Origin of the sequence: Collinsella sp. Sow4_D11 (assembly GCF_052116465.1) — a bacterium.
GTDB lineage: Bacteria > Actinomycetota > Coriobacteriia > Coriobacteriales > Coriobacteriaceae > Collinsella.
In genome coordinates, this window is record NZ_JBQKLA010000011.1 from 1 (window position 1) to 57,671 (window position 57,671).

At 60.2% G+C, this 57,671-nt stretch carries 47 protein-coding genes and 1 pseudogene; 26 read left to right on the forward strand and 22 right to left on the reverse strand.

Annotated features, from left to right (window positions below; genetic code table 11):
* Positions 1-353 precede the first annotated feature (353 nt).
* Positions 354-941, reverse strand: a complete 588-nt coding sequence (gene pdxT / locus ACTQ40_RS05990) for a pyridoxal 5'-phosphate synthase glutaminase subunit PdxT (protein ID WP_441563594.1) — start codon at positions 939-941, stop codon at positions 354-356.
* 20 nt (positions 942-961) lie between these two features.
* A complete protein-coding gene (gene pdxS, locus ACTQ40_RS05995) occupies positions 962-1,852 on the reverse strand; it encodes a pyridoxal 5'-phosphate synthase lyase subunit PdxS (RefSeq protein WP_154517081.1) in 891 nt (296 codons plus the stop codon).
* A 145-nt stretch (positions 1,853-1,997) separates the two neighbouring features.
* Here pdxS and pdxR point away from each other — a divergent pair, with 145 nt between their 5' ends.
* The gene (gene pdxR, locus ACTQ40_RS06000) at positions 1,998-3,428 is read left to right on the forward strand and encodes a MocR-like pyridoxine biosynthesis transcription factor PdxR (protein ID WP_441563595.1); all 1,431 of its coding nucleotides are present in this window, start codon (positions 1,998-2,000) and stop codon (positions 3,426-3,428) included.
* A gap of 603 nt (positions 3,429-4,031) precedes the next feature.
* Positions 4,032-4,847: a hypothetical protein gene (locus tag ACTQ40_RS06005; protein ID WP_441563596.1), complete on the forward strand. Its 816-nt coding sequence runs from the start codon at positions 4,032-4,034 to the stop codon at positions 4,845-4,847.
* A gap of 250 nt (positions 4,848-5,097) precedes the next feature.
* Here the strand turns inward: ACTQ40_RS06005 and ACTQ40_RS06010 are convergent, their stop codons facing one another.
* Positions 5,098-5,658, reverse strand: coding sequence for a ferritin family protein (locus ACTQ40_RS06010; protein ID WP_154517090.1), 561 nt, complete (start codon positions 5,656-5,658; stop codon positions 5,098-5,100).
* A 405-nt stretch (positions 5,659-6,063) separates the two neighbouring features.
* Between ACTQ40_RS06010 and ACTQ40_RS06015 the strand changes: the two genes are divergently transcribed.
* The 6 genes from ACTQ40_RS06015 (at position 6,064) to ACTQ40_RS06040 (ending at position 11,134) form a co-directional block, all read left to right on the forward strand.
* Positions 6,064-6,579 (forward strand): iron-containing alcohol dehydrogenase, encoded by a 516-nt coding sequence (locus tag ACTQ40_RS06015; protein ID WP_441563597.1) that lies wholly within the window; start codon positions 6,064-6,066, stop codon positions 6,577-6,579.
* 8 nt (positions 6,580-6,587) lie between these two features.
* The gene (locus tag ACTQ40_RS06020) at positions 6,588-7,967 is read left to right on the forward strand and encodes an aldehyde dehydrogenase (protein WP_441563598.1); all 1,380 of its coding nucleotides are present in this window, start codon (positions 6,588-6,590) and stop codon (positions 7,965-7,967) included.
* Between the two features lie 123 nt (positions 7,968-8,090).
* Positions 8,091-8,417, forward strand: a complete 327-nt coding sequence (locus ACTQ40_RS06025) for an HIRAN domain-containing protein (protein ID WP_117655201.1) — start codon at positions 8,091-8,093, stop codon at positions 8,415-8,417.
* Between the two features lie 18 nt (positions 8,418-8,435).
* Positions 8,436-8,573, forward strand: coding sequence for a hypothetical protein (locus ACTQ40_RS06030; RefSeq protein WP_441563599.1), 138 nt, complete (start codon positions 8,436-8,438; stop codon positions 8,571-8,573).
* Positions 8,574-8,680: 107 nt separating this feature from the next.
* Positions 8,681-9,226, forward strand: a complete 546-nt coding sequence (locus tag ACTQ40_RS06035) for a metallophosphoesterase (RefSeq protein WP_441563600.1) — start codon at positions 8,681-8,683, stop codon at positions 9,224-9,226.
* A gap of 150 nt (positions 9,227-9,376) precedes the next feature.
* On the forward strand, positions 9,377-11,134 hold the full coding sequence (locus ACTQ40_RS06040; RefSeq protein WP_441563601.1) for a DUF2130 domain-containing protein: 1,758 nt from the start codon (positions 9,377-9,379) through the stop codon (positions 11,132-11,134).
* Positions 11,135-11,213: 79 nt separating this feature from the next.
* Here the strand turns inward: ACTQ40_RS06040 and ACTQ40_RS06045 are convergent, their stop codons facing one another.
* The 3 genes from ACTQ40_RS06045 to ACTQ40_RS06055 all read right to left on the reverse strand — a co-directional run bounded on the left by ACTQ40_RS06045 (position 11,214) and on the right by ACTQ40_RS06055 (position 16,083).
* Positions 11,214-13,895, reverse strand: a complete 2,682-nt coding sequence (locus ACTQ40_RS06045) for a DEAD/DEAH box helicase (protein WP_441563602.1) — start codon at positions 13,893-13,895, stop codon at positions 11,214-11,216.
* Positions 13,896-14,162: 267 nt separating this feature from the next.
* On the reverse strand, positions 14,163-15,044 hold the full coding sequence (gene trmB / locus ACTQ40_RS06050) for a tRNA (guanine(46)-N(7))-methyltransferase TrmB (protein WP_441563603.1): 882 nt from the start codon (positions 15,042-15,044) through the stop codon (positions 14,163-14,165).
* A 118-nt stretch (positions 15,045-15,162) separates the two neighbouring features.
* On the reverse strand, positions 15,163-16,083 hold the full coding sequence (locus ACTQ40_RS06055; protein WP_441563604.1) for a class I SAM-dependent methyltransferase: 921 nt from the start codon (positions 16,081-16,083) through the stop codon (positions 15,163-15,165).
* A gap of 197 nt (positions 16,084-16,280) precedes the next feature.
* Here ACTQ40_RS06055 and ACTQ40_RS06060 point away from each other — a divergent pair, with 197 nt between their 5' ends.
* From ACTQ40_RS06060 to ACTQ40_RS06075, 4 genes are all read left to right on the forward strand, one after another.
* Complete coding sequence (locus ACTQ40_RS06060; protein WP_441563624.1) at positions 16,281-17,018, forward strand: helix-turn-helix domain-containing protein; 738 nt, start codon at positions 16,281-16,283, stop codon at positions 17,016-17,018.
* A complete protein-coding gene (locus ACTQ40_RS06065; protein ID WP_441563605.1) occupies positions 17,018-17,914 on the forward strand; it encodes a DUF4097 family beta strand repeat-containing protein in 897 nt (298 codons plus the stop codon). Before ACTQ40_RS06060 ends, ACTQ40_RS06065 begins: the two co-directional genes overlap by 1 nt.
* Before the next feature lie 102 nt (positions 17,915-18,016).
* Complete coding sequence (locus tag ACTQ40_RS06070; RefSeq protein WP_441563606.1) at positions 18,017-19,924, forward strand: elongator complex protein 3; 1,908 nt, start codon at positions 18,017-18,019, stop codon at positions 19,922-19,924.
* On the forward strand, positions 19,925-20,800 hold the full coding sequence (locus tag ACTQ40_RS06075; protein ID WP_441563607.1) for a spermidine synthase: 876 nt from the start codon (positions 19,925-19,927) through the stop codon (positions 20,798-20,800).
* 204 nt (positions 20,801-21,004) lie between these two features.
* Here ACTQ40_RS06075 and ACTQ40_RS06080 read toward each other — a convergent pair whose 3' ends face one another.
* The 9 genes from ACTQ40_RS06080 to ACTQ40_RS06120 form a co-directional block, all read right to left on the reverse strand.
* Positions 21,005-23,449: a DEAD/DEAH box helicase gene (locus ACTQ40_RS06080; RefSeq protein ID WP_441563608.1), complete on the reverse strand. Its 2,445-nt coding sequence runs from the start codon at positions 23,447-23,449 to the stop codon at positions 21,005-21,007.
* A gap of 116 nt (positions 23,450-23,565) precedes the next feature.
* The gene (locus tag ACTQ40_RS06085) at positions 23,566-24,864 is read right to left on the reverse strand and encodes an ATP-binding protein (RefSeq protein WP_441063725.1); all 1,299 of its coding nucleotides are present in this window, start codon (positions 24,862-24,864) and stop codon (positions 23,566-23,568) included.
* Positions 24,857-26,617, reverse strand: a complete 1,761-nt coding sequence (locus ACTQ40_RS06090) for a TerB N-terminal domain-containing protein (RefSeq protein ID WP_441563609.1) — start codon at positions 26,615-26,617, stop codon at positions 24,857-24,859. Before ACTQ40_RS06090 ends, ACTQ40_RS06085 begins: the two co-directional genes overlap by 8 nt.
* A gap of 88 nt (positions 26,618-26,705) precedes the next feature.
* A complete protein-coding gene (locus ACTQ40_RS06095; RefSeq protein WP_154517132.1) occupies positions 26,706-27,422 on the reverse strand; it encodes a DUF554 domain-containing protein in 717 nt (238 codons plus the stop codon).
* A gap of 87 nt (positions 27,423-27,509) precedes the next feature.
* Positions 27,510-28,901, reverse strand: coding sequence for a hypothetical protein (locus ACTQ40_RS06100; protein ID WP_441563610.1), 1,392 nt, complete (start codon positions 28,899-28,901; stop codon positions 27,510-27,512).
* Positions 28,902-28,940: 39 nt separating this feature from the next.
* Entirely contained in the window at positions 28,941-29,201 is a 261-nt protein-coding gene (locus ACTQ40_RS06105; RefSeq protein WP_441563611.1) for a hypothetical protein, read from the reverse strand.
* Positions 29,182-29,784 (reverse strand): hypothetical protein, encoded by a 603-nt coding sequence (locus tag ACTQ40_RS06110; RefSeq protein ID WP_441563612.1) that lies wholly within the window; start codon positions 29,782-29,784, stop codon positions 29,182-29,184. The genes ACTQ40_RS06105 and ACTQ40_RS06110 overlap by 20 nt, the downstream gene beginning before the upstream one ends.
* A gap of 87 nt (positions 29,785-29,871) precedes the next feature.
* The gene (locus ACTQ40_RS06115) at positions 29,872-30,381 is read right to left on the reverse strand and encodes a hypothetical protein (protein ID WP_441563613.1); all 510 of its coding nucleotides are present in this window, start codon (positions 30,379-30,381) and stop codon (positions 29,872-29,874) included.
* Positions 30,378-30,674 (reverse strand): hypothetical protein, encoded by a 297-nt coding sequence (locus ACTQ40_RS06120; RefSeq protein ID WP_441563614.1) that lies wholly within the window; start codon positions 30,672-30,674, stop codon positions 30,378-30,380. Before ACTQ40_RS06120 ends, ACTQ40_RS06115 begins: the two co-directional genes overlap by 4 nt.
* A 344-nt stretch (positions 30,675-31,018) precedes the next feature.
* On the opposite strand from ACTQ40_RS06120, the gene ACTQ40_RS06125 reads away from it, so the two are divergent.
* From ACTQ40_RS06125 to ACTQ40_RS06135, 3 genes are read left to right on the forward strand one after another with little or no spacing between them, the layout of a single operon-like run.
* The gene (locus tag ACTQ40_RS06125) at positions 31,019-32,620 is read left to right on the forward strand and encodes an FAD-binding oxidoreductase (protein ID WP_441563615.1); all 1,602 of its coding nucleotides are present in this window, start codon (positions 31,019-31,021) and stop codon (positions 32,618-32,620) included.
* Positions 32,621-32,622: 2 nt separating this feature from the next.
* Positions 32,623-33,438 (forward strand): electron transfer flavoprotein subunit beta/FixA family protein, encoded by an 816-nt coding sequence (locus ACTQ40_RS06130; protein WP_154517150.1) that lies wholly within the window; start codon positions 32,623-32,625, stop codon positions 33,436-33,438.
* The gene (locus tag ACTQ40_RS06135) at positions 33,439-34,644 is read left to right on the forward strand and encodes an FAD-binding protein (RefSeq protein WP_441042119.1); all 1,206 of its coding nucleotides are present in this window, start codon (positions 33,439-33,441) and stop codon (positions 34,642-34,644) included.
* Here ACTQ40_RS06135 and ACTQ40_RS06140 read toward each other — a convergent pair.
* Positions 34,641-35,453 (reverse strand): HD domain-containing protein, encoded by an 813-nt coding sequence (locus tag ACTQ40_RS06140; RefSeq protein WP_441563616.1) that lies wholly within the window; start codon positions 35,451-35,453, stop codon positions 34,641-34,643. The genes ACTQ40_RS06135 and ACTQ40_RS06140 overlap by 4 nt on opposite strands.
* 514 nt (positions 35,454-35,967) lie before the next feature.
* Here ACTQ40_RS06140 and ACTQ40_RS06145 point away from each other — a divergent pair.
* On the forward strand, positions 35,968-36,990 hold the full coding sequence (locus tag ACTQ40_RS06145) for a 2-keto-3-deoxygluconate permease (protein WP_427719609.1): 1,023 nt from the start codon (positions 35,968-35,970) through the stop codon (positions 36,988-36,990).
* A gap of 407 nt (positions 36,991-37,397) precedes the next feature.
* On the forward strand, positions 37,398-38,291 hold the full coding sequence (locus tag ACTQ40_RS06150) for a GGDEF domain-containing protein (RefSeq protein WP_441563617.1): 894 nt from the start codon (positions 37,398-37,400) through the stop codon (positions 38,289-38,291).
* Positions 38,292-38,598: 307 nt separating this feature from the next.
* On the opposite strand, the pseudogene ACTQ40_RS06155 reads toward ACTQ40_RS06150, so the two are convergent.
* The 3 genes and pseudogenes from ACTQ40_RS06155 to ACTQ40_RS06165 form a co-directional block, all read right to left on the reverse strand.
* A pseudogene (locus ACTQ40_RS06155) lies at positions 38,599-39,114 on the reverse strand (hypothetical protein); the annotation flags it as partial.
* Between the two features lie 153 nt (positions 39,115-39,267).
* Positions 39,268-40,203 (reverse strand): DMT family transporter, encoded by a 936-nt coding sequence (locus tag ACTQ40_RS06160; protein WP_441554582.1) that lies wholly within the window; start codon positions 40,201-40,203, stop codon positions 39,268-39,270.
* A gap of 100 nt (positions 40,204-40,303) precedes the next feature.
* On the reverse strand, positions 40,304-44,050 hold the full coding sequence (locus tag ACTQ40_RS06165) for a phosphoribosylformylglycinamidine synthase (protein WP_441563618.1): 3,747 nt from the start codon (positions 44,048-44,050) through the stop codon (positions 40,304-40,306).
* A gap of 184 nt (positions 44,051-44,234) precedes the next feature.
* Here ACTQ40_RS06165 and ACTQ40_RS06170 point away from each other — a divergent pair, with 184 nt between their 5' ends.
* On the forward strand, positions 44,235-45,797 hold the full coding sequence (locus ACTQ40_RS06170) for a cation:proton antiporter domain-containing protein (RefSeq protein WP_441563619.1): 1,563 nt from the start codon (positions 44,235-44,237) through the stop codon (positions 45,795-45,797).
* Between the two features lie 289 nt (positions 45,798-46,086).
* Here the strand turns inward: ACTQ40_RS06170 and ACTQ40_RS06175 are convergent, their stop codons facing one another.
* Positions 46,087-46,836 carry an SDR family NAD(P)-dependent oxidoreductase gene (locus ACTQ40_RS06175; RefSeq protein WP_441033393.1) on the reverse strand — a complete coding sequence of 250 codons (750 nt, stop codon included), beginning with the start codon at positions 46,834-46,836 and terminating at the stop codon, positions 46,087-46,089.
* 214 nt (positions 46,837-47,050) lie between these two features.
* The gene (locus ACTQ40_RS06180; RefSeq protein WP_154517179.1) at positions 47,051-48,394 is read right to left on the reverse strand and encodes a homoserine dehydrogenase; all 1,344 of its coding nucleotides are present in this window, start codon (positions 48,392-48,394) and stop codon (positions 47,051-47,053) included.
* Positions 48,395-48,646: 252 nt separating this feature from the next.
* Between ACTQ40_RS06180 and ACTQ40_RS06185 the strand changes: the two genes are divergently transcribed.
* The 8 genes from ACTQ40_RS06185 to ACTQ40_RS06220 all read left to right on the forward strand — a co-directional run bounded on the left by ACTQ40_RS06185 (position 48,647) and on the right by ACTQ40_RS06220 (position 56,546).
* Positions 48,647-49,813, forward strand: coding sequence for an ABC transporter substrate-binding protein (locus ACTQ40_RS06185; RefSeq protein ID WP_441563620.1), 1,167 nt, complete (start codon positions 48,647-48,649; stop codon positions 49,811-49,813).
* A 269-nt stretch (positions 49,814-50,082) separates the two neighbouring features.
* Positions 50,083-51,270 carry an ABC transporter substrate-binding protein gene (locus ACTQ40_RS06190; RefSeq protein WP_427719715.1) on the forward strand — a complete coding sequence of 396 codons (1,188 nt, stop codon included), beginning with the start codon at positions 50,083-50,085 and terminating at the stop codon, positions 51,268-51,270.
* A gap of 139 nt (positions 51,271-51,409) precedes the next feature.
* On the forward strand, positions 51,410-52,291 hold the full coding sequence (locus ACTQ40_RS06195) for a branched-chain amino acid ABC transporter permease (protein WP_154517188.1): 882 nt from the start codon (positions 51,410-51,412) through the stop codon (positions 52,289-52,291).
* 9 nt (positions 52,292-52,300) lie between these two features.
* Complete coding sequence (locus tag ACTQ40_RS06200) at positions 52,301-53,380, forward strand: branched-chain amino acid ABC transporter permease (RefSeq protein ID WP_441064165.1); 1,080 nt, start codon at positions 52,301-52,303, stop codon at positions 53,378-53,380.
* Positions 53,370-54,230 (forward strand): ABC transporter ATP-binding protein, encoded by an 861-nt coding sequence (locus ACTQ40_RS06205; RefSeq protein ID WP_427719717.1) that lies wholly within the window; start codon positions 53,370-53,372, stop codon positions 54,228-54,230. The genes ACTQ40_RS06200 and ACTQ40_RS06205 overlap by 11 nt, the downstream gene beginning before the upstream one ends.
* On the forward strand, positions 54,231-54,944 hold the full coding sequence (locus ACTQ40_RS06210) for an ABC transporter ATP-binding protein (protein ID WP_229770701.1): 714 nt from the start codon (positions 54,231-54,233) through the stop codon (positions 54,942-54,944).
* A gap of 123 nt (positions 54,945-55,067) precedes the next feature.
* Complete coding sequence (locus ACTQ40_RS06215) at positions 55,068-55,745, forward strand: copper homeostasis protein CutC (protein WP_441563621.1); 678 nt, start codon at positions 55,068-55,070, stop codon at positions 55,743-55,745.
* Positions 55,746-55,748: 3 nt separating this feature from the next.
* Complete coding sequence (locus ACTQ40_RS06220) at positions 55,749-56,546, forward strand: DUF4931 domain-containing protein (RefSeq protein ID WP_427796206.1); 798 nt, start codon at positions 55,749-55,751, stop codon at positions 56,544-56,546.
* Between the two features lie 30 nt (positions 56,547-56,576).
* On the opposite strand, the gene ACTQ40_RS06225 is transcribed toward ACTQ40_RS06220, so the two are convergent.
* A complete protein-coding gene (locus tag ACTQ40_RS06225) occupies positions 56,577-57,575 on the reverse strand; it encodes a bile acid:sodium symporter family protein (RefSeq protein ID WP_427794445.1) in 999 nt (332 codons plus the stop codon).
* Positions 57,576-57,671: the final 96 nt, after the last annotated feature.

The window sequence follows — 57,671 nt, forward strand, 5'->3', positions numbered from 1 at the left end:
GCGCGGCTGCGCCTATGGCACTTCAACATCATTGTCGCAGCCCCGACCCGCGGTCACGAGCGGGGGCTCCTATCTTTTTAGTGCCCTCGGATTGGGTCATAGTGTCTGTCGTTGCCAAAACATCGGCGTTGCCTTGATCCAAACCTGCCAAAAAGGGACAGGTTTATTTTGGTCGGTATTATCTGGGCAAACGTGGCCGTCTATCGCAATGTAGTCGTTGAAAACGTCCCCAACGACTACATAGCATGAGAGTGGATAATCTCCCGGTTTGAGCCTGCATCCAAGCTCAAAGTGGGAGATTATCCACTCTCATTTGCTATGCGTCCGAAAATCCACGTTCGTTTGTTTTCTGCCTACATTTGGAGGAAGAGCTCGTGGAGGCGGGTGTCGTCGTCGAGCTCGGGGTGGAAGGTAACGCCGAGCTGATTGTCTTGACGGGCGGCGACGATGCGTCCATCGACTTTCGCTAAGGCCTTGGCATTGCCGTGCACCTCGACGATGCGGGGTGCGCGGATAAACGTTAACGGCACTTCACCGTCGATACCGCCTACCTGCCCCTTGGTGCGAAAACTGCCGAGCTGCCTGCCATAGGCATTGCGCTCAACGAGTATATCCATGGTTGCCAAGTGCGGCGTTCCCTTGTCATCGTGGGCGGCAAGGTCGCGCGCCAACAGAATCAGACCGGCACAAGTTCCCAGTACAGGCATGCCTTCAACAATGCGGGTACGAAGATCCTCGAGCATATCGAGTTCGGCAAGTAGCTTGCCCTGAACGGTGGACTCGCCGCCGGGAAGTACCAGACGGTCAAAGTTCTGCTGCAAATCGGCCGCCTGCCTCAGCTCAATACAGTGTGCGCCCAGCTCGGATAGTCTTGCTTCGTGCTCGGCAAAAGCGCCTTGGACCGCCAGCACGGCGACCGTTTGGTCTGCATAATCGCTCATGGGCGATCCTTTCTGCCGGACTAGCGCCCGCGCTCCTCCATGATAATCTCGATCTCGTCGGCGTTGATGCCCACCATGGCCTCGCCCAGGTCCTCCGAAAGCTCGGCAATGAGTTTGGCATCGGTGAAGTTTGCCACGGCCTTGACGATGGCGGCGGCGCGCTTGGCCGGGTTGCCGCTCTTAAAGATGCCCGATCCCACAAAGACGCCCTCGGCGCCCAGCTGCATCATCAGCGCGGCGTCGGCGGGGGTCGCTACGCCGCCGGCGGCAAAGTTCACGACGGGAAGCTTGCCCGTGGCATGGACCTCGCGGACCAGCTCGACCGGAACCTGCAGTTGCTTGGCTGCCTCAAAGAGCTCGTCGTCGCGCAGGGCAACAACGTCGCGGATCTGCTTCTGGATCTTGCGCATGTGACGCACGGCCTGGACGACATCGCCCGTACCCGGCTCACCCTTGGTGCGAATCATTGTGGCGCCCTCGGCAACACGGCGCAGCGCCTCGCCCAGATCGCGGGCGCCGCAGACAAACGGCACGTCAAACTGGGTCTTGTCGATGTGATAGACGTCGTCGGCAGGGGAGAGAACCTCGGACTCGTCGATGTAATCGATCTCGATGGCCTGCAGGACCTGCGCCTCGACAATATGGCCGATGCGGCACTTGGCCATAACGGGGATGGAGACGGCCTCTTGGATGCCCTTGATCATCTTGGGGTCGCTCATGCGTGAGACGCCGCCTGCGGCACGGATGTCGGCCGGGATGCGCTCGAGTGCCATGACGGCGCAGGCGCCCGCCTCTTCGGCGATGCGTGCCTGCTCGGGCGTGGTGACGTCCATGATGACGCCGCCCTTGAGCATCTGCGCGAGCTCGCGATTGAGTTTGACGCGATCTGCCTTGCTGGTCTGTTCTGCCATGGTTGCTCCCTTGGTTGGCATGTGCATTGCTTGACGGAACATCCTATCGGGGAGCTGGGTATGGCGAAATACTCAGTTTTAGAGATAATAATAAGGCCAGACTAATACCAGATTGAATGACTCAATAAGGTCAGGTGATAAACTCATGCTTGACTACAATTTGGAAAAACGCGGCGACGCATCGCTCTATGAGTATATTTACCAGCAAATTCGAGATGATATCGTTGCTGGACGCATTGCGGCGGGGGAGCATCTTCCGTCTAAGCGCGCCTTTGCCAATCATCTGGGAATCAGTGTCATTACCATCGAGAATGCATATAGCCAGTTACTTGCCGAGGGCTATATTTGCTCAATGCCGCGTCGTGGCTACTACGCTTGCGAGCTTCCGGATGCACCGGTTTTGGCTTCGGCTGCAGAGGGCATCGACCGGGATGCCGTCTCTGCGGGTTCCGGCGCGCATGATGTCAACGGACAGGTCGAGCGATTCGATACACTTTCTCCTTCTGCTTTGGAGGCGGCGCGGCTTTGGCAAAGCGCGCTGCGGGCGACGCTGGCATCCGAAGACGAGCGCGAAATCTTTTCGACCGCGCCGGCACAAGGCACCACTCGGCTACGACGCGCAATTGCCCACCATCTGCGCGGGACAAGGGGCATGAATGTCGACCCCAACAACGTTGTTATCGGAGCAGGCGCCCAGCTGCTCGATACCATGTTGGTTCAGTTGCTTGGCGCCGACAAGGTGTATGCCGTTGAGGACCCGGGCTATTTGCGCCTGACGCGCATCTATCAGGCTATGGGTTGCAAAGTTCGACATATCCCGTTGGATGATGAGGGCGTAGACTTGAGCGCTCTGCAGAAAACTGGGACCGATGTCCTTCACCTGATGCCGTCCCATCAGTATCCGACCGGCCTTGTGACGAGCATTGCGCGTCGCTATGCGCTGCTGAGCTGGGCCGCCGAGCGACCAGGTCGATATCTCATCGAAGATGACTTTGATTGCGAGTTTCGTCTGGCCGGCAAGCCGATTCCCGCGCTTGCTTCGATCGATGCCGCTCAATCGGTTATCTACACCAACACGTTTTCGAAGAGCCTTTCATCGGCGTTGCGTCTAGCGTACATGGTGTTGCCCGATGAGCTGATGGAGCGGTTTAGGTGCAACCTTGGTTTCTACGCCTCGTCGGTGAGCTCTGTCGACCAGGTCGCTTTGGCTCGTTTGCTGGAATCGGGTGATTACGAGCGACATGTGAACCGCGTGCGCGTTCGTGCTCGTGAGGCGCGTGATGGCCTGGTGGCGCTTGTACGGAATGCGTTTCCAGCAGGAGAGGTTTCGATCGAGCATGCAGACGCAGGTCTTTACTGCACCGTGGTTGCGGAGCGGGGAACGGGCGGAAGCTCTTTTGCGCAGGCCCTCACGCGCTCGAGCATCCCTTTTATCGATATCAGTAACTGTTATTGGTGTGCCGATGGCGCATCTGTCCCTGAAAACTCAACTCAAATTCTTGTCCAGTATGACGACCTGAGTCCGGAGGTGCTTAATACCCTGGAATCGCAGCTAATGGGGCACTCTGTAACCTAAGTGAGTAGACTTTTGGCACTTTGGCGACCAGACAGTTTTGTAACAAGCTATCTACCTGTGGTTTTGAGAAGTGGGATCATCGGTCTGCTCGGGATGTCCCAAAAAGTCTACTCACTTGCCGCGCAAAGCTACCGCATGAGAAAAAAATGGGGTTTTCAACAGGGCTTCGTCCAGTTCTCGGTAAGCTTTTGGCCAGTTGGGGAGGGCTGTTGAAAACCTTGCAGTTCGTTCGGAGCCATTTTTGGTGCGTTCGCCCCAATGAGAGACCGACTGGGTTGAAATTCGTGCTTTCCTGTGCCTATGAAGGATTTACTTTGTGACATATCGGCTTTTAGGTACTGGCGTTTGCCCCCTCAAGTCCGCGCTTTGTGTCCTCCGCTTCCGCGGCCGGATGAAGACCGGCAGCGATATGACCTCGTCCGCAACCCGACGGCTGCGGTCGCGCTCGGTTTTCCGTTGTATACATTGGTTCGGACGAGAAACAAACGGACTTGCCCTGCCAACATTAGGCAGCGGCTGTTTCTTGGTGAACTCCCCAGGGAATCCGTGCTGGAAACGGAGCATGGATTTTTGGTCACGTCTCCTCTACTGACGGCATTTATCATGTCTCGACATCTGACGGATCTCCAACTTCTTCTGGTATTGGCGGAGATGTGCGGCCTGTTTGCGGTATGTGCCCTGCCGGCGCCACTTGAGGTGGAGCTTTCGCATGCAATTGATTCGGGTGCGATTTCGACAACGTTGGGTTGGGTGCGCTGCCCGTCCGGGGGCGGCACCGCCTCAAATTTATGGCGTCGCGACGCTTTGGTTTTGGATGGGGACCTTGACCGTTTTTGTTCAGATGTTTGCGGGATGCGTTACGGCAATCGATTTATGGCGGTATCGCATCTCGTTCCATTGGGTGCCGCTTCGCCTTTTGAGGTCGAGGCGTATTTGTTGCTTGGACTGCCGCGAGCCCTGGGAGGTGAAGGGTTTTGCGGCATAGAGCTCAATGTCAAAGTGGTGCTAAGCACAAGTGCTCGAGCGATTGTAGGAAAGACCCGCGTATATATCGATCTACTTCTTTCCTCGCCGGACGGGAGGCGACAGGTGGCCATTGAATGTCAGGGAAAGGCCTCGCACGGGCGCGCGGGGGATGGCTTGCGTGACGCTGACCGCATGACGGCGCTTCAAGCCATGGGCTACGACGTGCTTCTCCTGACACACGGACAGATATCCGATGAGGATAGATTCCGTGCGATCGTTAAGGCCGTATGCAGGATGCTCGATGTTGAATATCGCTATAAAAGCTCGGATGAGCAAAGGGCTGAGGCATTACTCCGGTCTGAACTATTCGTTGACTGGACAAAATTGGGAGTAATCGACGGAAAGATGTCCATTGGACACAAAACAGCTCGATCGTGGACGGCGCGGATCTAAGTGAGTAGACTTTTGGCGTGATGGCGACCAGGCCGTTTTGCAACAAGTCATTTACCTGCGGCTTTATAGAGCAATATGGATGGTCTGCTCGGCAAGTTCCAAAAAGTCTACTCACTTAGTTTTTGACGAGAAGTCGATGCCGAAGGTGGCCCTATTTCAGGGCGTTAACGAGTTTATGAGACACGAAAAAAGGCCCGAACCATGCGGTCCGGGCCCTTTAAAGTTAGAGATTATCTCTCAGGCGGTTGGCTTAGCCAAAGTAGCGCTTGAGCAGGCCGGCGAAAGCCTTGCCGTGGCGGGCCTCGTCGCGAGCCATCTCGTGCACGGTATCGTGGATGGCATCGAGGCCAGCGGCCTTGGCACGCTTGGCAAGATCGGTCTTGCCGGCGGTGGCGCCGTTCTCGGCCTCAACGCGCATCTCGAGGTTCTTCTTGGTGGAGTCGGTCACGACCTCGCCCAGGAGCTCGGCGAACTTGGCGGCGTGCTCGGCCTCCTCGTGGGCAGCCTTCTCCCAGTATAGGCCGATCTCGGGATAGCCCTCGCGATGGGCGACGCGAGCCATGGCCAGGTACATACCGACCTCAGAGCACTCGCCCTCAAAGTTGGCGCGCAGGTCGGCAACAATGTCCTCGGAGACGCCCTCCATCTTGGCGACGCCCACGACGTGCTCGGCAGCCCACTCGAGCTTGCCCTCCTCCTGCTTCAGGAAACGAGAACCGGGAACGCCGCACTGGGGGCACTTAAAATCCTCGGGCAGCTGGTCGCCGTCGAACTCTTCCACATAACCGCAAACGGGGCAAACAAATTTCATGATTCGATCCTTTCGATGGATGGCGATGGGGCGCTTGTCCGATCCCGTAAGGGCCCTCTCCGGACGTGCGTCTTGACGAGTTCTATTATCCATAAATGCAACAAAATGTGAAGCCTATTAGGAATGATTTTTGATAAAACAATTTTGAGATATGAAGATGTTGATTGATTAACGATTGGCAGGCCGCCTGCGAGCTCCGATGAGTAGAATCGGTCGAGCAAATGTTGACCAATCAACAAATGAGGGAGTTTCCTTTATGCATCTAGCCCACTGCGCCTGGTGCCGAACGTATCAAACGGTTTTTCGCATCGCATCGCCGGTGCTGCCCTATACCGAGCCACGCATTCTGGAGCATGCTGAGAGAGCGCCTGCCAGGCCATTATCGGCTTTGGCGGTGGCTCGGCCATGGACTGTGCCAAGGGCGTGGGAGCACGAATCGCGCAGCCAAACAAGCCCATCAACAAGATGCGCGGCCTGCTGCGCGTCCACCGTCTCCTGCCGCTGCTTATTGCGGTTCCCACTACCGCCGGTACGGGAAGCGAAGTTACGCTCGCGGCGGTTATCACCGATGACGAGACGCACTACAAGTACCCCATTAACGACTTTGTGCTTATCCCGCGCTTTGCGGTGCACGACCCCGAGTTCACGCGCGGTCTGCCCGCCTCCATTACGGGGCAGACGGGCATGGGCGCCCTGACGCATGCCGTCGAGGCCTTTACCGATTGGGTCGATCGAATGAACGCCGCCTTGGACATTCCCAAATATGTGACGGGCATTCGCCGCTCCGACATTCCCGAGATGGCGGCGCATGCCGATGCCGAGGCCAATCCGCTGTACCCCGTTCCACTTTTGATGGACCGTTTGGAGCTGATGCGCATGTACGAGGTCGTCGCGGGTGGTATGTTTGAGGGCGAGAACTAGGAGGGTCCATGAACACCGAGGAAATTGCGCGCATTGTCGGAGACCAGCGCGTCTACTTTAAGACGCGCGCCACGTTTGATGTCGATGCTCGACGTCGTGCGCTCGTGAGTTTACGCGATGCGGTGCGGGCCCACGAGGCCGATATTGCCCATGCGCTCAAGACCGATTTGGGAAAGTCGCATGACGAGGCGTATATGTGCGAGATCGGCACGTCGCTTTCCGAGATTCGTCATCAGATCGCACATGTGGCTCGATGGAGTCGTCCGCGCCTGCGTCCGTGCGACCTTGCCAACGCCGTGAGTGTGTGCAAGACGCAAGCCGTGCCCTATGGCGTCACGCTCATCATGGCCCCGTGGAACTACCCGTTTTTGCTAACGCTCGAGCCGCTCGCCGGCGCCCTTGCCGCGGGCAATACTGTGGTCATCAAGCCGAGCGCCTATGCTCCGGCATCGAGTGCGGTGCTCAAGCAGATCTGCGAAGAAGCATTTGATCCGTGCCTGGTGACAGTTGTCGAGGGCGGGCGCGCCGAGAACGAAGCGCTGCTCGATGAGTGCTGGGACAAGATCTTCTTTACCGGTAGCGTTCCGGTCGGCAAGCTCGTCATGGAGCGCGCAAGTAAAAACCTTACGCCCGTGACGCTTGAGCTGGGTGGAAAGAGTCCCTGCATCGTGGATGCGACGGCAAACTTGAAGGTTGCGGCACGGCGTATCGCCTTTGGTAAATGGCTCAACGTGGGGCAGACCTGTGTGGCGCCCGACTACCTGCTGGTCGATACGCGTGTGCACGACGAGTTGCTGGGCCTCATCAAGGAAGAGGCGCGCCGTATGTTTGGCGAGCATCCGCTCGACAACGAGGATTACGGGCATATCGTCAATGCCAAGCATTTTGCGCGCGTGCATGGGCTGATCGATCCCGATAAGGTCGTGCTTGGAGGTGCTGCGCGCGAGGCTTCGCTCAAGATTGAGCCGACAATTTTGGACGGCGTGGCCCCCGATGACGCCGTGATGCAGGAGGAGATTTTCGGTCCCATCTTGCCGGTGCTGACGTTTGAGAGCCTAGACGAGGCCGAGACGTTTATTACGGATCGTCCGACGCCGCTGGCCCTGTATATCTTTAGCCAGGACCGTGAGGTTCAGCAGCGCTTTGTGCGTTACGTGCCCTTTGGTGGCGGTTGCGTCAACGACACGATCATGCACCTGGCTACGAGCCATATGGGCTTTGGCGGCATGGGAGCGAGCGGTATGGGGCAGTACCATGGACGCGAGAGCTTCGATACGTTTAGCCACAAGAAGAGCATCGTGAACAAGGCAACGTGGCTGGACGTGCCATTTCGCTATGCCCCTTACGCAAACTGGAAGCACAAATTCGTGCGCATGTTTGTGCATTAGAATCAGATGACATAGGGACAAACGGTCGAAAAGACGCAGACAGGATGAATTTGTGTCCGCACGGACCCGTAGACTTCTCGGCAAGGTTAAACGCCGGTTTATCCGGCCGTTAGGGGAGTTGCTATGTACGAGCCTTCACGTGTTCTTCTGTCGTTTCACATTGCAGGATTTCAGTATGCCGACGGCGCTTTGGTCCTGGGCGATCTTAAAGCGGGCGATAAGCTGACGCTGTGCGCCGAGCGTGATAATCCCCATGATCCCGAGGCGGTTGCGATCTACTACGGCAACACCAAGCTTGGCTATGTTCCGGGAAACGAGGTCGGTCCGCTGTCCTTGATGATGTATTACGGCCATGAGGACGTATTTGAGGCCCGCGTGCAGCAGGTTGCCCCCGAGCGTAGCCCGTGGCACCAGGTGCGCGTTGGCCTCTATGTGGTGGATGCCCGCTAATCGGTAAGGGAGGCTGCCATGTTTGATGACGATGACCTGTTCGATTTGACGGACGATTCGTTTGAGAGGGATATGCTACTCGACGACGATGAGCTGGAGCAGGATTGCAAAAAGCAAAAGGATAAGAACGCCCAGGGTAAAGGTACGAATAAATAGACAAGCGCCGTCGCGGACTGTTTGGCGGGCTCTTTGGGTAACTGCTGCATCGCTGCGTCTGTATACTTAGCACGAGTTGGACGCGTTGCGAAATGAGGACTGAGACGATGATGTGGTTTACCGCCGACCTGCACCTGGGCGACACGAATATCTTGCACGACATGGACCGACCGTTTGGCTCGGTTGAGGAGATGAACCGCAAGGTCATCGATGCCATCAATGAGTGCGTGGCTGCGGATGACCGCCTCTATATTCTGGGTGACTTTACCTATCGTCTGCCCCTAGCGGATGCCGTGCGCCTGCGCGAGCGCATCGAATGCCAGAACGTGACGCTCATCCGTGGTAACCATGACGGCGACTGGGAAGATCCCGACGTGCCGCAGATTTGGGAAGACGTGCGTGATTACCTGGAGATTGCCCCCGGCTATGCCAAGGGTCATCGTCTGGTTATGAGCCACTACCCCATGCTCAGCTGGAATGGCAAGGCACGTGGCGCCATCATGCTGCACGGGCATATCCACAGCAGGGGAGACCGCACCAATACGCGCAACCGCGATCGCGAACGTCCTATCTTTCGCTACGATGTCGGCCTCGATGCCAACGAGTACAAGCCCGTAAGCCGTGACCAAATCCTAGGCTTCTTTGGATTGTAATTCTCGAACCGTCACACAAAACGCCACAAAGGGGACGGGCACCTTTGTGGCGGTTCTGGCGCCGTTGCCATTATGGCGGCGGCGCCTTTTTTGTCCGCGCAGCGCGGTAGAGTGTAGGCGGTTGAAATTTGCGTCCAGCGAGGAGCTGCTATGAACGAGATCAAGTGCCCGCATTGTGGCGAAGTTTTTAAGGTCGACGCGTCCGGCTATGCGGATATCGTCAAGCAAGTGCGCGATGCCGAGTTTTCGCGCGACCTGGATGAGCGTGTGAAGGCGGTCCAGCGCGAGGGCGAGCAAGCGCTGGAGCTTGAGCGCTCGCGTTCGATGGCTGCCTTGCAAAAGGCAGAGTCCCAGCGCAACGCTCAGCTTACCGAGCAGAAGAACGCTGCAGCTCAACAGCTGGCACAAGAGGTTGCCAAGCGCGATGCTGAGCTCGCCGAGCTGCGTGCCAAGCTCGAGGGCGCTGCCGCAGAGCGCGAGAGTGCAAGCCAGCGCGCGGCGGTAGAGGCACGATCCAACGCTCAAAAGGAGAATGCTGAACTCCAGCGCGAGATCGACAATTTGCGTGCGCAGCTGGAGCGCAAAGATGACGAAGCCAAGCTCGTCGAGTCGGCGGCGCGCAATGCCGCTCAAAACGATTTAGCTGCACGTGATGCTCAGATTGCCGAGCTGCAGGCCAGGCTTGCCGCGGCGGACAAGGCCCAGGAGATGGCGCTTGCCGCTGCCGCGGCAGAGTCGCAGCGTGAGCTCGATGCCGCTCGCAGCGAGGCCGAGCGCGCGCTTGCTGACTATCGCGCGAAGGTACAAGAGAAGTTTTCCGCCGCAAAGGCTCAGTCTGAGCGCGAGGCCGAGGGCCTTCGTGCACAGCTTCGTGAGCAAGAACTTTCTGCAAAAATGGAGCTGTCGAAGGCGGTCGCCGCGGCGGAGCGAGAGCGCGATGAGGCGCGTGCCAAACTGACGAGCGAGCTGGCGGTGCGCGATTCTCGCGAGGAACAGGCCAAGGCGGCACACGAGCTCGAGCTTGCGCAGGCCAAGCGCGCGAGCGATGACCTGATTCGCTACAAGGATGAAGAGATCGAGCGCCTTAAGGACATGAAGGTCCGTCTGTCCACCAAGATGGTGGGCGAGTCGCTCGAGCAGCACTGCGAGACCGAGTTTAACCGTCTGCGCATGACGGCATTTCCCAACGCGTACTTCGAGAAGGATAACGATGCGTCCGAGGGTACCAAGGGCGACTTTATCTTCCGCGAGTGCGACGCGAGCGGCAACGAGGTCATTTCGATAATGTTCGAGATGAAAAACGAGAACGACGAGACCGCGACCAAGCATAAAAACGAGGACTTCTTTAAGAAACTCGATCACGATCGTCGCCAGAAAGGCTGTGAGTACGCGGTGCTCTGCACGCTGCTCGAGCCCGAGAGCGAGCTCTATAACGTAGGGATAGTCGACGTGAGCTATCGCTACGAGAAGATGTACGTGATTCGCCCGCAGTTTTTCATTCCCATGATCACGCTCCTTCGCAACGCCGCCATGGGCTCACTGCGCTATAAGCAGGAGCTAGCGGAGTACAAACAGCAGAATATCGACGTCACGAACTTCGAAGCCAAGATGGAGAAGTTCAAGAATGATTTCGGTCGCAACTACGAGATCGCGAGCCGCAAGTTCCAAACGGCAATCGATGAGATCGACAAGACGATTAGCCATCTGCAGAAAACCAAGGAGGCATTGCTGTCCTCCGAGAACAATCTGCGCCTAGCCAACAAGAAGGCCGACGATCTTACCATTCGCAAGCTCACGTGGGGCAACAAGACCATGAAGGCGGCGTTTGACGAGGCGCGCGGGGCTGCGCCAGAGACAAACGATGAGCCAGCCGAGGCGGATTCGTATGAGGTCGAGGATACCGAGTAAGGCATAGCGTATAGTGCAAAAACGGGGCCGCTGGCGATATTGCCAATGGCCCCGCTTCGTTTCGTTCCAATATGTTCGACTAGTTCTCGAGCAGGTCTTCGATAAAGCCGACGCGGTAGTTTTTGAAGATGACTTCACCGCCGTCTTGCGTGGCGTCCAGATCGACATCGCCCATGATGCCAAAGTCGTGGTCGCCGTCCTCGTCGGCAAAGATCTGGTGCACGTGCCATACGTGCGCGGTCTTCTCGTCGGACTCATCGATGGAAAACATCGCGGCGCTGCGGGCATCTCCGTCGGTGAGGATTTCCTCGTGCAGCTCATGGTAGGCATCGAGGGCCTTTTGCCAGCGGATCTCGCTCATGCCCCAGTCGTTGTCGAGCTCGCCCAGGTCGCGAACGTGCTCACGGGCGGCAAGGGTCACGCGGCGGAAGAGCGCATTGCGCACCAGCAGCGTGCAGCCGCGGCGGTCCGCCACGACCTCGTCGATGCCCTGTGGCGGCGCGGCATTGAGGGCTGCCGGGTTGCCGGCGTTCTCCCACTCGTCCACCAGGCTCGAGTCCACCGAGCGCACCACAAAGCCCAGCCACGAGATAATGTCGCGCAGGCGCTCGTCGCGCTTCTCGATGGGTACGGTGCGGTCGAGCGAACGGTAGGCCTCTGCCAGGTAGCGAAGCAAAATGCCCTCGGAGCGGGCGATGCCGAGCTTTTGAATGTAACCCTTAAAATCGCTCGCGCTTTCCAGCATATCGCGCAGGACACTCTTGGGAGAGAGCTGGTAGTCGTTTGCCCAGGGCACTTCCTGGCAGTACTTGTCAAAAGCGGCGTCGAGCAAATCCTCGAGCGGCTTTTCGTACGTGACGTCTTGAATTCGCTCCAAGCGTTCCTCATACTCGATGCCGTCGGCCTTCATTTCGGCCATAGCGCGATCGCGTGCGGCGCGCTCCTGTGCACGCAATACCTGCTTGGGGTCCTCGAGCGTGGCCTCGACCATCGAGATGAGGTCCATGGTATAGGTCTCACTTTCGGGGTCGAGCAGCTCCAGCGCGGCAAGCAAAAACGGCGAGAGCGGCTGGTCGAGCGCAAAGTCCTCGGGCAGGTCGACCGTCAGCGCGTAGTCGATGTCCGGCGCGGCGTCAGCCGGAGCGTCGGGTGCGGGCGGCACCTCGGTGCGCACGACGACGCCGGAGTCGATGAGCGTGGCGAAGATCTCGTCGGCGCGAACCTCAAGCTTGGCCTTCTCTTCGGGGGTCTGCAGGCTTGTCTCGATGAGGTCATGTACGCGGGCTCGGGCATTGCCGCCCTGCTCGACCACACTAATCACCATAGAGTGCGTGATGCGCAGGCGTGGCTTGAGCGTTTCGGGTTGCGTCTCGATCAGGCGCTCAAAAGTTTGCTTGTTCCAGGAGACAAAGCCCTCGGGGGCCTTTTTCTTTTTAATCTTACGGAGTTTTTTGGGGTCGTCGCCCGCCTTGGCCATAAGCTTGGCATTCTCGATCTCGTGCTCAGGTGCCTCGGCGATTACCATGCCCTCGGTATCGAAGCCCGAGCGACCGGCGCGACCGGCAATTTGATGGAACTCGCGGGCGCGCAGGCGACGCATTTTGTAACCATCGAACTTGGTGAGCGCAGTGAGGACCACGGTGTGGATGGGTACGTTGATGCCGACGCCGAGCGTATCGGTACCGCAAATGACGGGCAGTAGGCCCTGCTGCGCCAGGCGCTCGACCAGCAGGCGATAGCGCGGCAACATGCCAGCATGGTGCACGCCGACGCCGCATCCAAGCAGGCGCTTGAGAATCTTGCCAAAGGCCGTGGAGAAGCTCGTTCCCTTTGCCGCTTCTTTGATGGCTTCGCGCTGCTCCTTGCTGGCGATGCCAAAATTGGCGAGCGACTGTGCCGTCGCAAGGGCGGCATCCTGGCTAAAGTGCACGATATAGAGCGGGGCCTCGCCGCGGCGCATCGCGAGCTCGACCGTGCCCTCGAGGGAGGTCGTCACATAGTCGTAGCTCAGCGGAACAGGACGCGGGGCATCGACAACCAAGTCGCAAGCAGCGCCGGTGTGTTCCTCGAGCGAGGCGGCGATGGCGGAGACATCGCCGAGCGTGGCGCTCATGAGCATAAACTGCGTGTGGGGCAGGGTGAGCAGCGGTACCTGCCAGGCCCAACCGCGGTCGGGGTCGGCAAAGTAGTGGAACTCGTCCATGGCCACGCAGCCCACGTCGGCGCCCTCGCCCTCGCGCAGCGCATCGTTGGCAAGGATTTCGGCCGTGCAGCAGATGACGGGCGCCTTGGTATTGATATGCGTATCGCCGGTGATCATGCCGACGTTATCGCGGCCGAGTACCTGTACCAGGTCGAAGAACTTTTCGCTGACCAGGGCTTTGATGGGGGCCGTGTAATAGCAGCGCTTGCCCTGAGCCATGCCCATAAAGAGCATGCCCAGCGCGACGAGCGATTTACCCGATCCGGTCGGTGTGCCTAAAATGACGTGATCGCCGGCGGCCAGGTCCATGAGGGCCTCTTCTTGGTGATCCCACAGCTCAATGCCACGGTCGCTCGTCCATTCAAAGAAGCGTTCGTAGGCCTGATCGGGCGTGAGCCATGGTTCGGGCTCGCTGCCGTCCTCGGGCTCCCACCAGGTGGGAGAGAGCGCGCCGAGCGAGCCAAACTCGGCTTCGGTTCCCGTGCCGCCCGAGAACGAGCTGGCGGCGCCGGCACCGGAGACGGTGCTGGCGGCGGTATCTGTCGTGGTCTGTGCCATGTGTTTGCTTTCTCTCGCGATTGTCCGCCAACTATTATGGCGTAGCGTCGCATCGATGCGTTCGCAGGCAAGAAAATGCAGGAAATGGGCGTTCTGCCCAGCTGTTTGGTGCAGTTGCCAGCTAAGTGAGTAGACTTTTTGCAATATCGCGAGCACATGGCTTTTGCGCAAAGGTTCTACCTGCGGTTTTAGTATTGGTTATGCGGGTTGTGCTTGGCTATTGCAAAAAAGTCTACTCACTTAGATTTGAGGGTCGTTTGCTGGCGCCTATTTGCGCTTGTTTGCCGAAGCCGCGACCATCAGAGGCCCCTGGGACTCCTGCGGTAAGCGCTTCTTGCCCTTGCGGGCGCGGTTTTTAAAGTTCTCGACGGCCTCTTCCATGCCGAAGGGCACGTAGGTGAGCTCATCGAGATTGTCGGGCAGGTAGCACGCAAGGCTTTGCTCCTGCGCGCGGCCCGCCGTGAGCTGTTCATTGCTGGGCAGCGCGTCGGGAGTGGCGCAAATGCCATAGACGGCGGCACCCATCTCGCGCGTGCGGCGCTCGTATTCGGTCTCGGGATGCTCGGGATGGTCGCGGCGAACGTCGTCACTTACCCATAGTGTGTCGTAGCCGGCCGCGGCAAACTGCCCCAGGGCGTAGTCGCGCAATGGCTTGCTGTCGGTGCGCAGCGTGACGGTGGCGCCGGCTGAAAAAAGCGGGCGGTAGAGCATCAGATGGTCGACATGGACGAGTCGTTTTTTGGCGTACTTGGCCTTAGGCTGCGGCGTGGGAAAGTTGATGGTGATGGCATCGAGCTCGCCTGTGGCAAACAGCTGCGGCAACGATGCGGCGCCTCGGGGCAGGACGAGTGCGTTGGTCAGTTCCTGCTCGCAGATTTTCTGTGCGGCATAGGCGATGCAGATGGGCTCCTGGTCCATGCCGATAAAGAGCGTGTTTGGCTCGTGGGCCGCGCGCTCTACAAGGTACGTTCCCTTGCCGCAGCCAAGATCCAGGTGAAGGTGTTCGAAAGACTTGCTGCCTGCGGGCGCACAGGCCTCGCGCCAATCTCCGGCATAGATTTCAGGGTTCGTCTCAATCGCATCGGCGTAGCGCTCCAGGCGCTCTTCGAGCACAAAGTTCTTAGGCGTGCGAACGTGGACGGCTCCCATGAGGCTCCTTGGTCATAAGTATGGAACGCATAGCTGCGCGTTCCGTCAATGGGTTGAAAAAGGGTAGGCATAGCTTGCCCGAAAGATGCGGTGCGGCTCGTCGGCGGCTCGTCGGTGCCTACAGGCGCTTGAGAATCACGTAGCGGTTGAGCTCGCCACTGCGACCGTCGGCATGGAAGCGCTCAAGCTCGCGTACGGGGACCTCGCCGCTCTTGTAGAACGTGCGCACGCCGCGCACCAAGTCGGTGATCTGCTGATCGTCAAAGTGGTGGCAATAGCGGTAGGCATGGCGGTCGTTTTGCCAGCCAATGAGGTGGTCGCCGGCTTCAAACTGCGCTGAATCGTAACCCTCAAACGGCGGGGTGAGCTCGGCGCGGGCTTCGGCTCGAACGGCCTTGCGCGCCATGCGCTCGTCGTTCATAAACTCCCAAAAGCTAATGGCGATGATGCCGCCCGGGCGCGTCTGCCGCACCAGGGCGTCGAGCACGCGTACGCGGTACTCGCACGACGGCACGTGGTGCATAAAGCCAAAACAGACCGAGATATCGGCGAGCGGGGCGTCGAAAAGCGCGTCGGGCGCCTCGGCGGGGTTGAGCTTCATGAGGGCGTCGAGCACGTCGAGTTCCTGGAAGTGCAGGTTGGGAATGCGCAGGGCGTGACCGCGTGCATCGATGGCCAGGTCTTGGCACGAGTCGACGCCATAGAACTCAAACGGGCAGCTGGCATCTGCCGAGGAGTTTGCGCCGTCGACGCCCTTGGCGGCAAGTGCGCCGCCGGCGGCAAAGTTCTCGAATCGCATATTGCCGCAGGCGAGATCGAAGACGCGGACGGGATGCTCGATTGTGGCGACGTCGAGTTGCTCGAGCGCGATATCCATGGTGCGTACCCAGCCGGGCCACGGGGCCTGACGCGTATCGGAAAAGGAGGCGGAGTGCTCGCGATAGAACGTGTTGTTGAGCTGGATGAGCGATGAGGCGAAATCGCGGTTCACGGCGCGGAACTCCCTCCGTTGGCGGTGCGGAATTAACAGTACGACCATACTACCGTTAACGCCGCAACGGGGACAACCAAGCTAGGTGCCATTGCTTTGTTTGGACACATTTCCGCAGCTCATATGCACCCGCAACCGCCGGTTGTCAAAAATCTCACTAGAATAGGTGGCATGCTTTTGGCGGTGGCGGATAGATTTTTAACTATGCAAGGCGCCTTAAGAACAAAAACGGTCCGGCGGCACGGCTGGCATCACATAGGAGGAACCATGAATGTAGAAACTGCGCAGCGGCTCGCCGACCTTCGCCGCAGCAAAGGCTTAGTCAAGAAGGGCTGGCACGAAAGCTGGGACTGTCGCGCCAAGCGGTCAGTAAATGGGAGCGCGCGGAGAGCTCGCCCGATACCGAGAACCTGATCTCGCTCGCCAAACTCTATGGCGTGAGCCTGGACGAGCTCCTCAATCCGAGCGACGAGATCGAGGACGATATCGAGTTTGAGAACGAGGACCGCGCCCGTCAGCGCGAGGCCGAGGCCGCGGAGCGCGCCCGCACCCATGAGGCGGCGGCACGTGCCACCGAGGCGGCAACACAGGCGAGTGATGCTGCGGCCAAGGCGGCGCAAGCGGCAAGCTGGAGTGCGCAGGCCGCCAATGCCGCTACGGCGCAGGCGACGAGTGGCGGCGCAGTTGGCTCGACTCCGGTGAAGGGCCCGTTCCAGTCGTTCCCGTATTGGGCCGTGTGCTGGCTGCTGTTCTTTTTGCTGATGTTCCCGTTTGGTACCGGCCCCTTTGCTGCGCTCATCTTCTTTACGATCCCTATCTATCACTGGGTGGCGCGTGCGCTCGATGGCGATTGGGCACGCGGGGATATTCAGGTTGGTCCGGCACCGGTGACAGCTAGGGCTCAGAATGTTTCCGCTGCGGTTGATGCTGACGTGGCTACCGCGACCACCGCTGAGCCGATTGCCAAAGAGGGTGATGAATGATGAAGCTTTCGCATGAATCCAAGGTACGCTTGGGCGTTGGCATCGGAGCGTTTGTGCTCATCATTGGGCTTGTCTTTGGCATTTCGCGGCTATTGGCTCATTCCGATATGGTGCGTACGGCCGGTATTCTATCTGGCCATTTGTCTGATTTTGACGATATGTTTGACGAGGACGATTCCTTGAATAGCGGTAACTATTCCGCTCGGCCTCAGCAACTTTCGAGTGTGACTTTTGATGCCGATGAGTTCCGCTACCTCGATTTCGATATCAATGCGGCTTCGGTGGACGTCAAGGTTGTTGATGGCAACAAGGCTCGCGTTATCGAGCGGGGGCGCGTTGCCAAGGGTATGGATGCCTCCAAGGCCGCGACGCAAAACATCGCATCCGTCGAGGACTCGACGCTCAAGGTTTCCCAGTTTGGAAGTGATGACGGTAAGGCAATCGATCGCTCAGTTACGGTTGAGCTGCCACGCCGTGTTGCCGAACATTTGAAGGGAGTCAACGTGCACGTGGGCTCGGGTGATCTGCAGATTGCCGGTGTCATCTGTGATGGTTTCGACCTTTTCCTGGGTTCGGGAGATGTAGAGTTTACGGGCAGCGTGACTGATGCGCTCAGCGCTGAGGTCGGTTTGGGCGATGTGACGTTCGAGCTCTACCAGGCCCCCGCGAAGTCGATGGACGTGAGTGTGGGCACGGGCGATGTGGAGATGACGGTTCCGAACTCTACGGGCTTTAAGGCGAGCCTCACCTTGGGCTGTGGCGACTTCGAGAGCGATTTCCTTCCGGATAGCTATGACGGTGAGATGGTTTCGAATCTTGAGTTCGATAACGGTGACAAGTCCGCCACATATCGCTTTGAGGTCGGTTTGGGCGACATGTCGTTTGATTCGGAGTGATGGCTGCGGGCTGGTCCGCAAGCATAGATGCTTAGACGCGCTGTTTGATGGAGGCGCCGGGGCCGTGACGGGCTCCGGCGCCTTTGCCTTTACAATGGGGGCATGGAACAGATTATCTTGAACATACTTAAAGCCCTGCGTTGCGGCGAGACCGTAGACGACAAGGCGCTCGTCAAACTGATACATGCCGAGGCGCGCCGTGAGGGTGCCGACAAGCGCGATCTGGCCAAGCGCCGTCTGCTGCCGTTCTACCAGCGGGTTAAACGTGAGGATCCGGCTCGTTGGACTGCGTGGAATGTCGATTCCGATCTGGAACGTCAACTGCTGCAGGTGCTACGCATGAAGCCGCGCCGCACGGCTTCGGGCGTAGCGACCATTACCGTCATCACCAAGCCGTGGCCGTGCTCGGGCGATTGCCTGTTTTGCCCCAACGACCTGCGTATGCCCAAAAGCTATTTGCATGCCGAGCCCGCGTGCGCCCGTGCGGAGCAAAATTGCTTCGATCCGTATCTGCAGGTGAGCGCTCGTCTGACCGCGCTTTCGCAGATGGGGCATGCGACCGATAAGATTGAGCTCATTGTGCTCGGTGGCACCTGGAGCGACTATCCGGAAGGGTATCAGACATGGTTTATGTTGGAGCTTTTCCGTGCGCTCAATGACGATGCCGTCGCCGGCGTGGCGGCCAACCCCATGTTGGCGCGTCCGGGCATCAGCCGTGCCGAGGCGGGGCGTCTGCTCGACGATGCACCCGCCGATGCCCTGCCGCCGGTGGTAGCGGAGCGCCGCGAGCGCTATCGGGCTGCCGGCATTGCGACAGACGAGGCCGAGCTCGCTGCCGGCGTTGCCGACGAGCAGGAGCGTGTGGATGCTGCCGTGGGCGGCTATAACCGTGCGGTGCGTCGTCTGTACGGCCCCGGTACGCCGTGGGGCGAGGTCACCGAGTGGCAGACGGCAACGATGGAGGAGCTCGAGCGTCAGCAGCGCATCAACGAGACGGCGAAGCATCGCGTGGTGGGACTCGTTATCGAGACGCGCCCCGATGCCGTAACGCCGCAGGCGCTTACGCTCATCCGCCGCTTGGGCTGCACCAAGATCCAGATGGGCATCCAGAGCCTCGACCAGTACCTGCTCGATATCAACGAGCGTCGCATTTCGGTGGGGCAAATCGAGCGGGCGTTTTCGCTTGCGCGCCTGTTTGGCTTTAAGATCCACGCGCATTTTATGCTCAACTTGCTGGGTGCCACACCCGAGGGGGACAAGCGCGACTACGAGCGCTTTATGACCGAGGGGGCCTTTATGCCCGACGAGGTCAAGGTCTACCCGTGCGCGCTCATCGAGGGCTCGCGTCTGGTGGGCTGTTACGAGCGCGGCGAGTGGCGCCCCTATACCGAGGAGGAGCTACTCGACGTGCTAGCCGATGACATCGTGGTGACGCCGCCGTTCTGCCGTATCAGCCGCATGATCCGCGATTTTAGCTCCGATGACATTATGGTGGGCAACAAGAAGCCCAACCTGCGTCAGCTCGTCGAGAACCGCCTGGCTGCTCGGGGTGACGGTGCGACGGTGCGTGAGATTCGCTATCGCGAGATCAGCACGGCGGGTGCCGACTTGGATGAGCTGACCCTTGACGAGGATGTGGCGTACGAGACGCCGGTGACGCACGAGCGTTTTTTGCAGTGGGTGACGCCGCAGGGCAAGATTGCGGGCTTTTTGCGCCTGTCGCTGCCCGACCATTCGTTTGTTGCCGCGCATGCGGACGAGTTGCCGACGACGCCGGACGAGGCGATGATTCGCGAGGTGCACGTGTACGGCATGGCGGCGCGCGTGGGCGACCAGGGCCAGGCGGCGCAGCATCACGGGTTAGGGCGTTTGCTCGTAGAGCGTGCGTGCGAGATTGCCCGGGATGCGGGGTATGCACGCATCAACGTGATCAGCTCGATTGGCACACGCGAGTACTATCGCCATCTTGGATTTTATGACCATGGCCTTTATCTGCAAAAGGAGCTCTAGATGAACAAACCGAGTGTTTCTGCCGGCGTTGTTGCCGGCGTTGCTCTGGGAGCCGCGGCGCTTGGTGCGGCTGCCGTCGCTGTTCGTGCTGCCTGCCTGCAGGTTGCGCGAACCCGCAATGGGTTGGCGCGTGTGAAACGCGTGCACGATGAGGACGGCGATGAAGTCCGCGTATTGGTGCAGGGCGGTGTCTACCAAAGCGCGAGTTACGTCGGCGAGCGCTGGGCGGAGCCCGTCTTTGCGTATTATCGCGCGTTTGACGACGTGTTTGAGGCCGAGGATGCGATGCGTGACGTTTATGGTCACGGTATCAGCCGTATGCTTATGCTAGGTGGCGGCGGGTTTGCCTATCCCAAATTTGCGCTGATGTCGCACGAGGGCCTGCGCATGGACGTTATCGAGTATGACGGAGAGATTACGCGCCTGGCGCGCCGCTGGTTCTACCTAGACGAGCTAGAGCGCGCGGCGGGCGATCGCCTGCGGGTGATAACCGCTGAGGCTCGCTCGTATCTGGGTGTGACGAGCGTGGGCCATCGTCGCTACGACGTGGTCGTGAGCGATTGCTTTGGCGGTGCCGAGCCCGTACGCGAGCTGGCGACGGTTGAGGCGTTGCGTTTAGTGCGGGGCAGCCTGAACCCCGGGGGTATCTACGTTGCCAATATCGTGAGCGCAAACGAGGGGAGCGATGTAACGTTCCTGCGCGACTGCGCTGCCACGGCGCTCGAGATATTCGCCCACGCCTGGGTGGTCCCCTGTGGCGATACAGAGTTCGGCGGCGAGGAAAACTACCTGCTCATCGCCAGCGACGGGAACCATGCCTTTGCCGAAGCCGTGCCCTTTGACGCCGACTTCCTCGGCGCCGTCCTTCACGACTAGCGCGTCTTTCTGCGACCAGTCTTTCTGGGACGGGGCTTTTTAGCTGCTTTCGGATGCCGGCTCGCTCCACATCGGGAGCAGTCAATTTGGGACGGGGCTATTTTAGCTATCCCTGCCACTAATCGGCCAAACCTTTCGCTTTACCTGCAAGGGCAGCTAAAATAGCCCCGTCCCAAATTGACTGCTCATATAGTCAGCCCCGTTTTATGCGTGGTCGCGCCAGCTGCGGACACGCTGCTTCATGCCGTCTATGTCGAGCACGCCTTCGGCAAAGCCCTTACGCACGAGCTCTTCGGGAACGAACTCATCGTAACGATCAAAGTAAGGCACCTCGCCGGGATAGACGAGCTCGATGGGATCGAAGTCCTTTTCGGCCTCGGCGGCGAGCACCTCAAAGAACGTCTCTTCGTCGGCCTTCATCTTAAACTGCATAAAGTACGGGCGCGAAGGGTCGAGTCCGCGAAGGCCCAGCTCCGCGGCACATTTAATCTTGAGCATGCGCTCGAGCGCCAAAAAGGCATAGCTGCCCAGCCAGGGGAAGAGTACCCAGGTGTCGCCGCCCAGGTTGATAAGCGGTTTAGTTCCCGCGCCCGAAATCTCGGCGGTATGACGAGCCTGTGCAAGGCGTGCCCGTGCGTTACCCATAAGGTACGGATACGCCGCGTGCTCGTTGAGCGCTTGGCGCATGCGCTCGAGTACATGCGTGTTGATGTCGCCGGGGCAATCGCCAAAGTAAGCCGGCACACGGCCCTTGACCTGCGTGGCAAAGACGGTGTGGCGCTTCCAGTCCACTTCCTCGACAATCCAGCAGTGCCCGGCGATGGCGATGCGCTCACCGGGCGGTGGGGGATTGACGATCGTGCCCAGCTCGGCCGACTCGCTGCGAACGGTGAACTCCTCGTTTTCCTGGAACACGGCGTAGAACTTAAAATTGTTAATGATGCGCTCGCCCGCGAGGCCCACGATGAGTCCGCCGCCCTCGGTGACCTGGATATGGTCGATCTTAATGAGGTGACGCAGCAGCACGCGATAGTCATCGGCTGAGACGCGGTGGAAATAACTGAGCGTGAGCACGCGCTGGGCAAGTTCTGCCGGTGTGAGCTCTCCGGTGCTGGCAAGCGTCGACATAGTCTGGTGATAGAGCAGACTGTAGGGGAGTCGATCGAGCTCGGGCGGCTCGACCCACTTTTCCTCGCGATAGAGTTGTACGAGTGCGATGCCCTGCAGGAGCTTCCACGGAATGGTTTCGGGCATCATCGTACGCGGCTCGGGCTCTTCCTCGCGCATGACAAACCACATCTCGGGCGGAAGGTCGCGGCGTCCCGTGCGGCCCATTCGCTGCAAAAAGGAACTGACGGTAAATGGCGCATCGATCTGAAACGCACGCTCCAGACGGCCGATATCGATGCCAAGCTCAAGCGTAGAGGTGGTGACGGTCGTCTGTGCCTGCTCCTCATCGCGCATGAGCTCTTCTGCCGTCTCGCGCAACGATGCCGAAAGATTGCCGTGATGGATGAGGAAACGGTCAGGCTCGTGTCGGCTCTCGCAGTAGCTGCGCAGCATGGAACATACGGCCTCTGCCTCCTCGCGCGAGTTGGCAAAGACCAGACACTTGCGCCCGCGGGTGTGTTCGAAGATATAGCCCATGCCGGGATCGGCGTTGTCGGGTGCGGTGTCGGTGGGGTTGAGGAGCGCTTGCTCGGCGGCCCGGGGGATGTCGACTTCGCCCTCGGGGGCCGAAGAAGCTTGGCGGTCCTTGGGAGCGGCCTTGCCCCGTGCTCGCTCACGACGTTGACGGCGCTCCTCCTGTGTGGGCTGTCCGCTGTGGCTCGTGCCTTGGGTGTCGGCCGGCAGCGCCGTGGGTGCCGCTGCCTCAATTCGCTCGGAGGCAAGCACTTCGGCCTCTTGAGGACCCATGCTCTCGAATCCCCGCTGCTGTGCCTGGGGACCCGAGTTGTAGAAGTGCTCCATGGAGATGCGCCATACGCGGCGCGGTTCCTCAAAACGAGGGATAACGCAGTCACGTCCCGTTCCCTGTGAGAGAAAAGCGCCCGTGCGCTCGGGGTCGCCGATGGTGGCCGAAAGGCCAATGCGTCGAGGCTGCACGCCGGCCATGCGCGAGAGTCGCTCGATAAGGCAGAGCGTCTGCCCGCCACGGTCGCCGCGCATGAGCGAGTGGACCTCGTCGATGACCACATAGCGCAGGTCGCAAAACATGCGCGGGATCGCCATGTGCTTATGGATCAGGAGCGCCTCGAGTGACTCGGGCGTAATCTGCAAGATGCCGCTCGGCTTTTTGATGAGCTTAGCCTTGTGCGACTGCGAGACATCGCCATGCCAGTGCCAGACAGGGATATCGGCCTCTTCGCAGAGGTCGTTAAGGCGGACGAACTGATTATTGATGAGCGCCTTGAGGGGGCCGATGTAGAGGGCGCCCACGCTCGCGGGCGGCTTCTCCCAAAACTCGGTCAGGATGGGAAAGAAGGCCGCCTCGGTTTTGCCGGAAGCCGTGGATGCCGTCAGGAGCACATTGTCTTGTGTGTTAAAGATGGCATCTGCCGCCGCAACCTGAATGGAGCGCAGACTCTCCCAATCGTGGGAGTAGATGAAGTCTTGGATAAACGGGGCGTAGCGGTCAAAGGCGTTCACGGGGCCTCCTTTCAAAAGCGAATCTCTCAACGCGGCGGGCAGTGGCTTGCTGCATGACTGCTTCAATGTTTGCCCAGATAAAACCTGCCAAAATAAACCTGTCCCTTTTTGGCAGGTTAGATGGCGAATTCGGCGAAGTTGCGGTCGGCGCCTGCGGTGCCGGTGTCGTCTGTTGCGGCTGCTGGCGCGTCACCGCCGACGCTTTGCAGCAGCTCGGCCACGTTGGCGTTGGGGTTTTGGCATAGGATGTCGAGCAGCTCGATAAAGTCACGAATGACTTCGCGCGGCGTCAGATGCGTGTCGGCTCCCACGCGACCGAACTCAATCTTGAGGAAGTCCACCAGGTCGTTCTCGGTAAGCGTGGGCGTCCAGCCAAAGTAGCCGGCGTGAATTTGCATGAGTTTTTCGATCAGCACCAGCAACTCTTCGTAGGTGAGTGGCTGCAGACGGATGATGGGCGCGAGCATGTCTTTAAGGTCCTCGCGTGCAAAGCGGCCCTGAGCGAGTCGGCTGCGCAGGGCCTCGTAGGAGAACACGCCGCGGCGGCGGTCTTCGATGGAGGTTGGCGTGCCGCCCATGATCATGCCCAGGTACTGCGCCTTGCCCTGGAGCGTGTCGTTGTACATGGTCAGGATCTTCTCGTAGTTGTATTGGCGCGTGATCGCGTTGGGAATCTTATACAGATTCACGAGTTCGTCGATGAGCACCAGCATGCCCTTGTAGCCGCTGCAGACCAAAAAGCGCGCAATGAGCTTAACGTAGTCGTACCAGTCGTCATCGCTGATGATGGTTGAGGAACCCAGTTCGGCGCGAGCCTCGCTCTTGGTGCGGTATTCGCCGCGGATCCATTTGGTTATGCGGCTCATGGCCTCTTCATCGCCCTCGGATACGGCCGTGCGGTAGCGGCGGAGCATGCGGGCGAAGTCGAAGCCGTGGACCATCTCCTCGAGCGGGGCCAGTTGGGCATTGACGACCGACTCGTCGACGTCGGCACACGAGGCGACCCAGCGATCCAGAATAAGGTTGAGCGCACCGCCCTCGGGGCGCGTCTTGGTCGATATGTTGCGGATGAGCTCACGGTAGGTGGCAAGGCCCTGCCCCTGACCGCCCTGCAGGCGGCGCTCGGGCGACAGGTCGGCATCGGCGACGACGAACCCCTCGCCCATGGCGTGCGTGCGGATGGTCTGGAGCAAAAAGCTCTTGCCTGCGCCGTAGCGACCGACCAGAAACCGGAAGCTCGCGCCACCGTCGGCGATGAGACTCAAATCGGTGAGCAGGGCGCGGATCTCGACCTCGCGCCCTACGGTGATATAGGGAAGGCCGATGCGCGGGACCACACCGCCCTTGAGTGAGTTGAGAATGACGGCAGCGACGCGCTTGGGCACGCGGGGTGCTGCGGATGCGGTATCACTCATGGTCTAGGTATCCTCTCACGTCTGCTTCGTAATCCTCGATAATTTGCGGTCCTGCCGCGCCGAACTCGATAACGGTGTCTCCCACCAGGTCAAAGAGCGTCTCGTTGATGCTGTCGACGAGCATATCCTCGCTCTGGCCCGACCTCTCCACTGCCGATGTCGCTTGCGCTGTGTTTTGCTCGAGGAGTGCGCGAAGAAAGGCATCTTCGGCGGGCGCGAGTTTGTTCGTAGCTTCGGCAGACGCGGGCGTTACGGGTGCGGGCGCAGACACGAGGAGCGGTGCCATGACGCCAAACTCTTCGGCGGAGACAGTCGGCTCGTCGGATTCGTCTTGCTGAATGGTCATCTCGCCAGGTTCGGCAGTCATGCCGGGCGCAGACTCGCGGCCCGGCTGCTCGATAAGCGTTGCCTCGGCTTCCACGGGCGTACCGTCCTCGCGCTCCTCATCAATCAAAAGCGCTTCACGCGTTTGCGCGGCGGCGCTCCGAATGTGCCCCAGCTGGCTCAAATCGATATCGATCTTGACGGGCTGGTGTGCGGCATCCCACGAAAGCCATGCCACAATCTCGTCATCGATGATTTTGGCCAGATATTTGGGGACCTTCTCCTCCTTCAGGGGGTGGGCGGGGGCTAGGGCCAGGCGCAGACGTTGGTCGCAGGCGCGCATCATCTCACCAAGCTTGCTGCTCTTTTGCCTACTGCCGTGAATTCGCATGCATTCCCAAAAACCGTTTTGGCAGCGGTAGATATGGATGGGGTCAAGACGGTATTCGCAGTCCTCGTGGCGCTCGGGCGCAAAGAACACGGCCGAGGCAAACATGGTATAGGGCATGGCCGTCTCCTCCCCAAACAAGCTCGCCACGATACCGGTCTTTCGATGCGTGTCATAGTAGCGCGCCATGCGGACGTACACGGCACATGCCACGTGGCGTAGGTCGCGATGGTGGCTGCGATCGAGTCTAGAGTTATCGAGGTTATACGTGGAGAGGGCGTTGATAGCGGCCATGAGTCGCTCCTCGCCCGCCTCGTCGGGCGGGAGGGGGAGCGTAGGCTCGGAGGTCTTACGACGCGCAGGCGGCAGATCCGACGGCGTCGGTGCAGGTGCAAGGTCTCGAGCCGCGCGCCGCAGCTCGATAAGGGCGTTATCGAACATGACGGTTTTAGAGTCGCGAAGCAGTTTGGGGTCGAGCCCGTGGAAAACGGCGTAATCTTGCAACCACACGCGTGCAAACCGGTCGATGCCGGGCTCGAAGGTACGATAGGCGTTCCAAAAGGCCTTGATCTTGCTAAAGCCATCGAGTGGGTCATCTACGCCAATGCCGCAGATCAGCTCATAGAGATACAGGAAGGCAAAGGACGTAGACGTTTCCTCGACAGTTCCGCGGCGCACTTGGGCACGCCAGGTAAAGTAGCCGCGCAACTGTCGATCGCTCATGGCATTGTAGGTGGGAAAGTACGACTTAAAGGTGCCGTTGTAGGGACAATCGTCCTCGAAGTCGGCCATCAGCAGGCCTTGGCGGTAAAAGAGCTCCGCCTCCGATAGCCAACGTCCCGCGCCGCCTTTGGGATCATCTTGCCAGCGTGATATCTCGCGCATCTTGCGGTACTGGTCGGGGAGGAAGTTCTGCATCTGTCGACCGGTCTTGAGAATCGGCTCGTCAGCATAGATTTCGTTTGAGAAGCGGGCGGACTGATGGGTCCGGGCCTCGGCCATAATGCGCTCGATGAGCATCTTGATGTCCTGGTCGGCCACCGCTTCTCCTCTCCTAACGCAGCTTCGGTGACCTCATATCATAGCACAGCATCAAACAGGTGTTCGAGATATCGCTACGTAGATAGATTTAGAACAAGAGGGCGTAGATGACCGCCACGACGACGGAGGGGAGCATGTTGGCCGTGCGGAAGGTCTGAGGTCGAATAAGGTTAACCCCAACACAGAAGATGAGCATAGAGCCCACAAGCGAAAGGCTGTCGAGGGCTGCGGTGGTCATGATGGGGGAGAGTGCGCCGGCAAAAAGCGTGATCGTGCCCTGGAATACGGCAACGGGCAGGGCCGAGAAGATGCAGCCGCGGCCAAGCGAGGCCGTCATGGTGCAGACGATGATGCAGTCCAGCGCGCCCTTCAGGGCAAGCGTGGACCAGTCGCCGAGCAGACCGTCCTGAATCGATCCTACGATGGCCATGGCACCGATGCACACGGTGAGCGATGCCGAGACAAAGGCGTTGGTGAACTCGTTGTCGCCTTCGCTGCCGGTTTTGCGCTTGAGCCATTCGCCGAGGTTCTCGATGGCGGCCTCCAGGTTGATGGCCTCGCCGATGAGCGAACCGAGGGCAAATGAGACGATAAGCATGGTGGTGCCGGTGGTCGCCAACGCCTCTCCATCGATAACGAGCATCTTTTGCATGGTGCCGCCCAAGCCGATAAACAGAACACACAACCCCGACGCCTTCATGAGCGTGTCTTGGATGCGAGGCGTAATGAAGCGCCCACCCATAAGGCCAAGCAGACCGCCCGCGATCAAAAGTGCGACGTTGATGATCGTTCCTAAACCCGGCATGAACCCTCCTGTAATTGATGCCAACGCGGCAATCGTAGCAGAACGGGGAGGGGCGCTCAGTATCCGAGCCAAGCGGCAGTTAGCGGTCTAGGACAGGATGGGGCTAAAGTCGAAGCGCAGCGTCATGAGGTGCTGTGGGGATTCGATGGCTGCGGCAATGATGTCGGCATCTCGTGCGCGATCGAACCCTTCAAGTTCCATTTGATAGGGGACGTCTTCTTGGATACCGATGCGACGAGGAACCAAAAGCTTGGTTCCGTCGAATTCTTCGGTTCGCGTTCCGTCTGCTGCAACGGAATAAAGGTGTAACTTGGCGGTCGTTGTGGCATCAAGTGCCGAGATGGCTTGGATATCGTTCGATGCGCTCTTAGCTCCCACTGCTGTAAGTGCCGTAGGCGCGACGACTTCGCCCGAAGGCAAAAAGACGAGCTCGACGGTGTTGGGGAATGCGATGAGGATATTTTTGCGGCGGGGCGCATTGGCAGCGACTGGCTCAATGCTTGCAGCATCGACGGTTTCCGTGTGGTCGAGCGCGACCATCATGCAACAGTTGCCTTCGTCGACACCTGGGGGAGCAGCAAAGTCCAGGCTCTCTTTCGGTTGGGAATCGCCTAGTTCGGTGGCGCTGCCGCTTGGCTTCTCGAGAGGAACCGCAGCGTTGTCTTCTGATGATGCATCGTCAACATGTGCCGGTGCGTCTGCGACCTCGTCTTTGGGGGATTTGTCATTATCGCTCGATATAGGAGCGGCAATCTCGACGGACCCCACTCCGTGCCACGTCATTTGGAGCAGCGCCGGATCGGCGAGAATGCGCTGCACGCCCGGCTCCTGGGCATCGATATTGATGGGGGCGGGTTCTGATCCGCGCGTGAGGTTAAGCGAGCCCTTCTGCCTGGTGCTCTGAGCCTTTTGGTCGTCCGCGTCGCCAGCGTAGAACAGCAAAGGCGCATCTCCCGTTGCGATGGCTTCGGTGTCCGCCTTGGTCAGCCGCAGCGACGCCGTAAAGGAGATGATGGGCTGCGCGCCATCGGCATTCGAGGGAACGCAGCCCAGGCATACACCCCCTTCTTCTTCATGGCCCGCGCTGTCGAAGACGACCTTTGCCCCGTTCGCCGAGTCATCGACCGAGGCAATATCGATGCGCAGCTCTAAGTCGCATGGGTCGCCATCGGCGTCGACTGCAGCCGATTTCCATGTGCAGATGGCGCAACCTGTCTGGGGGCCGTTCTCCTTGTCCGGTCGCTTGATATCCACGACTATCGAGTCGACCGTATTGCGGTGAAGGCATCCCGAGGTTCGGACCGTGGCATGTGCGAGCGAAAAACGTTGGCAGGCGACGATACCCGACGAATTCGACGCGGGGTTCAGAGCTTGCGGTAAGGAGCTTGCCGTGGCGGGCGTCGCCCAAGCGGCGAGAGGCGTACCGCTCGCCAGTGCGCTGCAGAGCGCGGCAACGGGCAAAAGGTTTTTGGGTGCCATGGTTCTCCTATCTATTCCGCGTACTCCGGTCGTGCTTGGCTATTGGTTGCGTTTGATGTGCAGGCCAAGGCACGTCAGTCCTGCTCCCACCGTGGCGACGCCTACCGCAATGAGTTGCCGGGTGTCGCTCGTCTGGACGAGCGGCTCGTGACAGCTGCCGCGATTAAGGCCCGAAAGATCGACGGTCACTTCTGTGGCTGCCTGCGCTTGCTCTTGTTGAGCAAAGGCCATTGCGGGTGCGGACGCCAAGATGCTGACGATGGCGGCCAGTGCAATCGCCTTAGGACGTGGCGTGCGCACCGGGCTCGACCGTCCAGGTGATGCTTGCCACTTGATCTCCCGTACCGGTGGCGTGGTAGATGTCACGCGTGACGCGGGCGACGTGGCCACTCACATTGAGCCTAATTTTGTCCGTTCCGTCGGCAATGTCCTTGTACTTCATGTCGAAGCTTGCGTCTTTGGAAAGATCGAGGCCCGTAGTCTGAGTCGCCGAGCTGGCATCCTGTTCTGCCTCATCGGGGCCAACCTTAAAATCGATGGAGTTCTGGGCCGAGCCCGTCTTTGCGTCTGCAACGATTGTCCAGTCGTTCTTGGCCGTGACCTTCATGTTGGTGACGTGGATGCCATATGCCGAGAGGTTGTCGATGGTAATCGTATTGTCGGAGGGTCCTACAAGCGTTCCGTCGGCTTTGGCGGCAAAGGGGATGACCGTTGGCGCCTTAAACGAAACATTGCTAATGTCGGCCTTCACCGTCACATCGGTGGTTCCAACGCGCACCTCTGCCATGGCCGCCGTTGGCGCGGCGCCCATCGCAAGTGCGAGCGTAAGCCCTGCGCCCACGGCGAGTGCCCTGGCTCCGCTCAGGTTCATGGGTGTGTTCATAATCGATCCTTTCTGCTCGTCACGGACTGTTTCCGTGATGGTTGGACGAATGGGGACAGGGTGCTGCCCCTGCGAGCGCGTCGGCCACTAGCCTTCTGCCTGTGCCACCCGCACTTTGACGCGCGTCGGATTGCCGTGGGTGTCGTAGGTCTTGGCATCGAGTGCCTGAATCTCGATATATGCCTCGCCTTCTTGGATATCGCCGGCGGGGCAGGTCTCAACCGTCTTGCCGGCTTCGACCACACCGGACTCATAGATGGTCTCGTCGTTTTGAATCACGCGGAAGCGCTGGGGAAACTTGTTGTCTTGGACGTTTTGCACGTTGACGCGCAACTTGCCGCCTTCCTGCAACTGTACGACCGGCGCGACCGAGATCGTCATCATGTTGTCGCGGACGATGGCGTCGAGCTCATCCTGGATTTCTTGGCGCGATTTACCTTCTGCCGTCGTGACTGAGGCGCCCGCTTCGGGCACGGGCTGCGACTGCCAGGCGTATAGCCCTACGGCGATGAGGGCGCAGACGACAGCCAGGCAGACAACGACGAGTTTCTTGCGACGTCCCAGTCCTGCAAGGCGGGGCGGCTTCTTCGCACTCATGCGGCGTCCTTGGTGGTGTAGACACGTGCGAACGTGGACGGGTCCGCTCCAAAGAGCATGTGAAGCATCAGGCGGCGCGAGTAGATGAGCTCGTCGAAGTCGTGAGGGAGCTCGATGTTGTGGATACGCGCGATGTGGTGGGCGAGCGCCGAGAACGACTCGGGGTCGCAGATCACATCGGTGGTGACGTGGTAGACCTCCGTACCTGGAAATGCATCTTCGTCGAAAGGCAAGAGATAGGGGTCGTCATCGACTTCGATGGCGAAACCGTATTGGGGCCAGTGATATGCCATGGAAACCTCCCTGCTCTGGGGCCAAAACTCCTATTGGTTTGGCTGTCGATGCCGACCGTATCAGCCGCAACTTGCCCAATAACTAACCAATTGCTTGACGAGCCGATATCCCCGCAGGTAAAAGCATGTGAAAAAAATCTCAACTATTTTTGACTGATAAATGCACATGTTGTGGCTGCGCGGCAACGTGTGGCAAAAGCGTCGCTTGTCTCGAAAATTCCGCCGTTCGCCGAATTGCGCGAACGTTAAAAACGTCAATTATGGAGACGGTCTCGAACATGTCGGTGAAACGATGCGGTAACATTTCCCTGCAAACACTGTAGTTAGCTAAAGGGGGAGTTCGCGTGTCTGCAACCATCAAACCCTTCACCGACGAGTTCGAAGAGTATGGTCGCGATGAGTCTCGCACATCGGGCGAGGCCTCGAGCATCTCGTTTCCGACAACGGAGGACGAGGTCCGCGCCATTATGGAAAAGCTCCATGCCGAGCGTGTCCCGGTGACGGTTCAGGGCGCCCGGACCGGTCTTGCCGCCGGCGCCGTGCCTCATGGCGGTCACATTCTCAATACTTCCCGCATGAATCGCTACCTAGGCATTCGCCGCGATGAGCAGGGCCGCTTTCTTCTGCGCGTGGCGCCCGGCGTCGTGCTGTCTGAGCTGCGCAAGCAACTGGGCAAGAAAGTGCTGCCGACTGCCGGCTGGGACCAGGCATCGCTTGAGGCCTACGAGGAGTTCCAGGAAGCTCCCGAGCAATTCTTTCCTACCGATCCCACCGAGGCATCTGCCTGCCTGGGCGGTATGGCGGCATGCAACGCTTCCGGCGCCCGTAGCTACGCTTACGGCCCCATGCGCCCTCACGTCACGGGCCTTCATGTCGTGCTGACCGATGGCGACCTGCTCGAGCTTCACCGTGGCGAGGTTTTTGCACAGGGTCGTCGCCTTTCGCTCGTCACGGTGCAGGGCCGCACGCTCGAGCTCGACCTTCCCGACTACACCATGCCCAAGACCAAAAATGCTTCGGGCTATTTCGTTGCTGACGATATGGATGCCATCGATCTGTTTATCGGTGCGTGTGGAACACTCGGCGTCATCACCGAGCTCGAGATTGCCCTGCAGGCGGCGCCTGCGGTCGTTTGGGGCGTGAGCTGCTTCTTTGACAGCGAAGACAAGGCCGTGTCCTTCACCGATTCTGTACGTCCCGTCCTGTCCCACGCGGCTGCCATCGAATATTTCGATGCGGGCGCCCTGGATATCCTGCGTCGTCAGCGCGAGCAGTCGACTGCGTTCGCCTCGCTGCCGGCGCTCGACAAAGACGCCAAGGTCTGTGTCTACGTGGAGCTCGACTGCGACGACGAAGCCCAGGCGACTGAGGAGCTGTATCACTTGGGGTGGGTACTGGAGCTTGCGGGCGGCAGCGACGATGCGACATGGGTCGCGCGCACCGAGGTCGATCGCGAGTGTCAGCGATTCTTCCGCCATGCGGTGCCCGAGAGCGTCAACATGCTCATCGACGAGCGTCGCCGCACGGACCCCACCATTACCAAGCTGGGGTCGGATATGTCGGTGCCCAACGCACACTTGGCCGATGTCATCGCCCTTTATCGCCGCACGTTGGCCGAAAGTGGGCTTGAATCTGCCGCCTGGGGGCACATCGGTAACAACCATCTGCATGTGAACATTCTGCCGCGCGATGCGCAGGATTACCGCCGCGGCGAAGAGCTCTTTGCCCAGTGGGCTTCCGAGGTCACGGCCATGGGCGGCGCCGTCTCCGCCGAACACGGCGTCGGCAAGATCAAGGCGGGCTTCTTGGAGACGATGTACGGTCACGAGGCCATGGTCGAGTCGGCGCGGCTCAAGCTCCAGCTCGATCCTGCCGGGCAGCTGGGCCGCGGTAACCTGTTTTCGGAGCAGCTCTTGGATGAGCTCGTCCAGAAAGGGGGCGCGTGAAGATGAGCGATTTCCATATGGTGGTGTGCGTCAAGGCGGTGCCGGGCAGCACCGAGGTCAAGATGGACCCCAAGACCAATACCATCGTGCGCGATGGCAAGCAGGCGGTCATTAATCCCTTTGACGCGAGCGCTTTGGAATGCGCGCTGGCGCTGAAGGACGACTTTATCGGCTTTGGCATGGACGTGCGCGTAACGGTGGTGTCGATGGGCATCCCCGCGACTGAATCGCTATTGCGCGACTGCATCGCCCGAGGCGCCGATGACGCACTGCTGCTAACCGATCGCGCCTTTGCAGGTGCCGATACCCTGGCAACCACCTATGCCCTCAAGTGCGGCATCGAGGCGCTCGACGAGGACTTCGACCTGCTCATCTGCGGCAAGATGGCGGTGGACGGCGATACGGCCCAGATTGGTCCCGAGCTTGCCGGTGCCTTCGAGATTCCCTGCGTGACCGACGTGAGCTGCGTGCAGAGTGCGGGCTTTACGACCTGTGGTTCACTGGCGCTTGTTCACGGCTGCGATGCCGGCGAGGAGACGGTCTATCTTGAGATGCCGTGCGCGATGACGACTGCCAAGGAGATTGGCCAACTGCGCATGCCGAGTATCGCCGGTATTCGTGCGGCCGAGGAGGCGGACGTGCGCGTGGTCAACGCTGCCGACGTGAACGCCGACCCCGCGCGCTGCGGTCTTGCCGGCTCGCCGACACAGGTCGTGCGATCGTTTGTGCCCGACCGCGACCAAACGTGCGAGGCCGTTGACGGAACGGCGTCCGAGCAGGCGGCGAAACTTGCCAAGATTATCGAGGGGATGGCATAGATGAGCGGACTGATTATCGATAGCGAAGCCTGTATCGGCTGTGGTCGCTGCGTTCGCGCCTGTGCCTCGGGCGGCATCGTAGTGGAAGGCGAGCGGCCCAACCGTTGCGCCCGCGTAACCGACGGCTGCATCCTATGCGGCGGGTGCGTCGACGCTTGCCCCGTCAATGCCATTTCGATCGAGCGCGACGAGGCCGCCGGCGCGGTTGACCTCGATGCATATCGAGACATTTGGGTATTCGCGCAGACCGACGAGCACGATACGGTGGCTCCCGTTGCCTTCGAGCTCATGGGCAAGGGCCGCGAGCTTGCGGATACACGCGGCTGTCGCCTGGTGGCGCTGGTCGGCATGGGCCCCGAGGGTTCTCTCGGTGACCTGGAGCATCTGGTTTGCGCCGGTGCGGACGAGGTCCTGATCTGTCGCGACGAGCGTCTGCGCCAGAACGATGTGGAGGTCTATGCTCGCCTCATCTGCGATTTGGTGGCAGAGCGCAAGCCCGAGGCCATTCTGTACGGAGCGACCGCCTTTGGCCGCGAACTGGCACCCGGCGTTGCCGTGCGTTTGCAGACGGGCCTTACGGCTGACTGCACCGTGCTTTCGATGGATACGGAGACGGGGCTGCTGCAACAGACGCGTCCGGCGTTTGGCGGCAACCTGATGGCCACCATCGTCTGCCCCAATCATCGTCCCCAGATGGCAACGGTGCGCCCCGGCATCTTTAAGGCGCCCGACTTTGACTACGGCCGCTCCGGCACGATCACCCAGATAGCACTTGCGGATGATGCTAAGGCTCGTGTCGAGATCTCGATTCCCGCCGAGGAGTGGGGACAGCAGGCTTCAATCGCCGATGCCGAGCGCCTGGTCGTGGTAGGTCGCGGCATTGGTTCCAAGAAAAACCTGCCGCTGATGCGAAGGCTCGCCGAGGCTCTGGGAGCCGAGCTTGGCTGCACGCGACCTGTCGTGGAGGCCGGCTGGTTGGAGTATCGCCATCAGATTGGCCAGACGGGCGTATCGGTTTCGCCCAAGATTCTTGTGAGTATCGGTGTTTCGGGCGCCATCCAGCATCTTGCCGGCATCGGTGGGGCGGAATGCATTATCGCCATCAACGAGGACCCGGATGCCCCCATCTTTGGTGCTGCCCAGTACAAGGTTGTCGGTGATGCCGTCGAGGTCGTCGAGGAGCTGCTAGCCCAGCTTGAGCGCTAGGCGCGCACCAGCCAGTCGCGCATCTCTTCCTTAAGACGGCTCCAGGTTGCCTGTGTGGCGGGGTCGGTAAAGGGCTGCGTAATACCAAAGGGCGCGTCGAGCAGGCGGTAGATATCGCCCTGCTCGCGCGCCAGCGCGCGGCTCGCCGGATAGACGAGCTCAAACATAAAGCAGATGAGTCCTACCAGGTAGTCCGCGAGCTCGTCGCGTTCATCACGTGCGACGCAGCGGTGCTCGTCAAAGGCGGCCAACGTCGGCGCCGAGAAGTGGCTGGCGAGAAATGCGTCCTCATCCACCTTGAGGATGGTGTCGACGGTGCTGTCGGCGATGGTGCGCATAATGTCGATTTTGTCGCCATCGCGCACGATATCGCAGAAGCACCGTGTACGCTCGTCGAGTTGTGCCGGCAGGCGAAAGTCACTGTGATAGGCGATGCTCGCGCGGATGAGCTCGTCTTCTGCCGGGCTGTCGATAAAGTCGCGGATACCTGTTGCCGCGGGCGCGTCTGCAGGGTTTTTGCCAAAGAGGACCTCGAGGCCCAACTTCGCATGGCTCATGCTCTCGGCATCCTTAAACGTGTCCCAGCGTCGCAGCTGCTCAAAGCGGCCCATATCGTGCAACAGCCCACAAAGCCACGCCAGGTCAATGTCCTGCGGTGACCAGCCCTGCTCACGTGCCACGGCATCGCATGCCTCGGCAACGTGGTACGTATGCTCGATTTTGAGCGCGATACGCGGATTGGCGGCATCGTAGGCATCGGTGTAGGTCCTGAAGGCCGCGATTGCCCCCGTTCGATCGATAGCTGTCATAACGACTTCCTAAAAAGCTATGTCTTTCTGTGTCTTTCGATCCGGTGGCAATTGTAGGTGAACTCGGTTGCCGCCGGGCGATGATTCTGCCATGTCGTCGAATGCGGCTCGGAAAGCTTGTCGGGACGAGGAACGCTATGGTGCTCAAAATTGTTAAAACCGTCTGGCCGGTGATGCTTACCTATGTTGCGATAGGCGCGCCGTTGTCGATGTTCCCACCGCTATTGCGGGTTTCGTCTGCACATCGCTCTTTATTTGCCTGCTCTTTTCGCAGCGGCTGTCGGCGTCGTTGCGGTGGCAATCAAGACAAAGTCGATGTTGTGGTGCTGCGTCTCGGGTATCGGGCTCTATATCGTTTTGAGCCTCGTATAGGAGTGGGGTGCGTTTACCGTCCGGGCCCCACGAATCGGATTTCTCACCGAGCCGGTCTGCTTCTTCTGGTACCATGGTCAAACTTTACTGTAGCAAAGCATGACGTGGGCTTTTGTTCTGCGTCGGCGGAAATGGGGGTTTCATGGCACAGGAAGCGATCGCCAACGAGCAAAAGAAATTCAAAGTACCGCGCATTCCGGGTGACATCATGATCTACCCGATGATCGTCGGCCTTTTGCTCAATACCTTCTGCCCGCAGGTCTTCGAGATCGGCGGCTTCTTTACCGCCGCCTGCCGCGGCGGTTCCAATACCATCGTCGCCGCGATCCTGTTGTTTGTGGGCGCCGGCATCAGCTTTAAGTCCACGCCGGGTGCCATCAAGACCGGCATCGTCGTACTGATTCCTAAGCTTGTGGTGGCAGCCGTGCTGGGCTTGAGCGTTGCGTATTTCTTTAACGACAACTTTTTGGGCCTGAGCTCGGTTTCCATCATCGGCGGCATTACGTTTTGCAACATGGCGCTCTACACGGGCATCATGGGCGAGTTTGGCGACGAGTCCGAGCAGGGCGCCGTGGGCATCCTGTTCTTCACGGCGGGCCCTGCGGTTACCATGATCATTCTTGGTGTCTCTGGTCTTGCCAACATTCCCGTTGGCACCATCATCGGTTCCATTCTGCCGCTCGTGATTGGCATGGTTTTGGGCAACCTCTTCCCGTTCATCAAGAACCTGCTGGTTCCCGGCACCAATCCTGCGATCGCCGTCATCGGATTTCAGCTCGGTGCGTCTATGAGCCTGTCGAGCTTTATCACCGGCGGCATTTCCGGCATCTTGCTGGGCCTTGTCACGTTGTTTGTCGTCGGTCCCATCACCTTTGCGTTCGAGCGCCTGTGCGGCGGTAACGGCAAAGCCGCCGTGGCTTGTTCCACCATCGCCGGCACGGCTATGACCACGCCGGTTGCTCTTGCCGAAGTCGCGCCGCGCTATGCCGAGCTTGCGCCCGCCGCATACGCTCAGATCGCCACCGCCGTCATCATCACGGCAATCATGGCTCCGATTCTGACCGGTTGGGTCGATAAGAAGTTCTACCAGGGCAAGGAAGACCTGTCGCCCGCCGGTGTCGAGGCCATCGAGGAAGCCGTCGCGGCCGACATCGATGGCGAGTAGCCATCGGCGCCCATCAATGATGCTGGCGTGCAACTCGCGCCGTGAGAGCGCCCGGGCGCTCTGGTATTATTCCCTCATTCCCCTCTGGATTGGGGGAGTTATGGTGATGCGTGCGGCTCGGAGAAGCGCTGTCGGTTTGATGACGGGGAGATGGGCCTGGTGGTTAAGGCGCTCAAGATTGAGATATTCCTGCTAAGCATGATTGTTCTTATCGGGCTTGCCGTGCGGAGTCGTCGCTCCTTGTTCTCGAGCACCCAGCAGCTATTGTTTAGCACGCTTGGCTACACCTCTGCCGCGTACATATTATTCGATATGATCTGGGTGCTATTGGATGGTGTGGACGGCACGTTGGGCATTGCTGTCAACTGGATTTCCAACGTGGTTTCGTTTTCGCTCTTTGCCATCGTGTGTCTCATTTGGTTTATTATTCCGAGACGGTGCAGGGTTCTCGCCTTTTGGCCTCGCGCTATAGGGTGGTGCTTGTAGCGTCGCCTACGGTTCTGGTGGTCGTGCTGGCGTTTACCAGTTACTGGACGCACGCCCTGTTCTATATCGATTCGCAGGGCGTGTATAGTCGCGGCTCTGCTTATATGATCCAGCCCATTGTCAGCTACTGCTACGTTATACATACGTCCCTACATGCGTTTGTGCAATCTCGCAGGGTCGAGAGCCTGCAGACGAAGACCATCTTTCGAACCTTGGCATTTTTCGCCATTCCGGCCCTGGTGGGCGGTACCTTTCAGGTCGTATACTCGGTGCCCGGCCTTTGTGTCGGCATAATGATTGGCATATTGTTGCTCTACATTGTCTTCCAGGAGCAGCTCATCTCGACCGACCCGTTGACTGGCCTCAACAATCGCAACCGTTTTGAGACCTATATACTGTCGCTCTTCTCAAATGTGGATCAGGCCGAAGACGTGTATCTGCTTATGATGGACGCCGACGGCTTTAAGCAGATTAACGATCGCTATGGACATGTGGAGGGCGACCATGCTCTTCAGGTCATATCCGCTGCACTCAAAGAAGTCTGCTCGGCGTCTGGTAGCTTTATCGCGCGTTATGGCGGCGATGAGTTCGTGGTGCTTCAAAAGGCGATGGCGGAGCAGGATATCTTGCATCTGTGCGCGGCAATCAACGACGAGCTCGCGTGCGCCGAGGTTCCGTATCTGTTGCGGATGTCCATCGGCTACGCACGGGTTGGTGATGGCGTCGATACCTGGCAAGACTTGCTCCGTGCTGCCGACGCGGAGCTCTACCGCGTAAAGCGCGAGAAGAAGAAAGTCGGCGTCCAGATACGCTAAAAAAGGGGGCGCACGACCGTTGCGATGGTCGTGCGCCCCTTCTGCGCTTTCGGGGACTAGTATCGGCTGTCGAAGATGCGCCTCGTCTTTTTCTCGGAGCGCGGCAGCTCACCAGGCGCGGCGTGGCATCGCCATGGTTTTCGATGGGGTTAAACGCGTCTGCGGCCTTGCCGCTGGAGTAGGCGTCTGCAATCTGCGGCAGGCGCTCGTTAACCTCGCCATGGGCGGTAAACGAACGGCGTGGGAAGATAACCCATTTGGGATCCTTCTCAAAGGTGCCAGCGGGATGTGCGACGGTATGCTCGGGTACCTCCAAATAGGTTGAGGCGTGACATACGCGGGTGGTGGGGCGCACGATAACGGGCGTATGGTAGCGCTCCGAGATTTCAAATGCCTCTTGCATCATCGCGTAACCCTGCTCCAGATTTTGCGGATCGAGCACGGGGATCTTCGCAAATGCGGCAAAGCGGCGCGTGTCCTGCTCAGTTTGAGAGGAGATGGGGCCGGGATCATCGGCAACAAACAGCACCAGGCCGCCCTTGATGCCCACGTAGTTGAGGCTCATGAGCGGGTCGGAGGCAACGTTTAGTCCAACTTGTTTGCAGGTAAAAAGGCAGCGCGCTCCTGCATACGATGCACCTGCCAGCACCTCGAGCGCGGCTTTTTCGTTGGTCGACCACTCGACGTGGACACCCTCGGCACTACCTTGGGCCTTGAGTTTGGCAACTGTCTCGACAAGTTCCGTCGACGGCGTGCCCGGGTAACCGGCGACCACGCGAACGCCCGCCGCAAGCGCGGCATACGCAAAGGCCTGGTTTCCCATAACCAGTTTCTTATGCTTCTGTATCCCCTCGATGTCGCCGGCGCGTTACGGCAAGACGGCGTCTTCCGCCGCGACTCGGTACGAAATCAACGAGATACAGTGTACTCCATTAAGCTAAAGTGAGAGCTGCCCTTTTCCAAACGGGGTGGTTTGTTAGGCCTTTTTAGGTTTGTTGACAATGATGATGCCACTGCAGACCAAGAGCAGGGCCACAATTACGGTAACGGGGCTCGTGCCAGCGCCCTCTCCGAGCAACAACGCGCTCAACAGCACGCCAAAGACCGGGTTCATAAAGCCAAAGACCGACACGCGGCTAACGGGGTTGACGGCGAGTAGGCGGGACCACAGCGAGTACGCGACGGCGGAAATGAGCGCCATATAAATGATGAGCGCGATGGCGGGGGCGATTTCGGTGGGGAATAGCGCGCCGCCCATCAAAAAACCGATGGCGGTAAGGATCAAACCGCCGACTAAAAACTGCCAGCCGGCGAGCAAGACGCCGTCATGCTCGCGCGAGAAGATGCCAATGAGGCAGGTCGACAGGGCGCCCGCAATAGTGGAAGCCAAGATAAATCCCTCGCCGTCGAGTGTAAAGCCAAAGGTGCCGTCCGCACCCGAAAGGTTGACGAATGCGACGCCGGCAAAGCCCAGTACGCAGCCGAGCACCTTGGTCGCATCGAGCTTTTCGGTGCGAAACGCCAGAGCGGCAAAGAGGATGGCGAGGAAGTTGGCGCTGGCCTCGATGATGGAACTCGACATGGCGCTGGCGCGCGAGAGTCCCAGGTAGAAAAAGAAGTACTGCCCGATAGTCTGGAAGAGCGACAGGATGCAGATGGGCTTAATGTCGCGAGCCTGTGGAACGAGTGGGCAGCGCTGGGCCGCGCTCATCCCAACGATAACCAGGGCGCCGGCAAGCGTGAAGCGCAAGCCCGCAAAGAGCAGCTGCGAGGCGCTATCGTGCGCGGGGATGCCAAAGAGCTCATAGCCGATCTTGATGCAGGGGAAAGCCGACCCCCAGAGTGCGCAGCAGACGAGGCAGCCCAGGATGAGTCCGGGCAGGGTGGCGAGATACGGCTTGCGGCTTTCCATGATGTCCTTCCTGTATGCGCGAAGTAAAAAAGAACCCGCCACCGGGTGTGCCGGTGGCGGGTGTTGTTACCCGAGGGGATTGTACCCGATGGGAACGTATTTAAGCGAAGTAGGCTACGCCGCTCTCAAAGATCGGCATGAACTTATCGCCGGGGACATGCTCGGGCACGTTGCGGTACAGGTTGTCGCCGCGACGCTCGGCATGGCCCATCTTGCCCAGGACGCGGCCGTCGGGGCTCGTGATGCCCTCGATGGCGAGCGCGGAGCCGTTGGGGTTGACGGAGAGATCCATGCTGGGCTTGCCATCCTCGCCCACGTACTGCGTGGCGACCTGGCCGTTGGCGATCAGCTGGGCGAGCACTTCATCGTTGGCGACAAAGCGGCCCTCGCCGTGGCTGATGGCGACGGTGTAGGGGTCGTCCAGACTGCACTGCGACAGCCACGGGGACAGGTTGGACGAGATGCGGGTGCGCACCAGACGGCTCTGATGGCGACCGATGGTGTTGAACGTCAGCGTGGGCGCATCGGGCGTGGCGTCGACGATGTCGCCGTAGGGCAACAGGCCGAGCTTGATCAGGGCCTGGAAGCCGTTGCAGATGCCCAGCATCAGGCCGTCGCGGGCCTTGAGCAGGTCGCGGACTGCCTCGGTGACCTCGGGAGCGCGGAAGAACGCCGTGATGAACTTGGCGGAGCCGTCGGGCTCGTCGCCGCCCGAGAAGCCGCCGGGAATCATGACGATCTGGCTTGCACGGATGCGGCGGGCGAGCTCGTGGGTGCTCTCGGCGACGGCCTCGGGCGTGAGGTTGTTGATCACGAAGGTGTCGGCCTCGGCGCCGGCGGCGCGGAAGGCGCGGGCGCTATCGTACTCGCAGTTGTTGCCGGGGAACACAGGGATGATCACGCGCGGGCGGGCGATCTTGGCGCCGCCGTACACGTGGATATCCTTAGCGCGGAAGTCGATGGCCTCGACCTCGGGGGTCTCGCCGGCGCTGCGGTAGGCGAAGACGCCCTCGATACCGCTCTCCCAGGCCTCCTGGAGCTCGGCGAGCTCGATGACTTCGGAGCCGGTGTCGATGACATAGCCCTCGACGGTGGTACCCAGGGGCTCGACGACAACGCCGTCGGCGACCTCGGGCAGCTCGGCGTCCTCGGCGAGCTCGACGATAAAGCTGCCGTAGAGAGGGGTGAAGAGGCTCTCCACGTCCACATCTTCGGCAAGCTCGATACCGATCTGGTTGCCGACGCACATCTTAAAGAGGCTCTCGGCGCCGCAGCCGTAGCCGGGCGTGGAGACGGCCAGGGCGTCGCCGGTAGCGGTGAGCGCCTCGACGGCGTCAAACGCGGCGAGCAGCTGCTGGGCATCGGGGCGGTAGTCCTCGCCATAGGTGGCGGGGGCGATGCGAACGACGCGGTGCGTGAGGCCCTTAAACTCGGGGGAGACGGCGCGGGCGGCACGGCCCACGGCGACAGCGAAGCTGATCAGGGTCGGCGGAACGTTGAGCTCGCCGGCCTCGTCCTCAAACGAGCCGCTCATGGAATCCTTGCCGCCGATGGCGCCGGCACCCAGGTCGACCTGGGCCATAAGGGCGCCCAGGACGGCTGCCATGGGCTTGCCCCAACGTTCGGGCTCGGTGCGCAGGCGCTCAAAGTACTCCTGGAAGGAGAGGTAGGCGCGCTTGTGCTCAAAGCCGGCGGCAACGAGCTTGGCGATGGACTCGACCACGGACAGGTAGGCGCCTGCAAACTGGTCGGCCTCCATCAGGTAGGGGTTGAAGCCCCATGCCATAGCGCTCGCCGTGGTGGTCTCGCCGTCCACGGGGAACTTGGCGACCATGGCAGAGCTCGGGGTGAGCTGCGTCTTGCCGCCAAAGGGCATGAGCACGGTAGCGGCACCGATGGTGGAGTCGAAGCGCTCGGAAAGGCCCTTGTTGGAGGCGACGTTGAGATCGGTGACAAGCGAGGTCATGCGCTCGGCAAGCGTGGTACCAGCCCAGCTGGGTTGCCACACGCTGCGGGCACACACGTGGGCGACCTGGTGCTTGGGTGCACCGTTGGAGTTGAGGAACTCGCGGGACAGATCGACGATGGCGACGCCGTTCCAGGCCATACGCATGCGCGGCTCGGCGGTAACCTCGGCGATGACGGTCGCCTCCAGGTTCTCCTCGGCGGCATAACCCATGAACTCCTCGACGTCACCGTCGGCGACGGCGCAGGCCATGCGCTCCTGGGACTCGGAGATAGCGAGCTCGGTTCCGTCCAGGCCGTCGTACTTCTTGGTCACGGTGTCCAGGTCGACATACAGGCCGTCGGCAAGCTCGCCCACGGCGACCGAGACGCCGCCGGCGCCAAAGTCGTTGCAGCGCTTGATCAGGCGGCAGGCGTCGCCGCGGCGGAACAGACGCTGCAGCTTGCGCTCGACCGGGGCGTTGCCCTTCTGGACCTCGGCACCCGAGGTTTCGATGGAATCGGTATTCTGGGTCTTGGAGGAGCCGGTGGCGCCGCCGATGCCGTCACGGCCGGTGCGGCCGCCCAGCAGGATAATCTTGTCGGTGGGGGCGGGGCACTCGCGACGCACGTGGTTTGCCGGGGTGGCGCCCACGACGGCGCCGACCTCCATGCGCTTGGCCACGTAGCCGGGGTGATAGAGTTCGTTGACCTGACCGGTGGCAAGGCCGATCTGGTTGCCGTAGCTGGAGTAGCCGGCGGCAGCGGTGGTCACGAGCTTGCGCTGCGGCAGCTTGCCCTCGAGCGTCTCGGAGACCGGGACGGTGGGGTCGCCGGCGCCGGTGACGCGCATGGCCTGGTACACATAGCTGCGGCCAGAGAGCGGGTCGCGGATGGCGCCGCCCACGCAGGTGGCGGCACCGCCGAAGGGCTCGATCTCGGTCGGGTGGTTGTGGGTCTCGTTCTTAAACAGGAACAGCCAGTCCTGGTCCTCGCCGTCGACATCGACCTTCACCTTGACGGTGCAGGCGTTGATCTCCTCGGACTCGTCGACATCGGTCATGACGCCGGTCTTCTTAAGGTACTTGGCACCGATGGTGCCCATGTCCATGAGGCAGACGGGCTTGGCGTCGCGACCGAGCTCGTGGCGCATCTCCATATAGCGGTCGAAGGCCTGCTGTACCACGGCGTCATCGATTGTCACGTCGTCCAGGACGGTACCGAAGGTGGTGTGACGGCAGTGGTCGGACCAATAGGTGTCGATCACGCGGATCTCGGTGATGGTGGGGTCGCGGTCCTCATCGCGGAAGTACTGCTGGCAGAAGGCGATGTCCGCCTCGTCCATGGCAAGGCCGCGCTCGGAGATAAAGGCGGCAAGGCCGGCCTCGTCGAGTTCGCGGAAGCCGTCGAGCACCTCGACGGGCTGGGGCTCGGGGGTCTCCATGTACAGCGTCTCGGGTAGGTCGAGCGAGGCGATGCGGGCCTCGACGGGATTCACCACGTAGTGCTTGATGGCCTCGATGGCGGCTTCGTCCAGAGCGCCCGAGATCATATAGACCTTGGCGGAGCGCACGGCGGGGCGCTCGCCCTGGCTGATGAGCTGCACGCACTCGCTGGCGGAGTCGGCGCGCTGGTCAAACTGGCCAGGCAGGAATTCGACGGCAAAGACGGCGCCATCGCTTGCGGGGAGTTCGTCGTAGGTCACATCGACCTGGGGCTCGCTAAAGACGGTCGGCACGCAGGAGCGGAAAAGCTCCTCGTCGATGCCCTCGACGTCGTAGCGGTTGATGATCCTCAGGGCCTCGATGCCCTTGATGCCGAGAATTTCGGTCAGCTCGCCCTTGAGCTGCTGAGCCTCGACGTCGAACCCGGGTTTCTTCTCCACGTAAATACGAGAGACCATTGGTTCCTGCCTTCCTGATCGGTTGGGCGTACGGTGCGGTATGCGGCAGCGGTCGGTTTGCGGGACAAGCCTCGCGGTCGCCTTGAGCCACATGTTTGTAAACGTCACTATGATACGACAGCTCATGGCGTATTGAGGACGGCGAGGGTGCTACAGTGAAGCGCAAACAAGAGAAAGGCATCACATGGCATTCGTTTCGCTCGCCATCATCGCGCTTGTGGCTTTCGCAAGCCCCTTTATCGCATCGGCGATTCCCGGAAAGCCCGTTCCCGAGACGGTCTTTTTGCTCGTGTTCGGCGCGGTGCTGGGACCTCACATGCTCGGCGTCATCCATGTAGATGCCGAGGTATCGCTTGTGTCCGAGCTCGGTCTGGCCTTTTTGTTCCTGCTTGCCGGCTTTGAGATCGACCCCAAGAACATCACGGGCGTCGAGGGACGCTACGGTATGGCGACGTGGGTCGTCACGTTTGGCATCGCCTGGCTTGCCGTGCGCTTTACCCCGTGGTTCTCGGTCAGCCATTTCGACGGTATCGCCGTGACGCTGGCGCTCACTTCGACGGCGCTCGGCACGCTCGTGCCCATCATGCGTGAGCGTTCGCTGACCGGCACGCGCGTGGGCGACTCCATCCTTGCCTATGGCACGTGGGGAGAGCTCGGTCCCGTGCTCGCCATGTCGGTGCTGCTCTCCGCTCGTACAGGTATCCAGACGCTCGTGATCCTTGGCTTGTTTGCACTGGTCTGTGTGCTGTTGGCCGTGGTTCCGAGCCGCTCCAAGCGCGTCGGCAGCCGCTTCTTTGCGTTTGTCGAGGAACGGGCCGACACGACGTCGCAGACGTTCGTGCGCCTGACGGTGCTCATCCTGGTCACACTCGTGGCATTTTCCGCCATCTTTGACCTCGACATCGTGTTGGGCTCTTTTGCCGCTGGCTTTGTCCTGCGCTATATCATCCCCGAGGGCAACCATACGCTCGAGACCAAGCTCGATGGCCTGGCCTATGGCTTTTTGATTCCGGTGTTCTTTACCGTGTCGGGCGCAAAGATTGACCTGACGGCCGTGGCGTCGCGCCCGGGTCTGCTCGTGGGCTTTATCGCGGCGTTGCTGATCATTCGCGCCGTGCCGATCCTTGTCTCTATGAGCATTTGTCCCGCGACACGTGACGTTTCGGCGTATGGCCGCATTACCGTGGCCCTGTACTGCACCACGGCCCTGCCGATCATCGTTGCCGTGACGAGTGTGGCCGTCAACGCAGGCGCGCTGTCGCAAGACGTCGCCTCGGTTATGGTAGCCGCCGGTGCCATCACGGTGTTCTTGATGCCGCTGCTCGCGCAGCTTTTCTATCGCGTGGTCGATGCCGCGCCGGCCACTGCCGTGGTGGAGGTCGCCGAGCACCCTGCCGACGCACTCGATATCCTGCGCGCTCACCACGACCTAGCGAGCCTGCTCGCGCGCGAACACGAATTGCTGACCTCGCATGGCCATGGGCGTTCGCTCGACGGCATACCTACCCTTGATTCCATTGCTGACCGCCTCTCGATCGAGGCAGCGAGCGGCCACATCGATGCCCGCATCGTGGACGCCGCTCATTTGCTGGCTGAGAAGACCTATGGCGACGAGATCGACCCGTCCAAGCTGACTCCGCGTGAGCGCCGCCGCCTGGAGCGCGCCAAGCTCGCCGTGCGCGAATACCGCCGCCGCATGCTGGAGCTCTACGCGCGCGATGAAGCCCAGGACGACGACGGCAGGTAGCCAACGCCGCCGCGAAGCGCCCTGGCCCTCTCCACCATTCTCCTACTGTATGCCATGCGGACTCCGTTCCGGACCTCAACGGTCCAACTTTTTGTCCGCAGTCCCGCGCCCAGAATGGGGCATAGTTTCCGAAAGAGGGTCCTGAAGGAAGCTGTGTCCCGTTCGGAGCTGAAATACCGGGACGCAGTTTCCCTTACAAACAGAAGAAGGCGCACTGCCTGCGGTTGATGCAGGCAGCGCGCCTTTTGCGTTGGGCCTCGTTGAGGTTCGAAGTCGTGGCTTGCGACCTTTAGGAGCGGGCGGCTCCGTCGACGGGGAGCACGGCGCCCGTGACGTAGGAGGACATGTCGCTCGCCAGGAAAACAAAGGCGTTGGCGACATCCTCGGGCTCGCCCATGCGACCCAGCGGAATGGTGGCGATGATGGGCTTGATGACCTCTTCGGGCAGGTTGGCGACCATATCGGTTTTGGTTACGCCGGGTGCGACGGCATTGACGCGAATGCCCATGGGGGCGAGCTCGCGCGAGAGCGACTGGACCATGCCGTTGACGGCAAACTTGGACGTGGGGTAACCGACGCCGGAGGGCTGACCGTACTTGGCGACCATCGAGCTCGTGGTGGTGATGGTGCCGCCGTGGCCGGCCTCGGTCATAATCTTGGCGGCCGCCTGGTGACCGTTAAAGACGGCGACGACGTTGAGGTCCATGACTTTGGCGAACTCCTCGGCCGTGTAGTCCAAAAGCGGCGAGCGCTGGGAGATGCCGGCGTTGTTGACGACCGTGTCCAAGCCGCCCATGTCGGTTGCAGCCTGGGTAAAAGCCTCGGTCACGGCCTCGAGTGAGGTGAGGTCGCAGGAGCGGCCCCAGACCTTGGCGTCGGGATAGGCGGCCGCCAGCTTCTCAACGGCCGCGTCGGCAGTCTCCTGGCGCGAGCCAAAGACGGTGACTGCGGCACCCTCTTCGATAAAACGGCAGGCGATGGCATAGCCGATACCGCGCGTGCCTCCGGTGACGATTGCTTTCTTGCCCTCGAGCAACATAGTGTTTCCTCTCATCGCGGGCGGACATTCTCAGCACAGCGTAGCGGTAGCCGGAATCGACCGCGTTTGCATATCGGTGAACGGTGGCGCGCGTTACCGATGAGCGGCTCGCGCAAATGTGCTCTGCCGTTGTGCTTAGGGCAGGAGGCAAAAGGGCTCCCGTCCTACATCGGACGGGAGCCCTCAAAGCGCGTATTGCTAGGCGAGCGTTGGGTTAGTTGGCCATGACGCCTTCGGTCCAGGCCTCGACGTTCTCGATGCGCAGGACGTTGGCGACCTCGGCCACGCAGTCGACGCTGGCAAGCTCGGCGGCGGCAGCCTGGACGTCCTTCTCGAGCGCGCGGTGCGTCAGGAAGATGACCGAGCAGGCATCGCTGACGCCCGACTTGCCGTCCTCGACCTGGTTGATGAGCGAGATCGAGATGTTGTGCTTGGCAAAGATATCGACCGTCTCGGACAGGGCGCCCACGCGGTCGGCGACCTTCAGGCGCACATAGTACTTGGTCTGGAGCTCGTCCATGGGCTTAAAGGCGAGGTTGTGGCCATAGGGCTCAATCTCGGGCAGCGGAGCCACGCCGCGGCTGATCTGCTCGGAGAGCGACAGGATATCGCCCACGACGGCGCTCGCGGTGGGGAAGGAGCCTGCGCCGGCACCGTAGAACATGGTCTCGCCCACGGCGTCGCCTACCACGTAGACGGCGTTCATGGCGCCGTTGACCTTGGCGAGCATGTGGTCGGCGGGGATCAGCGTGGGATGCACGCGGACGTCGACGCCGGCCTCGGTGTTGCGGGCGATGCCGAGCAGCTTAATGGTGTAGCCGAGCTCGCGGGCCTGGGCGATGTCCTCGGCGCCGATGGTGCGGATACCCTGCTGGTACACATCATCGGTGGTAACGCGGGTGCCAAAGCCGATGGAGGCGAGGATGGCCGTCTTGCTGGCGGCGTCGAAGCCGTCGACGTCGGCGGACGGGTCGGCCTCGGCGTAGCCTTTGGCCTGCGCGTCGGCGAGCACGTCGGCATAATCGGCGCCCTCGGCGTCCATGCGCGACAGGATGTAGTTGGTGGTGCCGTTGAGGATGCCGGCGATGGTCAGGATCTTGTTGCCCACCAGGTCGTGCTCGAGCGTGCTCACGATGGGGATGCCGCCGCCGCAGCTGGCCTCGCACTTAATCTGCACGCCGCACGCGCGCGCCTTCTCGGCAAGCGTCTCGACGTGGCGGCCCAACAGGGCCTTGTTGGCAGAGACGACGTGCTTGCCGTGCTCAAAGGCCGTGGTGAAGATCTCCGTCGCGGGATGCTCGCCGCCGATCAGCTCGACGACGATATCGACGGCGGGGTCGGTAACGACGTCATGCCAGTCACTCGTAAAGGCCTCGCGCTCAATACCGGCTGCCTCGGCCTGCTCCCAGGCAAGCGCGCAGGCGCGGGTCAGCTTAAGGTCGATGCCGTAGGCGGCCAGGTACTCATCGTGGTGGCTCTTGATCAGACGGGCCACGCCGCCGCCGACGGTTCCCAGACCGATCAGACCGACGTTCACGGTGCGTAGGGGTTCGCTCATAGATAGCTCCTTCGTGCATCTTATAGATTGATTGATCAAGTAATGTTGAGTGCATTCTAGCGTGAACCGAGAGCGCGCGCTCGCCAGGCAACAGGAGTCGCACAAAACGGCACCCCCGAAACGCTGCGGAAACATTGGAAACATGCTCGCTACAAACGAACTTCCGTAACAAACTGTCAACGTTTGCGCCATAAGGTTTGCCCCGTACCGCAAGACGGCCGCACCGCGGCCAGCGAAAAAAAGGGGGACACCATGTTCAACATCAACAGCACGCTCAGCCGTAGGAACTTTCTCGCCGGCGCCGCGGCGCTCGGCAGCGCTGCCGCACTCGCTGGTTGCTCGTCGGGTGGCTCGGACGGCGGCTCCGCCGATGGCGGTAAGACCTTCAAGATCGGTGTCATCGGCCCTCTGACCGGCGCCGCGGCAACCTATGGCGTTTCGGCCGAGAAAGGTGCCAAGCTCGCCGCCAAGGATTTCTCGACCAAGGAACTCAAACTCTCGCTTAAGTCCGAAGATGACGTTGCCGACGGCGAGAAGGCCATCAACGCCTTCAATACCTTGTGCGACTGGGGCATGCAGGCGCTCGTCGGCCCCGTCACGACTGGTGCCGCCGTCGCCGTCTCGGGCGAGATCGCCGACGATATGCTCATGGTCACGCCTTCGGCCTCGTCGCTCGACGTCACCAAGGATAAGACCACGGTCTTTCAGGTTTGCTTCACCGATCCCACCATGGGCGCCAGCGCCGCGAAGTTCCTGGCCGAGAAGTATGCAGACGCCAAGATCGCCCTGTTCTACAACTCCGGCGATACGTATAGCTCGGGCGTTGCCGACGCTTTTGCCGAGCAGGCCAAGGCGTCCAAGCTCGATATCGTCGATACCGAGACCTTTAAGGACGACTCTTCCACGAGCTTTACCAACCAGCTCACCAAGGCCAAGGAGGCCGGCGCCACGCTTATCTTTGCCCCGATCTATTACACGCCGGCGTCCGTCCTGCTCAAGAACGCCAAGGACATGGGCTACGAAATGACCCTCATGGGCACCGACGGCATGGACGGCCTGCTCTCCGTTGAGGGCTTCGACACCTCTCTTGCCGAGGGCGTGCTGCTCATGACCCCGTTCTCTGCCGACGATGAGAAGAACGCCGACTTCGTCAAGGCATATAAGGACGCCTACAACGAGACGCCCAACCAGTTTGCCGCCGATGCTTATGACTGCATCCACGCGATTGTCGAGGCAATCGATGAGGCGGACATCGACATTACGGTCGACGGCGCCGACATTGCCGGCGACCTTGCCAAGGCTATGCGCAAGATCAAGATTGAGGGCCTGACAGGCGAGCTCACGTGGAACGACGAGGGCCAAGTCGAGAAGCCCGCTACGGCCTATGTGATTCAGGACGGCAAGTACATCGCCGCCTAAGTGCATATAACGAGACCGGTGGGGCCATGTTATTCAGGGCAGGAAAGCTTGTAACAGAACGGAAACATTTCTTTCACACAATAAAGTCGCTAAACTGTATAAACCGAAAGAAATACGCATAATTATGGATAAATGGACAAGGCAAAAGAAAAGTTGAAATAATCGCCACTTTTCTCAACTAAAGCGTCTACTATTTTGCGAACGCCGAAGACGGCGGAGGATGGCCTGTCGGGTAACCGAAACCCGACGAGATTTGAGAGGAGAGCCGCATGTCGAGCCTCACCGGTAAGTCATTGAACCCTGTTATGAATCGCAGGAGCGTTATCGCGAGCGCAGCAGGTCTGGGGGCGATGTCCATTCTAGCTGGCTGCTCCTCCAACGGCGGCGACAGCGGTTCCGCTTCGAGCGACGCTTCGTTTAAGATCGGCACCATTGGCCCGCTGACCGGTGCCGCCGCGTCTTACGGCAAGTCCGTTACCCAGGGCGTCGAGCTTGGCTGCAAGGACTTCTCCACCAAGGAGCTGCCGCTTGCCAGCAAGGCCGAGGACGACCAGGCCGACGGCGAGAAGGCCGTCAACGCCTTTAATAACCTGCTCGACTGGGGCATGCAGGCCCTCGTCGGCCCGACCACCACGGGTGCGTCGGTTGCCGTTGCCGCAGAGTGCAGCAACGACCCCAAGACATTCATGATCACCCCGTCCGCGTCCTCCGAGGACGTCACCGACGGAAAGGATTGCGTCTTCCAGGTTTGCTTTACCGACCCCAACCAGGGCGTCAACGCTGCCAAGTTCCTGGCAGAGAAGTATGCGGACGAGAAGTTCGTGCTGTTCTATAACTCCGGCGACGCTTATTCTTCGGGCATTGCAGATTCCTTTAAGGCTCAGGCCGCTGAGTCTAAGCTCGAGATTGTTGACGAGGAGACCTTTAAGGACGACTCCGCTACGAGCTTTACCAACCAGCTGACCAAGGCCAAGCAGGCCGGCGCCACCATGATCTTTGCGCCGATCTACTACACGCCGGCGTCCGTCCTGCTCAAGAACGCCAAGGACATGGGCTACGACGTCAAGATGATGGGCTGCGACGGCATGGACGGCATCCTGGGCGTCGAGGGCTTCGACACCTCTCTTGCCGAGGGCCTGCTGCTCATGACCCCGTTCTCCGCCGACGACGAGAAGAACGCCGACTTCGTCAACGCTTACAAGGATAAGTACGGCGATACCCCCGACCAGTTTGCCGCCGATGCCTACGACGGCGTGCACGCGGTGGCCGAGGCCCTCAAGGAGGCCGGTCTTGGTGTCGACGCCGACCCGACCGAGGTCGCCGAGAAGCTGCCCAAGGCTATGCTCAAGATTACCGTTGACGGTCTGACCGGCAAGCTCTCCTGGAACGACAAGGGCCAGGTCCAGAAGGATCCTACGGCGTATGTCATCACCGACGGCAAGTACGTACTGGCCTAATAGGCCGCCTTACATAGAGCGGTTTTGATCCCAAGCAGGGGAGGTTTTCGCCTTCCCTGCTTGCTTGGTATCTGGGGACAACGTAACGTCCCTGTTTCATACATCAACTGGAAACCTATTCGAAAGGGGGATGTGGAACATGACGGTCTTTATCCAATACCTGGTCAACGGCCTGTCCATGGGCAGCGTCTACGCCATCATCGCGTTGGGCTACACCATGGTCTACGGTATCGCTAAGATGCTCAACTTCGCTCACGGCGATGTCATCATGGTCGGTGCCTATGTCTCGTTCTGCGCCACGTCGTATCTCGGCCTCCCGGGCTGGGCATCTGTAGTTCTCTCTTGTGTGGTCTGCACGGTTCTCGGTGTTCTCATTGAGGGTCTGGCCTATAGGCCGCTGCGCCAAGCAGGCCCGCTGGCCGTTCTGATCACGGCCATCGGTGTGTCCTACTTCCTGCAGAATGCCGCGCAGCTTCTGTGGGGCGCCACGCCCAAGAACTTCACTTCGCTCGTCACCTTCCCGGTGCCGGAGTTCTTGGCCAAGTTCAACGTAAGTGCCGTCTCGCTCGTCACCATCGTCGCCTGCCTGGTTATCATGGCCGGTCTGATGATCTTTACAGGTAAGACCAAGATGGGCAAGGCCATGCGCGCCGTGTCCGAGGACAAGGCCGCCGCTCAGCTCATGGGCATCAACGTCAACCGCACCATCTCGATGACGTTCGCCATCGGCTCCGCCCTTGCCGCCATCGCCGGTGTGCTCCTGTGCTCCTACTCGCCGGTTCTGCAGCCCACCACGGGCGCCATGCCTGGCATCAAGGCCTTCGACGCTGCCGTTTTCGGCGGCATCGGCTCCATCCCCGGTGCCTTTGTCGGCGGCATTCTCATCGGCATCATCGAGGCGATGGCGCAGGCTTACATTTCCACGAGCCTTGCCAACTCCATCGTCTTTGGCGTTTTGATCATCGTCCTGCTCGTCAAGCCTGCCGGCCTCTTGGGCAAGTACGTACCCGAGAAGGTGTAGGTGAGCGTTATGAAGTTTCTTACAGACAAGCAGACGCGTCACGACTTTGTCACGTACGCCATGTGCGTTGTGGCGTTCGCCATCGTGTTCTTTATGCAGTCTAACCACATGATTCCGCGCATGATTGTCGGTCAGCTGGTTCCCATCACGGCCTATATCGTCATGGCCATCTCGCTCAACCTCGTCGTCGGCATCGCGGGCGACTTGTCGCTGGGCCACGCGGGTTTTATGAGCGTCGGCGCCTATACGGGAATCGTCACCGCCGTCGCGCTGGAGAGCGCCATTCCGTCTGACCCGGTGCGCCTGATCATCAGCATTGTGGTCGGCGCTATCGCCGCTGCCATTCTGGGCTTCCTGATCGGTATTCCGGTTCTTCGCCTGAGCGGTGACTACCTGGCCATCGTAACCTTGGCCTTTGGCGAGATTATCAAAGAGATCGTTACCTGCCTCATTGTGGGCGTCGATTCCCGCGGCCTGCACGTGATCTTTAACATCACGGGCAATTCCACGATCGACGACCTACACCTGCTCGAAGACGGCACCGCTATCATCAAGGGTGCCCAGGGCGCATCTGGTGTTTCGACCTACTCGACGTTCCTTGCTGGCGCCATCCTGGTTATGGTTGCGCTCGTGATTGTGCTCAACTTGGTCCGCAGCCGCACCGGTCGTGCCATCATGGCCGTGCGCGATAACAAGATCGCTGCCGAGTCCGTGGGTATCTCCGTCACCCAGTACCGCATGATCGCCTTCGTGGTTTCCGCCGCTCTCGCCGGTGCTGCCGGAGCCCTCTTCGGCGGTAACTTCTCGCAGCTCTCCGCCACTAAGTTCGACTTCAACACGTCGATTCTCATTCTGGTGTTCGTGGTCCTGGGCGGTCTGGGCAACATGCGCGGTTCCGTCATCGCGGCGGCGCTGCTCACGGTGCTCCCCGAGCTGCTCCGTCAGTTCTCGGACTACCGCATGCTCATCTACGCCATCGTGTTGATTCTGGTCATGGTCTTTACTAACAACCCGCAGCTCAAGGCGTTCTTCGCGCGCATTAAGGACCGCTTTGCTTCCAAGAAGGAGGTGGCAACCGATGCCCAGTAAGTTTGAGTTCAACAAGGGCAAGATGGTCCCGTATCCTTCTGGCGCCATCGTTCCTGACCGCGACCTGGGCGAGCGCCCGGCGCTCGAGTGCATCCACCTGGGCATTGAGTTCGGCGGCCTCAAGGCGGTCGACGACTTTAGCCTGACCATCGGTAAGACCGAGATCGCCGGTCTCATCGGCCCCAACGGAGCCGGCAAGACCACGGTCTTCAACCTGCTCACCAAGGTGTACCAGCCCACGCACGGCACCATCCTGCTCGACGGTGAGGACACCTCGGGCAAGTCCGTCTACCAGGTCAACCGCATGGGTATCGCTCGTACCTTCCAAAACATCCGCCTGTTCAACACCATGACGGTGGAGGACAACGTAAAGGTCGGCCTGCACAACCAGGAGCGCTACTCCGGCTTTGAGGGCGTGCTGCGCCTGCCGACGTATTGGAAGCACGAGAAGGCCGCCCATGAGCGCGCCATGGAGCTTCTGTCCATCTTTGATATGGAACATCTGGCAAACGAGCAGGCCGGCTCGCTACCTTACGGCGCTCAGCGTCGTTTGGAGATCGTCCGCGCGCTTGCCACCAATCCCAAGCTACTACTGCTCGACGAGCCTGCCGCCGGCATGAACCCGTCCGAGACTGCGGAGCTCATGGCGAACATCGTCAAGATTCGCGACACCTTTGGCATTGCCATCATGCTCATCGAGCACGACATGTCGCTCGTTATGAATATTTGCGAGGGTATCTGCGTGCTTAACTTTGGCAAGGTCATCGCCAAGGGCACGGCCGAGGAAATCCAGAACAACGAAGCCGTTATTGAGGCTTATCTGGGCAAGCAGGATAAGGGGGAGAACTAAATGGCAGAGCCGATGCTTTCCGTCTACAACATCAACGTCTGGTACGGCGCCATCCACGCCATTAAGGACATCTCCTTTAACGTTAACGAGGGCGAGATCGTTGCCCTGATTGGCGCGAACGGCGCCGGCAAGTCCACGACGCTCAAGACTGTCTCGGGCCTGCTGCGCTCCAAGACCGGCTCCATCAAGTTTATGGGCGAGGACATTATCCATACGCCCGCCGACAAGCTGGTTGGCAAGGGCCTGTCTCAGGTACCCGAGGGGCGTCGTGCCTTTTTGCAGATGACGGTCGAGGAGAACCTGGAGATGGGTGCCTATACACAGCCCAAGTCCACGGTTGCCCCGGGCCTCGAACGTGTTTACGAGCAGTTCCCGCGCCTGAAGGAACGCCGTCGCCAGGTGGCCGGCACCCTTTCGGGCGGCGAGCAGCAGATGCTCGTTATGGGTCGTGCCCTTATGAGTAACCCCAAGCTGCTCATGCTCGACGAACCCTCCATGGGTCTGGCGCCGATCCTGATCGAGCAGATCTTCCAGATTGTCGAGGATTTGCACAAGGCCGGCACCACGGTGCTCCTGGTCGAGCAGAACGCGCAGATGGCGCTTTCCATCGCCACACGCGGCTACGTGCTCGAGACCGGCAAGATCACCATGACCGGCACCGGCCAAGAGCTGCTGCACGACGACAACGTCCGTAAAGCTTATCTTGGTGGTTAATCCATCCAGTAATAGGGGCGCTGACCAACTCGGTTAGCGCCCCTTTTGAAATGATCCGTTGGCTTGGTATTTAAAGTGCGACAATGCCGTGTGGAAATAGAAGTGTCATCTGGGGGTCCATCTATGCTGTACGAGTTTTGTGCCGAGAACTTTGAGCGGGTGCCGGCGGCCATTGCGGCCGGTGCGGGACGCATTGAGCTGTGCGACAACCTTGCGGTTGGAGGCACCACGCCCTCGGCCGGCGTTATCAGCGCTACGACCAGCTATGCTCGCGAGCACGATGCACGGGTGATGTGCATGATCCGTCCGCGTGGCGGCGACTTTCACTACAACCAGGACGAGCTGCGCATGATGGAGATGGACTTGGGCCTTGCCGTAAGTGCCGGCGTCGATGGCTTGGTCTTTGGCTGCTGCAAGCCTTGTGCCGGCGGATGGGCACTCGATGAACTTGCGTTGGGCGCCCTCGTGATGGCTGCGGGCTGCGCGACCGAGGAGTGCAAGCGCGAGCCCATCGACATTACCTTTCACATGGCGTTTGACCAGCTCTCGCCCGAGGCTCAGCTCGACGCGATTGACACGCTCGCCGACTGCGGCATAACGCGCATCCTGACGCATGGCGGTGCCGCCGGCACGCCGATTGAGGAAAACCTGGAGCATCTGTCCCACCTTATCGACTACGCGGACGATCGCCTGACCATCCTTCCCGGCGGCGGCATTTCCGCGGTCAACCGCGATACCGTGGCTGCGGCACTGGGCGTCTCCGAGCTCCATGGCACCAAGATCGTGCCGCTGGAGGTATAACCCGTGCCCCTGGTATTTGACGTTCAGCAGGCGAGCGGGAAGCCCGACGACAACCGGCGCCCTGGCACCGCGTGCCCCTTTTGCGATACCGAGGAACTCGCCAATATCATCCGGCGCGACGGTGACTGTATCTGGCTCGAGAATAAGTTCAAGACCCTGCGCGCCACCCGTCAAACCGTGCTGATCGAGTCGGCCGACCATGACGCAGACCTGGTGACCTATGCGCCGGACGAGCTGCATCATGTGATGCGGTTTGCCCTGGGTTGCTGGCAGCAGATGATCGATTCACGGCAGTATCGAAGCGTGCTCATGTACAAGAACAAGGGTCCGCTCTCGGGCGGTAGTCTCGTTCATCCGCATATGCAGATTGTGGGTTTGGAGCAGGAAGATGGCTATGCTTCGCTGACTTCCGCCAATTTCGAAGGCATCAATGTCTGGCAACAGGGGAGAATTGCGGTCAACATCTCAACCGAACCGATTATGGGGTTCTTTGAGGTCAACGTTTCAGCTCCGCGGGGAATCGCCGCCAGCGATGACACGCGGGACCAAGCCGAGGCGGATCTCTTCGCCGATGCGATCCAGGTAGCTCTGCGTTATATCCTAAACGAGCACCACGGTGGCCGTGCAGAGTCGTACAACTTGTTCTTCTATCACCTGGGCGGTCGGACCATTGCCAAGGCGCTGCCGCGTTGGGTGGTTTCGCCCTACTTTGTCGGCTATCGTTTGGCCCAGGTCAATGCCGAGACGACGCTCGATATCGATGCTGAGCGCCTGCGCGCGCATCTGGAAACGCTCGTATAGCAAGACTAACACCCGCGTAATGCGGACAGCCTAGCGTGCCATGGCGTCGCGGCCGGCCTCGACGCGCTTGCGCTGGGCAGCGCGCTCCTCGCCGGTTAGACGCTCAAAGAGATGCCCGATAAGCGAGGCAAGTACCTGCTGAAACAGCGTTCCGCACATGACGGGAAATACGACTTCGCCCGGAAAGTATTGCGTGGCGATGACGGCGCCCGAAGAGATGTTGCGCATGCCGCAGGTAAAGCACATGGTAGTCGTTTCGCTATACGGCAGATGCAGTGCGCGGGCGACCAGAATACCGACGACAAAGCCGCTGATGGCGAAGATCAAAATAAAGAGGGCGACTTCCAAGCGCACCGCGTTCATGTGCAGCACGTACTCGCTCATGGCGGTGGAGTTCGACGCGATAACACCCATCATCATGAACTTGCAGGCGGGCGAGAGCGCGGGGGAGAGCTTCTCGTGTCCCCATCCGCGCGTGAGTTCGTTAATCACGATGCCGAGCAGGGCGGGGATAGCGATCATGAAGGCCATGTTCTGCATCATGCCCGGCACGTCGATCGAGACGGTGGCGCCCAGCAAGAGCTTAAGCGTGAGCGGAATCGTAACGGGTGAGATAACCGAGGACGTCAGGATGATGGTGAGCGCGAGCGGGCCGTTGCCGCCGAACATGCTAATCCACATAAAGGCAGTGACTGCCACAGGTACGCTGTACTCGAGCACGATACCGCAGACTAGGTTGGGGTTGGAGCCAAAGAACAGCGACCCCATGGCATAGGCTGTTATGGGAATAAGCACCGCCGAGACCAGCAGCGCCAAAATCAGGTGCAGCGGACGGCGGAATACTTCGGCTACCTGATGGAAGGTGTTGCTGAGGGCACCTTGGAACGTCATAAAGGCAAACAGGGTGGGGACGATGGGCTTGAGTACGCCGATCTGCTGGGGAAAGAGCACGCCAAGCGTCACGCAAATCGGAACGATGATCTGCATATGCCCCGCGAGGAACTTACCCAGTCCAACCCATTGCTTCATATGCGCTTGTGACTCCCTTTGCTCGTGAATCCGTTTTGAATGGATATGCTAGACGCTCGCATGCGTCTGTGTGGCTGAAACGCCCGATTATTTCGA

Coding starts and splice junctions, on each gene's coding strand:
- ACTQ40_RS06160 (WP_441554582.1), bottom strand. CDS start 40,203: ATGGAAAGCCGCAAGCCGTATCTCGCCACCCTGCCCGGACTCATCCTG.
- ACTQ40_RS06205 (WP_427719717.1), top strand. CDS start 53,370: ATGCCCAGTAAGTTTGAGTTCAACAAGGGCAAGATGGTCCCGTATCCT.
- ACTQ40_RS06065 (WP_441563605.1), top strand. CDS start 17,018: ATGAAGCTTTCGCATGAATCCAAGGTACGCTTGGGCGTTGGCATCGGA.
- ACTQ40_RS06185 (WP_441563620.1), top strand. CDS start 48,647: ATGTTCAACATCAACAGCACGCTCAGCCGTAGGAACTTTCTCGCCGGC.
- ACTQ40_RS06135 (WP_441042119.1), top strand. CDS start 33,439: ATGAGCGGACTGATTATCGATAGCGAAGCCTGTATCGGCTGTGGTCGC.
- ACTQ40_RS06130 (WP_154517150.1), top strand. CDS start 32,623: ATGAGCGATTTCCATATGGTGGTGTGCGTCAAGGCGGTGCCGGGCAGC.
- ACTQ40_RS06010 (WP_154517090.1), bottom strand. CDS start 5,658: ATGAAATTTGTTTGCCCCGTTTGCGGTTATGTGGAAGAGTTCGACGGC.
- ACTQ40_RS06045 (WP_441563602.1), bottom strand. CDS start 13,895: ATGGCACAGACCACGACAGATACCGCCGCCAGCACCGTCTCCGGTGCC.
- ACTQ40_RS06215 (WP_441563621.1), top strand. CDS start 55,068: ATGCTGTACGAGTTTTGTGCCGAGAACTTTGAGCGGGTGCCGGCGGCC.
- ACTQ40_RS06085 (WP_441063725.1), bottom strand. CDS start 24,864: ATGAGTGATACCGCATCCGCAGCACCCCGCGTGCCCAAGCGCGTCGCT.
- ACTQ40_RS06200 (WP_441064165.1), top strand. CDS start 52,301: ATGAAGTTTCTTACAGACAAGCAGACGCGTCACGACTTTGTCACGTAC.
- ACTQ40_RS06165 (WP_441563618.1), bottom strand. CDS start 44,050: ATGGTCTCTCGTATTTACGTGGAGAAGAAACCCGGGTTCGACGTCGAG.
- ACTQ40_RS06195 (WP_154517188.1), top strand. CDS start 51,410: ATGACGGTCTTTATCCAATACCTGGTCAACGGCCTGTCCATGGGCAGC.
- ACTQ40_RS06170 (WP_441563619.1), top strand. CDS start 44,235: ATGGCATTCGTTTCGCTCGCCATCATCGCGCTTGTGGCTTTCGCAAGC.
- ACTQ40_RS06075 (WP_441563607.1), top strand. CDS start 19,925: ATGAACAAACCGAGTGTTTCTGCCGGCGTTGTTGCCGGCGTTGCTCTG.
- pdxS (WP_154517081.1), bottom strand. CDS start 1,852: ATGGCAGAACAGACCAGCAAGGCAGATCGCGTCAAACTCAATCGCGAG.
- ACTQ40_RS06015 (WP_441563597.1), top strand. CDS start 6,064: ATGGACTGTGCCAAGGGCGTGGGAGCACGAATCGCGCAGCCAAACAAG.
- ACTQ40_RS06055 (WP_441563604.1), bottom strand. CDS start 16,083: ATGGTCGTACTGTTAATTCCGCACCGCCAACGGAGGGAGTTCCGCGCC.
- ACTQ40_RS06025 (WP_117655201.1), top strand. CDS start 8,091: ATGTACGAGCCTTCACGTGTTCTTCTGTCGTTTCACATTGCAGGATTT.
- ACTQ40_RS06120 (WP_441563614.1), bottom strand. CDS start 30,674: ATGGCATATCACTGGCCCCAATACGGTTTCGCCATCGAAGTCGATGAC.
- ACTQ40_RS06140 (WP_441563616.1), bottom strand. CDS start 35,453: ATGACAGCTATCGATCGAACGGGGGCAATCGCGGCCTTCAGGACCTAC.
- ACTQ40_RS06040 (WP_441563601.1), top strand. CDS start 9,377: ATGAACGAGATCAAGTGCCCGCATTGTGGCGAAGTTTTTAAGGTCGAC.
- ACTQ40_RS06035 (WP_441563600.1), top strand. CDS start 8,681: ATGATGTGGTTTACCGCCGACCTGCACCTGGGCGACACGAATATCTTG.
- ACTQ40_RS06095 (WP_154517132.1), bottom strand. CDS start 27,422: ATGCCGGGTTTAGGAACGATCATCAACGTCGCACTTTTGATCGCGGGC.
- pdxT (WP_441563594.1), bottom strand. CDS start 941: ATGAGCGATTATGCAGACCAAACGGTCGCCGTGCTGGCGGTCCAAGGC.
- ACTQ40_RS06100 (WP_441563610.1), bottom strand. CDS start 28,901: ATGGCACCCAAAAACCTTTTGCCCGTTGCCGCGCTCTGCAGCGCACTG.
- ACTQ40_RS06020 (WP_441563598.1), top strand. CDS start 6,588: ATGAACACCGAGGAAATTGCGCGCATTGTCGGAGACCAGCGCGTCTAC.
- ACTQ40_RS06180 (WP_154517179.1), bottom strand. CDS start 48,394: ATGAGCGAACCCCTACGCACCGTGAACGTCGGTCTGATCGGTCTGGGA.
- ACTQ40_RS06175 (WP_441033393.1), bottom strand. CDS start 46,836: ATGTTGCTCGAGGGCAAGAAAGCAATCGTCACCGGAGGCACGCGCGGT.
- ACTQ40_RS06110 (WP_441563612.1), bottom strand. CDS start 29,784: ATGAACACACCCATGAACCTGAGCGGAGCCAGGGCACTCGCCGTGGGC.
- ACTQ40_RS06070 (WP_441563606.1), top strand. CDS start 18,017: ATGGAACAGATTATCTTGAACATACTTAAAGCCCTGCGTTGCGGCGAG.
- trmB (WP_441563603.1), bottom strand. CDS start 15,044: ATGGGAGCCGTCCACGTTCGCACGCCTAAGAACTTTGTGCTCGAAGAG.
- pdxR (WP_441563595.1), top strand. CDS start 1,998: ATGCTTGACTACAATTTGGAAAAACGCGGCGACGCATCGCTCTATGAG.
- ACTQ40_RS06210 (WP_229770701.1), top strand. CDS start 54,231: ATGGCAGAGCCGATGCTTTCCGTCTACAACATCAACGTCTGGTACGGC.
- ACTQ40_RS06115 (WP_441563613.1), bottom strand. CDS start 30,381: ATGAGTGCGAAGAAGCCGCCCCGCCTTGCAGGACTGGGACGTCGCAAG.
- ACTQ40_RS06225 (WP_427794445.1), bottom strand. CDS start 57,575: ATGAAGCAATGGGTTGGACTGGGTAAGTTCCTCGCGGGGCATATGCAG.
- ACTQ40_RS06145 (WP_427719609.1), top strand. CDS start 35,968: ATGGCACAGGAAGCGATCGCCAACGAGCAAAAGAAATTCAAAGTACCG.
- ACTQ40_RS06030 (WP_441563599.1), top strand. CDS start 8,436: ATGTTTGATGACGATGACCTGTTCGATTTGACGGACGATTCGTTTGAG.
- ACTQ40_RS06005 (WP_441563596.1), top strand. CDS start 4,032: ATGTCTCGACATCTGACGGATCTCCAACTTCTTCTGGTATTGGCGGAG.
- ACTQ40_RS06190 (WP_427719715.1), top strand. CDS start 50,083: ATGTCGAGCCTCACCGGTAAGTCATTGAACCCTGTTATGAATCGCAGG.